Annotated in this window: 56 protein-coding genes and 1 other RNA gene (2 of these 57 only partly in view); 22 read left to right on the top strand and 35 right to left on the bottom strand. The window is 59.2% G+C overall.

Going from position 1 to position 56459, the window contains the following annotated elements:
• Positions 1-7: the final stretch of a permease gene (locus ACOI6Z_RS08480; protein WP_023291106.1), read on the top strand. Its footprint begins 1034 nt before the window's first position; the window shows 7 of its 1041 coding nt (coding positions 1035-1041); the start codon falls outside the window, past its left edge; the stop codon is at positions 5-7.
• Between the two features lie 120 nt (positions 8-127).
• Here ACOI6Z_RS08480 and dolP read toward each other — a convergent pair whose 3' ends face one another.
• From dolP to ACOI6Z_RS08460, 4 genes are read right to left on the bottom strand one after another with little or no spacing between them, the layout of a single operon-like run.
• Positions 128-703 (bottom strand): division/outer membrane stress-associated lipid-binding lipoprotein, encoded by a 576-nt coding sequence (dolP, locus tag ACOI6Z_RS08475; RefSeq protein ID WP_023291105.1) that lies wholly within the window; start codon positions 701-703, stop codon positions 128-130.
• 9 nt (positions 704-712) lie between these two features.
• Positions 713-1303: a DnaA initiator-associating protein DiaA gene (gene diaA, locus ACOI6Z_RS08470; RefSeq protein ID WP_002918211.1), complete on the bottom strand. Its 591-nt coding sequence runs from the start codon at positions 1301-1303 to the stop codon at positions 713-715.
• 25 nt (positions 1304-1328) lie between these two features.
• A complete protein-coding gene (locus tag ACOI6Z_RS08465; RefSeq protein ID WP_044524830.1) occupies positions 1329-1715 on the bottom strand; it encodes a YraN family protein in 387 nt (128 codons plus the stop codon).
• On the bottom strand, positions 1673-3781 hold the full coding sequence (locus ACOI6Z_RS08460; RefSeq protein ID WP_065812772.1) for a penicillin-binding protein activator: 2109 nt from the start codon (positions 3779-3781) through the stop codon (positions 1673-1675). The genes ACOI6Z_RS08465 and ACOI6Z_RS08460 overlap by 43 nt, the downstream gene beginning before the upstream one ends.
• A gap of 63 nt (positions 3782-3844) precedes the next feature.
• On the opposite strand from ACOI6Z_RS08460, the gene rsmI reads away from it, so the two are divergent.
• Entirely contained in the window at positions 3845-4708 is an 864-nt protein-coding gene (gene rsmI / locus ACOI6Z_RS08455) for a 16S rRNA (cytidine(1402)-2'-O)-methyltransferase (protein WP_023291102.1), read from the top strand.
• A gap of 199 nt (positions 4709-4907) precedes the next feature.
• Here rsmI and garD read toward each other — a convergent pair whose 3' ends face one another.
• Positions 4908-6479, bottom strand: a complete 1572-nt coding sequence (gene garD, locus ACOI6Z_RS08450; protein WP_263062794.1) for a galactarate dehydratase — start codon at positions 6477-6479, stop codon at positions 4908-4910.
• Between the two features lie 564 nt (positions 6480-7043).
• Between garD and garL the strand changes: the two genes are divergently transcribed.
• From garL to ACOI6Z_RS08425, 5 genes are all read left to right on the top strand, one after another.
• Positions 7044-7814 carry a 2-dehydro-3-deoxyglucarate aldolase gene (garL, locus tag ACOI6Z_RS08445; RefSeq protein ID WP_049014794.1) on the top strand — a complete coding sequence of 257 codons (771 nt, stop codon included), beginning with the start codon at positions 7044-7046 and terminating at the stop codon, positions 7812-7814.
• 28 nt (positions 7815-7842) lie between these two features.
• Positions 7843-8733, top strand: a complete 891-nt coding sequence (gene garR, locus ACOI6Z_RS08440; protein ID WP_032454164.1) for a 2-hydroxy-3-oxopropionate reductase — start codon at positions 7843-7845, stop codon at positions 8731-8733.
• Positions 8734-8980: 247 nt separating this feature from the next.
• Positions 8981-9363: RNase P RNA component class A (gene rnpB, locus ACOI6Z_RS08435), an RNA gene on the top strand.
• Between the two features lie 1509 nt (positions 9364-10872).
• The gene (locus tag ACOI6Z_RS08430; protein WP_065812769.1) at positions 10873-11736 is read left to right on the top strand and encodes a mechanosensitive ion channel domain-containing protein; all 864 of its coding nucleotides are present in this window, start codon (positions 10873-10875) and stop codon (positions 11734-11736) included.
• 149 nt (positions 11737-11885) lie between these two features.
• Positions 11886-12293 (top strand): Spy/CpxP family protein refolding chaperone, encoded by a 408-nt coding sequence (locus ACOI6Z_RS08425; protein ID WP_023291097.1) that lies wholly within the window; start codon positions 11886-11888, stop codon positions 12291-12293.
• 73 nt (positions 12294-12366) lie between these two features.
• Here ACOI6Z_RS08425 and ACOI6Z_RS08420 read toward each other — a convergent pair whose 3' ends face one another.
• Together ACOI6Z_RS08420 and ACOI6Z_RS08415 are read right to left on the bottom strand one after the other, a co-directional pair.
• A complete protein-coding gene (locus tag ACOI6Z_RS08420) occupies positions 12367-12534 on the bottom strand; it encodes a hypothetical protein (protein ID WP_004206134.1) in 168 nt (55 codons plus the stop codon).
• A gap of 24 nt (positions 12535-12558) precedes the next feature.
• Positions 12559-13260 carry a pirin family protein gene (locus tag ACOI6Z_RS08415; RefSeq protein ID WP_023291096.1) on the bottom strand — a complete coding sequence of 234 codons (702 nt, stop codon included), beginning with the start codon at positions 13258-13260 and terminating at the stop codon, positions 12559-12561.
• Positions 13261-13364: 104 nt separating this feature from the next.
• Between ACOI6Z_RS08415 and ACOI6Z_RS08410 the strand changes: the two genes are divergently transcribed.
• Positions 13365-14261 carry a LysR family transcriptional regulator gene (locus tag ACOI6Z_RS08410; RefSeq protein ID WP_004144865.1) on the top strand — a complete coding sequence of 299 codons (897 nt, stop codon included), beginning with the start codon at positions 13365-13367 and terminating at the stop codon, positions 14259-14261.
• A gap of 39 nt (positions 14262-14300) precedes the next feature.
• On the opposite strand, the gene ACOI6Z_RS08405 is transcribed toward ACOI6Z_RS08410, so the two are convergent.
• From ACOI6Z_RS08405 to ACOI6Z_RS08355, 11 genes are all read right to left on the bottom strand, one after another.
• Positions 14301-14669: a DUF805 domain-containing protein gene (locus ACOI6Z_RS08405; RefSeq protein ID WP_017900662.1), complete on the bottom strand. Its 369-nt coding sequence runs from the start codon at positions 14667-14669 to the stop codon at positions 14301-14303.
• A 126-nt stretch (positions 14670-14795) separates the two neighbouring features.
• The gene (locus ACOI6Z_RS08400; protein WP_065812768.1) at positions 14796-15782 is read right to left on the bottom strand and encodes a glutathione S-transferase family protein; all 987 of its coding nucleotides are present in this window, start codon (positions 15780-15782) and stop codon (positions 14796-14798) included.
• Positions 15783-15861: 79 nt separating this feature from the next.
• The gene (locus tag ACOI6Z_RS08395; RefSeq protein ID WP_002917920.1) at positions 15862-16254 is read right to left on the bottom strand and encodes a DoxX family protein; all 393 of its coding nucleotides are present in this window, start codon (positions 16252-16254) and stop codon (positions 15862-15864) included.
• Between the two features lie 360 nt (positions 16255-16614).
• On the bottom strand, positions 16615-16911 hold the full coding sequence (locus ACOI6Z_RS08390) for a YqjK-like family protein (RefSeq protein ID WP_023291094.1): 297 nt from the start codon (positions 16909-16911) through the stop codon (positions 16615-16617).
• On the bottom strand, positions 16908-17306 hold the full coding sequence (locus tag ACOI6Z_RS08385; RefSeq protein ID WP_023291093.1) for a phage holin family protein: 399 nt from the start codon (positions 17304-17306) through the stop codon (positions 16908-16910). The genes ACOI6Z_RS08390 and ACOI6Z_RS08385 overlap by 4 nt, the downstream gene beginning before the upstream one ends.
• Before the next feature lie 2 nt (positions 17307-17308).
• Positions 17309-17614 (bottom strand): DUF883 family protein, encoded by a 306-nt coding sequence (locus ACOI6Z_RS08380; RefSeq protein ID WP_002917916.1) that lies wholly within the window; start codon positions 17612-17614, stop codon positions 17309-17311.
• A gap of 45 nt (positions 17615-17659) precedes the next feature.
• Entirely contained in the window at positions 17660-18028 is a 369-nt protein-coding gene (locus tag ACOI6Z_RS08375) for a DUF1090 domain-containing protein (protein ID WP_004206124.1), read from the bottom strand.
• Between the two features lie 149 nt (positions 18029-18177).
• The gene (gene mzrA, locus ACOI6Z_RS08370; RefSeq protein ID WP_072096611.1) at positions 18178-18555 is read right to left on the bottom strand and encodes an EnvZ/OmpR regulon moderator MzrA; all 378 of its coding nucleotides are present in this window, start codon (positions 18553-18555) and stop codon (positions 18178-18180) included.
• A gap of 8 nt (positions 18556-18563) precedes the next feature.
• Complete coding sequence (gene yqjA / locus ACOI6Z_RS08365; RefSeq protein WP_023291090.1) at positions 18564-19226, bottom strand: DedA family general envelope maintenance protein YqjA; 663 nt, start codon at positions 19224-19226, stop codon at positions 18564-18566.
• A 341-nt stretch (positions 19227-19567) separates the two neighbouring features.
• Complete coding sequence (exuR, locus tag ACOI6Z_RS08360) at positions 19568-20344, bottom strand: transcriptional regulator ExuR (protein ID WP_065812767.1); 777 nt, start codon at positions 20342-20344, stop codon at positions 19568-19570.
• Between the two features lie 130 nt (positions 20345-20474).
• Positions 20475-21776 (bottom strand): MFS transporter, encoded by a 1302-nt coding sequence (locus tag ACOI6Z_RS08355; protein WP_023291089.1) that lies wholly within the window; start codon positions 21774-21776, stop codon positions 20475-20477.
• A gap of 480 nt (positions 21777-22256) precedes the next feature.
• Between ACOI6Z_RS08355 and uxaC the strand changes: the two genes are divergently transcribed.
• From uxaC to ACOI6Z_RS08340, 3 genes are all read left to right on the top strand, one after another.
• Entirely contained in the window at positions 22257-23669 is a 1413-nt protein-coding gene (uxaC, locus tag ACOI6Z_RS08350; RefSeq protein WP_023291088.1) for a glucuronate isomerase, read from the top strand.
• Between the two features lie 18 nt (positions 23670-23687).
• Positions 23688-25175 (top strand): UxaA family hydrolase, encoded by a 1488-nt coding sequence (locus ACOI6Z_RS08345; RefSeq protein WP_044524824.1) that lies wholly within the window; start codon positions 23688-23690, stop codon positions 25173-25175.
• Between the two features lie 130 nt (positions 25176-25305).
• Positions 25306-25860 carry a YgjV family protein gene (locus ACOI6Z_RS08340; RefSeq protein ID WP_049013415.1) on the top strand — a complete coding sequence of 185 codons (555 nt, stop codon included), beginning with the start codon at positions 25306-25308 and terminating at the stop codon, positions 25858-25860.
• A gap of 15 nt (positions 25861-25875) precedes the next feature.
• On the opposite strand, the gene sstT is transcribed toward ACOI6Z_RS08340, so the two are convergent.
• The 5 genes from sstT to ACOI6Z_RS08315 all read right to left on the bottom strand — a co-directional run bounded on the left by sstT (position 25876) and on the right by ACOI6Z_RS08315 (position 30820).
• Positions 25876-27123, bottom strand: a complete 1248-nt coding sequence (gene sstT / locus ACOI6Z_RS08335; protein ID WP_023291085.1) for a serine/threonine transporter SstT — start codon at positions 27121-27123, stop codon at positions 25876-25878.
• A 267-nt stretch (positions 27124-27390) separates the two neighbouring features.
• Complete coding sequence (locus ACOI6Z_RS08330; protein WP_004188496.1) at positions 27391-28362, bottom strand: TerC family protein; 972 nt, start codon at positions 28360-28362, stop codon at positions 27391-27393.
• Positions 28363-28634: 272 nt separating this feature from the next.
• Positions 28635-29624, bottom strand: a complete 990-nt coding sequence (locus tag ACOI6Z_RS08325; RefSeq protein ID WP_065812766.1) for a Gfo/Idh/MocA family protein — start codon at positions 29622-29624, stop codon at positions 28635-28637.
• Positions 29625-29697: 73 nt separating this feature from the next.
• Positions 29698-30198: a M48 family metallopeptidase gene (locus tag ACOI6Z_RS08320; protein WP_032454156.1), complete on the bottom strand. Its 501-nt coding sequence runs from the start codon at positions 30196-30198 to the stop codon at positions 29698-29700.
• A 19-nt stretch (positions 30199-30217) separates the two neighbouring features.
• Positions 30218-30820 (bottom strand): helix-turn-helix domain-containing protein, encoded by a 603-nt coding sequence (locus ACOI6Z_RS08315; RefSeq protein ID WP_048335385.1) that lies wholly within the window; start codon positions 30818-30820, stop codon positions 30218-30220.
• A 43-nt stretch (positions 30821-30863) separates the two neighbouring features.
• On the opposite strand from ACOI6Z_RS08315, the gene ACOI6Z_RS08310 reads away from it, so the two are divergent.
• Entirely contained in the window at positions 30864-31571 is a 708-nt protein-coding gene (locus ACOI6Z_RS08310; protein WP_065812765.1) for a B3/4 domain-containing protein, read from the top strand.
• An 85-nt stretch (positions 31572-31656) separates the two neighbouring features.
• Positions 31657-32787: a 23S rRNA (guanine(1835)-N(2))-methyltransferase RlmG gene (gene rlmG, locus ACOI6Z_RS08305; RefSeq protein WP_065812764.1), complete on the top strand. Its 1131-nt coding sequence runs from the start codon at positions 31657-31659 to the stop codon at positions 32785-32787.
• A 276-nt stretch (positions 32788-33063) separates the two neighbouring features.
• Here rlmG and ACOI6Z_RS08300 read toward each other — a convergent pair whose 3' ends face one another.
• From ACOI6Z_RS08300 to lsrR, 3 genes are all read right to left on the bottom strand, one after another.
• Complete coding sequence (locus tag ACOI6Z_RS08300; RefSeq protein WP_065812763.1) at positions 33064-35085, bottom strand: NADPH-dependent 2,4-dienoyl-CoA reductase; 2022 nt, start codon at positions 35083-35085, stop codon at positions 33064-33066.
• 207 nt (positions 35086-35292) lie between these two features.
• Positions 35293-36891, bottom strand: a complete 1599-nt coding sequence (lsrK, locus tag ACOI6Z_RS08295) for an autoinducer-2 kinase (RefSeq protein WP_087824468.1) — start codon at positions 36889-36891, stop codon at positions 35293-35295.
• Between the two features lie 37 nt (positions 36892-36928).
• Entirely contained in the window at positions 36929-37900 is a 972-nt protein-coding gene (gene lsrR, locus ACOI6Z_RS08290; RefSeq protein ID WP_004206105.1) for a transcriptional regulator LsrR, read from the bottom strand.
• Between the two features lie 218 nt (positions 37901-38118).
• On the opposite strand from lsrR, the gene lsrA reads away from it, so the two are divergent.
• Genes lsrA through lsrG form a run of 6 tightly spaced genes read left to right on the top strand, consistent with a single transcriptional unit; the run spans position 38119 to position 43849 of the window.
• On the top strand, positions 38119-39606 hold the full coding sequence (gene lsrA, locus ACOI6Z_RS08285) for an autoinducer 2 ABC transporter ATP-binding protein LsrA (RefSeq protein ID WP_087824469.1): 1488 nt from the start codon (positions 38119-38121) through the stop codon (positions 39604-39606).
• Positions 39603-40637, top strand: coding sequence for an autoinducer 2 ABC transporter permease LsrC (gene lsrC, locus ACOI6Z_RS08280; RefSeq protein WP_023291075.1), 1035 nt, complete (start codon positions 39603-39605; stop codon positions 40635-40637). The genes lsrA and lsrC overlap by 4 nt, the downstream gene beginning before the upstream one ends.
• Entirely contained in the window at positions 40638-41636 is a 999-nt protein-coding gene (gene lsrD / locus ACOI6Z_RS08275; protein WP_087824470.1) for an autoinducer 2 ABC transporter permease LsrD, read from the top strand. It begins immediately after the preceding gene.
• Between the two features lie 7 nt (positions 41637-41643).
• Complete coding sequence (gene lsrB, locus ACOI6Z_RS08270) at positions 41644-42657, top strand: autoinducer 2 ABC transporter substrate-binding protein LsrB (protein WP_064155346.1); 1014 nt, start codon at positions 41644-41646, stop codon at positions 42655-42657.
• A gap of 11 nt (positions 42658-42668) precedes the next feature.
• Complete coding sequence (gene lsrF, locus ACOI6Z_RS08265) at positions 42669-43556, top strand: 3-hydroxy-5-phosphonooxypentane-2,4-dione thiolase (RefSeq protein ID WP_023291072.1); 888 nt, start codon at positions 42669-42671, stop codon at positions 43554-43556.
• Complete coding sequence (lsrG, locus tag ACOI6Z_RS08260) at positions 43553-43849, top strand: (4S)-4-hydroxy-5-phosphonooxypentane-2,3-dione isomerase (RefSeq protein WP_004181386.1); 297 nt, start codon at positions 43553-43555, stop codon at positions 43847-43849. Before lsrF ends, lsrG begins: the two co-directional genes overlap by 4 nt.
• Before the next feature lie 70 nt (positions 43850-43919).
• Here the strand turns inward: lsrG and ygjG are convergent, their stop codons facing one another.
• Both ygjG and ACOI6Z_RS08250 read right to left on the bottom strand, forming a co-directional pair.
• Positions 43920-45299, bottom strand: coding sequence for a putrescine aminotransferase (ygjG, locus tag ACOI6Z_RS08255; RefSeq protein WP_023291071.1), 1380 nt, complete (start codon positions 45297-45299; stop codon positions 43920-43922).
• Positions 45300-45556: 257 nt separating this feature from the next.
• Positions 45557-46111, bottom strand: a complete 555-nt coding sequence (locus ACOI6Z_RS08250; RefSeq protein WP_032454146.1) for a PadR family transcriptional regulator — start codon at positions 46109-46111, stop codon at positions 45557-45559.
• A 238-nt stretch (positions 46112-46349) separates the two neighbouring features.
• Between ACOI6Z_RS08250 and ACOI6Z_RS08245 the strand changes: the two genes are divergently transcribed.
• Positions 46350-47126 (top strand): siderophore-interacting protein, encoded by a 777-nt coding sequence (locus ACOI6Z_RS08245; protein WP_074423635.1) that lies wholly within the window; start codon positions 46350-46352, stop codon positions 47124-47126.
• 101 nt (positions 47127-47227) lie between these two features.
• Here ACOI6Z_RS08245 and ACOI6Z_RS08240 read toward each other — a convergent pair whose 3' ends face one another.
• The 5 genes from ACOI6Z_RS08240 to ACOI6Z_RS08220 form a co-directional block, all read right to left on the bottom strand.
• On the bottom strand, positions 47228-48877 hold the full coding sequence (locus ACOI6Z_RS08240) for a glycerone kinase (RefSeq protein ID WP_065812757.1): 1650 nt from the start codon (positions 48875-48877) through the stop codon (positions 47228-47230).
• Between the two features lie 74 nt (positions 48878-48951).
• Positions 48952-50373, bottom strand: coding sequence for a dihydroxyacetone kinase phosphoryl donor subunit DhaM (dhaM, locus tag ACOI6Z_RS08235; RefSeq protein ID WP_065812756.1), 1422 nt, complete (start codon positions 50371-50373; stop codon positions 48952-48954).
• A 10-nt stretch (positions 50374-50383) separates the two neighbouring features.
• Positions 50384-51016 (bottom strand): dihydroxyacetone kinase subunit DhaL, encoded by a 633-nt coding sequence (gene dhaL / locus ACOI6Z_RS08230; RefSeq protein ID WP_017899726.1) that lies wholly within the window; start codon positions 51014-51016, stop codon positions 50384-50386.
• A 10-nt stretch (positions 51017-51026) separates the two neighbouring features.
• Positions 51027-52097 carry a dihydroxyacetone kinase subunit DhaK gene (dhaK, locus tag ACOI6Z_RS08225; protein ID WP_064155343.1) on the bottom strand — a complete coding sequence of 357 codons (1071 nt, stop codon included), beginning with the start codon at positions 52095-52097 and terminating at the stop codon, positions 51027-51029.
• A 155-nt stretch (positions 52098-52252) separates the two neighbouring features.
• A complete protein-coding gene (locus ACOI6Z_RS08220; RefSeq protein ID WP_064155366.1) occupies positions 52253-52456 on the bottom strand; it encodes a hypothetical protein in 204 nt (67 codons plus the stop codon).
• A gap of 251 nt (positions 52457-52707) precedes the next feature.
• Between ACOI6Z_RS08220 and ACOI6Z_RS08215 the strand changes: the two genes are divergently transcribed.
• Complete coding sequence (locus tag ACOI6Z_RS08215) at positions 52708-53805, top strand: glycerol dehydrogenase (protein ID WP_044524807.1); 1098 nt, start codon at positions 52708-52710, stop codon at positions 53803-53805.
• A 101-nt stretch (positions 53806-53906) separates the two neighbouring features.
• Positions 53907-55832 (top strand): dihydroxyacetone kinase operon transcriptional regulator DhaR, encoded by a 1926-nt coding sequence (gene dhaR, locus ACOI6Z_RS08210; RefSeq protein WP_044524806.1) that lies wholly within the window; start codon positions 53907-53909, stop codon positions 55830-55832.
• Here the strand turns inward: dhaR and ACOI6Z_RS08205 are convergent.
• Together ACOI6Z_RS08205 and ACOI6Z_RS08200 are read right to left on the bottom strand one after the other, a co-directional pair.
• Positions 55810-56340: a cob(I)yrinic acid a,c-diamide adenosyltransferase gene (locus ACOI6Z_RS08205; RefSeq protein ID WP_044524805.1), complete on the bottom strand. Its 531-nt coding sequence runs from the start codon at positions 56338-56340 to the stop codon at positions 55810-55812. The genes dhaR and ACOI6Z_RS08205 overlap by 23 nt on opposite strands.
• Positions 56341-56459 carry the 3' end of a glycerol dehydratase reactivase beta/small subunit family protein gene (locus ACOI6Z_RS08200; RefSeq protein WP_023291062.1) on the bottom strand. Its footprint extends 235 nt past the window's final position, so 119 of the gene's 354 nt are visible here — the last part of the coding sequence; its start codon lies off the right edge, out of view — the gene reads right to left on this strand; it ends in the stop codon at positions 56341-56343.

Genomic DNA, 56459 nt, shown 5'->3' with positions numbered 1-56459 from the left:
GGTATAGTGTGCTGTAAACGTACGGATAGCCGGATGGTGTGCCGGGCGGCGCTACGCCTAACCCGGCACATAACGAACAGGGGACTGCAGCCCGGCTAAGCGTAGCGACAGCCGGGAAACTGCAGCTTTATTTGATGTAGGTAAAGGCGGTAGTCACCCGGGACACGCCGCTCACCCGGCTGGCGATATCCGCCGCCGCGCGGCCTTCACGGTCGGTCACCAGCCCCATCAGGAAGACTTCGCTGTTTTCCGTGGTCACCTTCACGTTCGAGGATTTGACCTGATCGGTGCCCAGCAGCTGCGAACGCACCTTGGTGGTAATCCAGGTATCAGAAGAGGCGGTGCCTAAACCAATCGGCTGGCCCTGGCGCACTTCGTTAAACACTTCCGTGGTTCCTTCCACGCCCATGGCGATTTGCTTGGCGCGGGCTGAGAGGTCCGGCGTCGGCGACTGACCGGTCAGCAGGACTTTGCCCTGATAAGCGGTAACGTTGATGCGGGCCTGTTTCTTAATCTGTTCATCTTTCGACAAGGCGCTATTGACGCGCAGTTCCAGGGTGCTGTCATCGACCTGGGTTCCCACCGTACGCGGGTCCGTTGCGGCTTTAGTGCCGACTGCTGCCGTTCCGACTACCGCGGCGGCAACGCAGCCCTGCAGTAGTAGTGCAGAAAGCAGGATGGCGAGGGGCGAGAGAGCCTTCATGTGTTCTCCTTAATCGTCCTGGTGTGGAAAAAGAGTGTTATCTATCAAATCGCACAGACAGTTGACGGTCAGCATATGCATCTCCTGGATACGCGCGCTGCGGTGCGAGGGGATGCGAATTTCGACATCCTGCTGACCTAACAGGCCCGCCAGCTCACCGCCGTCATAGCCGGTCAACGCGACGATGGTCATGTCGCGGGTCACGGCGGCTTCCACTGCCTTGACGATGTCCCGGCTGTTACCGCGCGTGGAGATTGCCAGCAGCACATCGCCGGCGTGTCCCAGGGCGCGCACCTGCTTGGCGTAAATCTCGTCATGCAGGCGATCGTTAGCGATGGCAGTTAAGACCACATTATCGGTGTTTAGTGCAATGGCGGGTAAACCAGGGCGTTCCGTTTCAAAACGATTAATCATGCTGGCAGCAAAATGCTGTGCGTTGGCGGCGGAAGTGCCATTACCACAACAGAGGATTTTGTTGCCGTTGAGCAGGGACTGCACGAGCGTCATCGCCGCCCGGGAGATGGCGTCCGGGAGTGCTTCTGCTGCGGCAATTTGGGTTTGAATGCTTTCGGTAAAGCAGGCTTTGATTCTGTCGAGCACGGGATCCCTTACTTCTGGTATTACGCTATTCGCCAAAGGCGTTTTTTAGCCATTGGATGTCGTTGCCGGTGAAGGCTACCACATCGAAACGGCAATCCACAGTCTCAAAGCTCCCATTCTGTCGGCAGAGCCACAAACGGGCGGCTTTAAGGAGGCGTTGCTGTTTTTGCGGGGTGACGCTGGCCGCCGCGTCACCGTACAGGGCGCTGCGGCGGTAGCGCACCTCGACAAAGACGGTGACGGCGCCGTCGCGCATGATGAGGTCAATTTCGCCGCCACGCTCGCGGGCGTTGGCGGCGATAAAACGCAGGCCCTGGCCTTCCAGCCAGCGGCGAGCACGGTTTTCCCATGCATCGCCGGTCTGTTTGCTTAGCTGGCCGGGACGATTTGTCCCTGCTGGTACTTGAGCCATGACAGTTTCCTGTTAATCACGCAGTCCTGAGTCGCCGTCAGATCGCCGGTATTCCCGTTCAGCTCGAAGCCCGGCGTCTGGCGCATTTGCGTGAAGTGGTTTGCCAGCGACCAGGCGTCAGCGCCCATCGCATAAAGACGCGCCAGCGAGTAGTCATTGCGCACCGCAGACAGCGCCTGCTGCATCAGCGCCGGGTTGCTGCCAGCCAGCATCGGGATTTCGCTATACTGCAGGCCTTCCATCTCCAGACGGAAATCCGGACCTGCGGTGCCCTGCGCGCTGCGCGAGCTGGCGTACAGGGTGACATTGCTCTGGCTGCCGTTGCGCATTGCGATCATGGGTTTGATATAGCCAATCTGTTCCGGGGTGGCGAGGATGTAGGCCGCGTCGACGCTGCCGCCGCTGCTAACCGGCATCTCATCCGCACTGCCGAGGACGCTGTTCTGCGCTGATGGCAGGGTGGAGACCGGGGTGCCGCTCAGCGCAATGCCTCCTCCGCCGTTAACGCCGGCGCGCAGTTCCGCCGTGGAGCCAAAACGCTGCTGCAGGACGCTGGCGCCGCCCAGCTTCAGCCATTCGTCGGCAAACGCGTTGACCACACGATCGCCCAGCGCGCCGCGCGGAACCAGCAGCAACGGCGTCTGTTTGCCCTGTTGATGGATATGTCGGGCGGCGTCACGCGCTTCGTCTTCCGGCGACAGCGCGAAATAGCAGATATTAGCGCGGCCTTCGACCTTCTCCGGCTGGTTGAGCGCCAGCACGTTGAGCGGCGTATTGCTCTTGATAACATCTTCGACGTTCTCTTTCAGCAGCGGTCCGACGACGAGGGTGGCGCCGTCCTGCTGAGCCTGAGCAAGCAGCTGGCCGATCGGTTGGCTGGTGGTATCGTAAATTTTCAGTTCTGCCGAGGGGTTGGCGGCGGTGGCGACCACTGGCTGCGGCTGTGCGGCCGGGGCAGTGACCGGCTGGGTGGCCGGAGAGGCGGTGGTCTGCGGCGCGGCGACCGCTGCCGGGGCCTGAGCGGCCGGCTCCGCGGCTGGCGTTGCCTGGGTTTGCGCCGGGGCCTGCACCGGTTCAGCGCGACTTCCGGTAGCCGTAAGATCGCTAATTTCCGCCTGCGACGGGCTTACCACCTCATCATTACCGGACGCGTTCGCCGCCTGGGCGACCTGAGCGGGAACCGCGCTGCCCGTCACCGACGGCGCGCCGTTTTTGGCGGCTTCGAAGCCCTGCTGGATGGTACGGCCGAAGATCGACGCCTGGCCGTTCAGCGGCAGGAAAAGCGCAATCTTGTTGATGGAGGCGGGCTTATAGTTTTGCATGTTTACCAGCGCCGTCGGCAGCATTTTGGCGCCCGGGTTTTGCGGGTAGCGCGTCTGCCAGTCTTTGACGCCGGCTTTCAGCAGCGTGGGATCGTTGCGGTTGTCAAACCACATCCGCTGCAGATCCAGCCAGCCCTGGAGGGTATTTTCATCGGCATTGATCACCAGCGCATTGGCCTGATCCTGGGTCATCGCGGTCAGCGCTTGCCAGGTCGCGTCAATATTTTGCTGGCGCTGTTTGGCATCGCTCAGCAGCGGCTGCTGGGCGATTAAGGCGCGCAGCAGCGTAACCGATGGTTTACCCTGGCTGGCATCGATTTGCGCCTGCCAGTAGCGCGCCTGCTGAGGCTGCTCCAGGCTTGCCGGGTCAAGCTTAGCCAACAGCGTACGGGCCCCCTGATAGTCGTTCTGCGCCAGCTTCACTTCTATCGCCAGCAGTGACTGTTCACGGGCCTGGGTGCTGTCCAGGTTCGACGGCAGCTGGTTAAACAGGTCGATGGCCTGCTGCTTCTTTCCTTCCTGCAGCAGTGCACGAATGGCGAGTAATTGCCAGTTGGTCTTGCTATCATTCGTGCTTTGCTGCATCTGCTGCAAGTAGAAACTGGAGTTGGCCTGCGACGTACCCTGCATAAACGCCGTACTTTGATCCTGCGTGTGGGTGCCGCAGCCAGCAAAAAGAAGAGTAGCCAGCAATACGGGCAGACAGCGCGCGGGCTTAGAACGAAGAAATGTTGACGGTACCATAAGTGTCCAGTGATATTTTTTTGGCTCAATGCTCAATATTAAATCGGCAATACGGACGAGACAATGAAACAACACGAATCAGCGGATAATTCTCAGGGGCAGCTCTATATTGTGCCCACTCCGATAGGAAATCTGTCTGATATCACGCAGCGCGCACTGGAGGTGTTGCAAGCCGTTGATTTAATTGCTGCGGAGGATACCCGCCACACCGGTTTGCTGCTGCAGCATTTTGCGATTAACGCCCGCTTGTTTGCGCTTCATGACCATAACGAGCAGCAAAAGGCGGAAACACTTCTCGCTAAACTGAAAGAAGGGCAAAACATCGCGCTGGTCTCCGATGCCGGCACGCCGCTGATTAACGACCCAGGCTACCATCTGGTGCGCACCTGTCGTGAAGCGAATATTCGCGTCGTACCGCTGCCGGGACCCTGCGCGGCCATCGCCGCCCTCAGCGCCGCCGGTTTGCCCTCCGATCGTTTCTGCTATGAAGGCTTCCTGCCGGCGAAATCGAAAGGCCGTCGCGATACCCTGAAAGCGCTGGAAGAAGAGCCGCGCACCCTCATCTTCTACGAGTCGACCCACCGGCTGGTGGAGAGTCTGGAAGATATCTGCGCGGTACTGGGAGAATCCCGCTACGTGGTGCTGGCCCGCGAGCTAACCAAAACCTGGGAATCGATCCACGGGGCGCCGATTGGCGAGCTGGTGGCGTGGGTCAGGGAAGACGAAAACCGGCGCAAAGGCGAGATGGTGCTGATCGTCGAAGGCTTTAAGGCGCAGGAAGAGGCGCTGCCGGCGGCGGCGCTGCGTACCCTGGCGCTGCTGCAGGCGGAGCTGCCGCTGAAGAAAGCCGCTGCGCTGGCCGCGGAGATCCACGGTGTGAAGAAGAATGCGCTGTATAAGTATGCCCTGGAGCAGCAGGGGGAGTGATCCTGTAAAACCAGTTAAAGCCTGGCAAGCCGCCCTTGAGATTGTGAAGGGCGGCTTGAGCGTCATCCGACATGTCGGAAGAAATGTCGGAAGAAATGTCGGAAGAAAAGTGCAGCCCGCCTTCCTTGCCGCACAGCACCCCTAACCAACCAGCCCGGATAAATCCGGGCTTAACGTGGTTAAACCCTTACGCTCTCGATCAGGTCACCGGCGCCGGGTTAAACACCGCCAGCTGGTTATGCAGACCCCATTGATCGGAGAAGGTTTTCTTGCGTCCGCTGGCCACGTCGAGAATGAATTCGAACAGCTTCAGCCCCACATCCTCAATCGTCTCTTCGCCGGTGGCGATGGTGCCGGCGTTAATGTCCATTAAGTCATACCAGCGGTTAGCCAGCTCGGTACGGGTCGCCATTTTTATCACCGGTACCGCCATCAGTCCGTAAGGCGTGCCGCGGCCGGTGGTGAATACCTGCACCGTGATGCCAGAGGCCACCTGCTGGGTGCCGCAGACAAAATCGCTGGCGGGGGTGGCAGCGTAAATCAGGCCGCGTTTGGTCGGGCGCTGCCCAGGGGAAAGCACCTCAACGATGGCGCTTTTGCCTGATTTGGCAATCGACCCCAGCGCTTTTTCCACCACGTTGGCCAGGCCGCCTTTCTTGTTGCCGGGGGAGGGGTTGGCGCTGCGGTCGGTTTTGCCCATGTCGAGATAGTTATCGTACCAGGCCATCTCTTCCAGCAGGCGTTGACCCACCTCTTCGTTGATCGCCCGCGGGGTCAGCAGATGGATAGCGTCGCGGACTTCGGTCACCTCTGAGAACATCACCGTCGCGCCGCAGCGCACCAGCAGATCGGAGGCGTAACCCACCGCCGGGTTGGCGGTCACGCCGGAGAAAGCGTCGCTGCCGCCGCACTGCATACCCACCACCAGCTCAGAGGCCGGGCAGGTTTCCCGCTGACGCTGGTTGAGTTTCGTCAGATGGCGCTCGGCGACCTGCAGAATGTCATCGACCATCGATTTAAAGCCCACGTGCTTTTCATCCTGCAGGCTGACGATGCTGGCGCTGTCCACCGGGATGCTTTTGACATCTTCGGTCCCCTGCAGCAGGCGTTCGGGCTGCAGCTTTTCACAGCCAAGGCCAATGACCATCACTTCGCCGCCGAAGTTCGGGTTAAGGGCGATATTGTGGATGGTGCGAATCGGCACCACCGCCGCTGGCGCATTAATCGCTACGCCGCAGCCATAGAGGTGATTCAGACCCACCACGCCGTCGACGTTGGGATAGTTCGGCAGCAGGTCGCGTTCAATGAGTTTCGCCACGTAATCGACCACGCCCGCAACGCAGTGCACGCTGGTGGTGATACCCAGCAGATTTTTGGTGCCCACGCTGCCGTCGGCATTGCGGTAGCCTTCGAAGGTGTAGCCTTCCAGCGGCGGTAGCGGGGCGGGCACTTTGGTGGCCAGCGGCAGGGTGTTCAACGGCGGGGCGGTAGGCAACTCCACTAACGACTCGTCAATCCAGCTTCCCTGGGGGATGTCGCGCACCGCGAAGCCAATCACTTCTCCGTAACGGATAATTTCACCGCGGGCAGGGATATCCGCCAGGGCGACTTTATGCCCCTGTGGGATGTGCTCGATGAGCGTCAGGCCGTCCGGGAAACGCGTTCCGGCGGTCAATCCCCGATCGTTGACAATAATCGCCACATTATCTGTTGGGTCAACTTTTATATAAAACGCGGTCGGCGATGGTTGTCGAATTGAAATATCGGCCATTGTCCAGTTATCTCCAAACAGGTACTAAAAATATAATTAAATGGTCATTCTGGCGCGGTAGAGCAGAATAATGAAATAAAGAATGTCAGGTGTGTCGGCATGAAGATGTGATCTAAATCACTCCTTATCGCCATGGACGCGTGCGGTGGGCGGGCAATCGTAAGAAGTGTGGATTAGCGCCCATGGCTTAAGGCTATTGCCCAACTTAAGCTTTAAAAAATGTATTTATATTGTGTTTATGCATAGTGTCTGGCGAGTTGGCGCTGACTATACTGAGTCGTGTTTTTGTGACGTCCGATATCTGCATGGTTGGCCTTTGAATCGCGGGTTAATAATTTAGCCGTGACCTAATGAATAATAAAAAATGGTTAATTTGCGATGGGCTGACATTTTCCGGACTCAAGGTCAGGGAATAAAAAAGGACACCCATTCGCCGGTTTACTCTGCGGATAATATTTGGGGTCAGGCGATACGCTTTTCCAGCCTGATGGGGCTCTCTCGCCGGGCTGGTGATATAACGAATGAATTGCAGAAGTTAGCAACGGTTAACGCAAGGTAAAAATCATGGATAACGCAATTTTCCCGAACAAATTTAAGGCCGCGCTGGCGGCTCATCAGGTGCAGATTGGCTGCTGGTGCGCGCTGGCCAATCCGATTAGCACCGAGGTGTTGGGTCTGGCGGGTTTCGACTGGCTGGTACTGGACGCGGAACACGCGCCGAACGACGTCACCACGCTTATCCCGCAGCTTATGGCGCTGAAAGGCAGTTCCAGCGCTCAGGTGGTTCGCGTGCCGACCAACGAGCCCATCATTATTAAGCGCATGCTGGATATCGGCTTCTATAACTTCCTGGTGCCGTTTGTCGAGACGGCTGAACAGGCGGCGCAGGCGGTGGCTTCTACCCGCTATCCGCCGGAAGGGATCCGCGGGGTTTCCGTTTCCCATCGCGGCAATATGTTCGGCACCGTGCCGGACTACTTCGCCCAGTCCAATAAGAACATTTCCGTTCTGGTACAGATTGAGAGCCAGATCGGGGTGGACAACGTCGAGGCGATTGCCGCGACCGAAGGTGTCGACGGCCTGTTCGTCGGCCCGAGCGACCTGGCCGCCGCGCTAGGTCATCTGGGCAATGCCGCCCATCCTGAGGTGCAGCGCGCCATCCAGCATATCTTCGCCAGCGCGAAGAAGCACGGTAAGCCAAGCGGCATTCTGGCGCCGGTGGAGGCCGATGCGCGGCGCTACCTGGAGTGGGGCGCCTCTTTTGTCGCCGTCGGCAGCGATCTGGGCGTCTTCCGTTCCGCAACCCAGAAACTTGCTGATGCCTTTAAAAAATAGTCACCAGGATGAAGAGAGAGAGAACAATATGACAATCAAAGTGGGTTTTATCGGTCTTGGCATTATGGGCAAGCCGATGAGCAAAAATTTGCTGAAGGCGGGTTACTCGCTGGTGGTGTCTGACCGTAACCCGGAAGCGATTGCCGACGTGATTGCCGCGGGCGCAGAGACCGCGACCACGCCGAAGGCGATTGCCGAGCAGTGCGACGTGATCATCACCATGCTGCCGAACTCGCCGCATGTCAAAGAGGTGGCGCTGGGGGAGAATGGCATTATTGAAGGCGCGAAACCGGGCACCGTGGTGATCGACATGAGCTCTATTGCGCCGCTGGCCAGCCGGGAAATCAGCGAAGCGCTGAAGGCTAAAGGCATTGATATGCTGGACGCGCCAGTAAGCGGCGGCGAACCAAAAGCGATCGACGGCACCCTGTCGGTAATGGTCGGCGGCGACAAGGCGATCTTCGACAAATATTACGAGCTGATGAAAGCGATGGCTGGCTCCGTGGTGCATACCGGCGACATCGGCGCGGGCAATGTGACCAAACTGGCCAATCAGGTGATTGTCGCCCTGAACATCGCGGCCATGTCCGAAGCGCTGACTCTGGCCACCAAAGCCGGCGTCAATCCGGATCTGGTTTATCAGGCGATCCGCGGTGGTCTGGCGGGGAGTACCGTGCTGGATGCCAAAGCGCCGATGGTGATGGATCGTAACTTCAAGCCGGGCTTCCGGATCGATCTGCATATTAAAGATCTGGCCAATGCGCTGGATACCTCCCACGGCGTGGGCGCTCAGCTGCCGCTGACGGCGGCGGTAATGGAGATGATGCAGGCGCTGCGTGCGGACGGTCTGGGCACCGCTGACCATAGCGCGCTGGCTTGTTACTACGAAAAGCTGGCGAAAGTGGAAGTGACTCGCTAACAAGAAAAGCTCTGCGCGGCCCGGTGGTTATGCCTGGCGCAACAGTATCAGACTGCCACGGGGGGCGAGCCTGGACGCGGTATCGGCGTCGTCTTCCGCGTGTTTACCTTGGTTGCGACGCAGGAAGCGGCGTTTCGCGCGCGTTGGACAATATTTCTCGTGCGTCGCGCAATAGCGCTGCCGCCCTGCAGGGCGGGATGACGACAGAGGGATGACAACGGGCGGTAAACCCACTATACTGCGCGCCGAAGCTGACCAGACAGTCGCCGCTTCGTCGTCGTCCTCTTTCGGGGGGAGACGGGCGGAGGGGAGGAAAGTCCGGGCTCCATAGGGCAAGGTGCCAGGTAACGCCTGGGGGGTGTCACAGCCCACGACCAGTGCAACAGAGAGCAAACCGCCGATGGCCCGCGCAAGCGGGATCAGGTAAGGGTGAAAGGGTGCGGTAAGAGCGCACCGCGCGGCTGGTAACAGTCCGCGGCACGGTAAACTCCACCCGGAGCAAGGCCAAATAGGGGTTCATAAGGTACGGCCCGTACTGAACCCGGGTAGGCTGCTTGAGCCAGTGAGCGATTGCTGGCCTAGATGAATGACTGTCCACGACAGAACCCGGCTTATCGGTCAGTTTCACCTCTTTATGTCAAAACCCCGCTTCGGCGGGGTTTTTGCTATCTGAATCTGTGACGCGGATGAATGACTGTCCACGACGCTATACCCAAAAGACAGCGGCTTATCGGTCAGTTTCACCGCTTTATGTCAAAACCCCGCTCCGGCGGGGTTTTTGCTATCTGAATCCGTGACGCGGATGAATGACTGTCCACGACGCTATACCCAAAGAAAGCGGCTTACCGGTCAGTTTCACCGCTTTATGTCAAAACCCCGCTCCGGCGGGGTTTTTGCTATGTGAATCCGTGACGCAGATGAATGACTGTCCACGACGCTATACTCAAAAGAAAGCGGCTTATCGGTCAGCTTCACCGCTTTATGTCAAAACCCCGCTTCGGCGGGGTTTTGCTATCTGAATCCGTGACGCGGATGAATGACTGTCCACGACGCTATACCCAAAAGAAAGCGGCTTATCGGTCAGTTTCACCGCTTTACGCAAAATTCCGCTTCGGCGAGGTTTTTGCTATCTGAATCCGTGACGCGGATGAATGACTGTCCACGACGCTATACCCAAAAGAAAGCGGCTTATCGGTCAGTTTCACCGCTTTATGTCAAAACCCCGCTCCGGCGGGGTTTTTGCTATCTGAATCCGTGACGCAGATGAATGACTGTCCACGACGCTATACCCAAAAGAAAGCGGCTTATCGGTCAGTTTCACCGCTTTACGCAAAATTCCGCTTCGGCGGGGTTTTTTGCTATCTGAATCCGTGACGCGGATGAATGCCTGTCCACGACGCTATACCCAAAGAAAGCGGCTTACCGGTCAGTTTCACCGCTTTATGTCAAAACCCCGCTCCGGCGGGGTTTTTGCTATGTGAATCCGTGACGCAGATGAATGAATGTCCACGATGCTATACCCAAAAGAAAGCGGCTTACCGGTCAGTTTCACCACTTTACGCAAGACCCCGCTTCGGCGGGGTTTTTGCTATCTGAATCCGTGACGCGGATGAATGACTGTCCACGACGCTATACCCAAAGAAAGCGGCTTATCGGTCAGTTTCACCTCTTTATGTCAAAACCCCGCTTCGGCGGGGTTTTTGCTATCTGAATCCGTGACGCAGATGAATGACTGTCCACGACGCTATACTCAAAAGAAAGCGGCTTATCGGTCAGCTTCACCGCTTTACGCAAAACCCCGCTTCGGCGGGGTTTTTGCTATCTGAATCCGTGACGCAGATGAATGACTGTCCACGACGCTATACCCAAAAAAAAGCGGCTTATCGGTCAGTTGCAACTATCTCTATAAAACCTCTCGACGAAGGTGTTTATTTTTAATTTCAGTCGGTTGTAAATCAGGTTTGCAGAATATCCACTTTTAAACAGTTTTTTGGCTGCTTTAAACACCGGATTCGTTAATACTGTCACGCTACGATGTTTTATTGTCTATCCGTTAGTCTCTATTCCCTCATTTGCAGCGGTCATCATTCAGCTTAATGGATAGCAGGTTTATAGGTTATCCAGACAGGAGTGATAGACGTGAAAAATGTAGTATTATTCCCGCAGCTCAAATCGGCAATAGCCTGGCTTATCGGTCATGGTGAAACAATTATGCAGTTTGCCTGGAATATCGTGGCAGCGCTGATTATTCTTTTTGTCGGGCGAATGCTTGCAAAAGTCCTCGCTAAAGCCTTCGAGAAAATTCTCTTACGACGCAACGTCGATGCGACAATCGTTCATTTCTTTGCTGCGCTCGTTCGTTATATTACGATGGCTTTTGCGATAATCGCCGCATTAGGTCGGGTAGGGATTGAGACGTCTTCCATCATCGCGGTTATTGGCGCGGCAGGGCTGGCAATTGGTCTGGCGCTGCAAGGCTCGCTTTCTAACTTTGCCGCTGGTGTTCTGTTGGTCACTTTACGTCCTTTTCGGGCCGGCAATTTTGTACAGGTCGGCGCGATTTCTGGTATGGTGCAGTCCGTACATGTTTTTTCAACAACGCTACTAACCGTTGATAATAAAGAAGTTATTATTCCAAATGGTAAAGTCATCGCCGACAGTATTGTGAATTATTCCTGCCATCCTTTTCGGCGAATCGATCTGACCCTCGGCGTGGCCAGCGAGACTAAAATTGTGCAGGTTAAGCAGGTCATTCAGGCTATCATTGATAGTGAAAAGCGAATCGATCAATCTCGTGGTACTACGGTTCGTCTGCTTGAAATGATGCCGGGCACACTTAACTTCACTGTTCGTGTCTGGGTGAAAAATAGCGAATATTGGGAGACTTATTTTGATTTTCTTGAAGCGATTAAAGAAGCGCTCGATGAACATCAGATCACCCTCGCCGCGCAACGGATGGATATTAATTTAACCTCCCCGTCGTTATCGGACCTAAAAAAATAAACAATGTGGATGTTTAGCTTATAGATCATTTGATCTATGAATGTATTCAACCCCTTTTACAATTATGTTCATGCTTTTTTACACATCGCCATTATTGTTCAGGGAATAATAGTGCGTCTTATCATGACGCACTTATACAGGATAATAAAATGACAAAAGTATCACGAGCTATATTATTGACCGCCGCCGTTGCAGGTTTTTCGCTGGCGGCGCAGGCTGCGGAAGTGACTGCGCCAGCACCCGCTAAGGACCCTATCGTCCAGCACTTAAAACTGACTCCCGATCAGGTGAGCAAAATTAACAGCCTGCATCAGCAAATGGAAAAAAACGTTGAGCAGATTTCACAGCAAGACATTAAAGATGGCGCGCTGATTAACGTGATTGATTCCGGTAAATGGAATGAGAAAGCGGTGAAGGATCAGCTGGCGGCATTCAGTAAAATTGATCAACAGGTACGTTATTATCGCGTGAAGTACTATTTCGATGTGAATCAGGTACTGACGCCGGAGCAGCGCACCCAGGTGAAAAAAGATCTTGCCGACGCGCTGAGTGAATAATGCCATCAGCCCCTTTCGGGGCCGGTATTAGCGGCAGGCCATCAACGATAGCCGAATAATCCATGCAGCAGCTTCAGGCGAGACTTTCTTCATCCCGCAGGCGAATCTCCGCCTCGGCGACGATGGCTTCCAGTTCGCTAAGCATCTCATCATAACCAAAGCTGACGACGCCGACGGTTTCCGGCGGCGTCGGGGCTAGCGGCGTCGGAGACGCCTTTTTTCTGTTTTTCTTCTTACTCACTGACAGACTCCATCCCTTCCGTTGTTACACCGGTAAATCTATCAGCAAAGCGCGCAGCGGCGTATCGGCGACGAGGGTAATGTTAGCTTCGTCACGAATAAATGCCCCATCACCACAGGTGAGAGCCTGTTTGGGTTGTTCCTGCGCGACGGCATGGACGGTGCCGTGGATCGACTGCAGGTAGGCGCGCGGGCCATGCAATTGCACGTTGATCTGCTCACCTTTTTCCAGCGCGATGTGATAGACCCAGGCCTGCTGGCGAAGCTGGAGGCTATTATTCCCCCCATCCGGTGAGGCCAGCAGCTGTAGCGGCGCGTTGGCGACCTCGATTTTCTGCTGCAGCGGGTTTTCCCGCTGCGGGCAGGCATCGAGCCATAGCTGCATTCGCGTTAACGACTGCTCTTTGCTCAGATTGTGCTCGCTATAGCTCACGCCAGGCTGAGTGGCGATAATCAACGCGTCGCCGGCCCTGGCCTGCAGGTGATTGCCGTCGCTGTCGCGATACTCCGCTTCGCCTTCCAGAATCAGGTTCAGGATATCGACCTTGGGATACGTTCTGGCCTGGAACGAGGCCCCGGGGGCCAGCACTTCCTGATTGAGAACGCGTAAGGACGCGAAGCCCAGTAATTTTGGGTCGAAGTAGTGGCCAAAGGAGAAGGTGTAGCGGGCCTGCAGCCAGCCGAAGTCTGCTTGTCCGCATTGTTTGGCTGTTCGGGTAGTAATCATGTTCTTGACCTCTCTTTACACTAAATCAATGGTAAAGGTATGGACGCTGTATTGTTAGCCAGATATTCTGCCCGGTATGTTCAAATTTCCTGAATGAGAAAGCGATGGCTAAAGAGAGAGCATTAACGCTGGAAGCGTTACGCGTGATGGATGCGATCGACCGTCGCGGGAGCTTCGCTGCCGCGGCTGATGAGCTGGGACGCGTGCCTTCCGCCCTGAGCTACACCATGCAAAAACTGGAGGAAGAGCTGGACGTGGTGCTGTTTGACCGCTCGGGTCATCGCACAAAGTTCACCAACGTCGGGCGTATGCTGCTGGAGCGCGGTCGCGTGCTGCTCGAGGCAGCGGACAAGCTCACCACCGATGCCGAAGCCCTGTCTCGCGGCTGGGAAACTCACCTGACGATCGTCACCGAAGCGCTGGTGCCCACGCCGGATCTGTTTCCGCTGATTGAGAAACTGGCGACCAAGTCCAATACCCAGCTGTCGATTATCACCGAGGTGCTGGCCGGCGCCTGGGAGCGGCTGGAGCAGGGGCGGGCGGATATCGTTGTCGCACCGGATATGCATTTTCGTTCTTCCTCGGAGATTAACTCGCGCAAACTCTATTCGGTGCTCAGCGTGTACGTCGCGGCGCCGGACCACCCGATCCACCAGGAGCCTGAACCGCTCTCTGAGGTCACCCGCGTGAAATACCGTGGCGTCGCGGTGGCGGATACCGCGCGCGAGCGGCCCGTTCTCACCGTTCAGCTGCTGGATAAACAGCCGCGCTTAACGGTGAGCACCATCGAAGATAAGCGCCAGGCGCTGCTGGCCGGATTAGGCGTGGCGACCATGCCCTATCCACTGGTGGAGAAGGATATTGCTGAAGGACGCTTGCGGGTGGTCAGTCCGGAATATACCAATGAAATTGACATTATCATGGCCTGGCGACGGGACAGCATGGGCGAAGCGAAGTCCTGGTGCCTGCGTGAGATCCCTAAGCTGTTTGCCGGCAGATAGTCGAGGACGCTCCTCCCGCTAGCGGGAGGAGCAGGAAGATCAGTAGGAAAAGGGTTTTGGATCGGGCCCGAATCGGTTGTTGCCTTCCGTTCCGCGCTGGCAGTTAAAGATCAGGATCACCAGCCAGCCGATGACCGGGATCAACAGCAGCAGCAGCCACCATGCCGAACGGTCGGTGTCGTGCAGACGCCGAAACTGCACCGCCCACCACGGTAAAAAGACCAGTATGCCATAGATGGTCGTCAGAATGCCTTCGCCGCCCGCCCGCTGCCAGCCCAGCATTTTATCGATGATGCTCAATACGCCGGTCAGGATGAGGTTGACCAGAATAAACATCCAGTACTCTTTGCGCCGCGCACGGCCGCCAAATCCTATATAGTTTTTTAATACCTTGAGATACCAGTCCATTTCTACGCCTCAATTAACCGTCAATCACTTGTTTTTTAAGCGATCGCAATAAGAATAGACGTGAATGAATGGTGGGTAAATATCTGTTTTCTGAATTATTGGGCGCCATCACTGGCGCCCGACGGATCAACGGAAGCGCTGGTCGCGACCGTGTGGTTCGCTGAGATCCTGCTGCGGCCCAATGGAGATGATGCCGGTAGGGTTAATGGTTTTATGGCTGCGGTAATAGTGGTGACGAATATGCGGAAAGCTCACCGTCTCCGCGATACCCGGCATCTGGTAGATGTCGCGCAGGAAGCCGTAGAGATTGAGATAATCGCTGATGCGTCGTTTGTCGCATTTAAAATGGGTCACATACACCGGGTCGAAGCGTACCAGCGTCGTCCACAGGCGAATATCCGCTTCCGTCAGCTGATTGCCCGTCAGGTAACGATGCTGACCGAGGATCTGCTCCAGCCGCTCCAGCGAGGTAAACACCGCATCCACCGCTTCGTCGTAAGCCTGCTGACTGGTGGCAAAGCCGGCTTTATACACGCCGTTATTGACGTTGTCATATATCCAGCCGTTCAGTTCATCGATTTTTTCCCGCAGCGCCGGCGGGTAGTAATCCCCGGCTCTGGCGCCCAGGCCATCGAAGGCGGTATTAAACATACGGATGATTTCTGCCGACTCATTGCTGACGATGGTCTGCTGTTTTTTATCCCATAGTACCGGGACGGTGACGCGACCGGTGTAGTGCGGGTCGGCGTGCAGATACAGCTGATAGAGAAAATCGTGCTGATAAAGGGTGTCACCGGTGGCTTCCGGGAAGCTGTCGTCAAAAGTCCAGCCGTTTTCCAGCATCAGCGGATTGACCACGGAGACAGGGAGAAAAGGCTCCAGTCCTTTCAGCTTACGCATAATTAACGTGCGATGCGCCCACGGGCAGGCGAGAGAAACGTACAGATGATAGCGATCTTTTTCCGCCGCAAATTCCCCTTCACCACTCGGTCCGGCCGCGCCATCGGCGGTGAGCCAGTTACGGAAGGCGGAAACGGAACGCTTAAAACGCCCACCGGTGGATTTTGTGTCATACCAGGTATCCTGCCAGACGCCGTCGACTAATTGGCCCATCTTTATTCCTCCTTCAGACTTCAGATAGCAAAAGCGAGGAGTGGCCTCCTCGCTTTTTCATTCATTCAGTATAGTGCGCTTACCATTTCTTATTCAGTACACGGTCGATACTGAAGGCGCCCGGTCCGGTAATGGCCAGCAGCAGGTAACCGCCAGCGATGGTCAGGTTTTTCATGAACATCAGGGAGTTCACGCCTTCCGCAAAGTTGCTGTGGAACAGGAACGCGGTCAACAGCGTAAAGCCTGCGGTGAACAGCGCGGTGGTCCGGGTCAGGAAACCGAACAGAATCGCCAGTCCGCCGCCGAATTCAAGGAGAATGGTCAGCGGCAGCAGCGCACCCGGTACGCCCATGGCTTCCATATACTGCTGGGTTCCCGCATAACCGGTGATTTTGCCCCATCCTGCAGTGATAAACAGAATCGGCATCAGAATGCGCGCTACCAGTACACCAACATCTTCTAATTTTTTCATTTCTTACTCCAGAAAACCCAAAGGGCGGCGGTTTTGTTTTTTAGCGCAATCCCGCGTAGTTACGCGGTGTTGCTGTCGATGGAGAGGATAGTAGCGAGGCGGAGAGGGAATTGTTAGCAAGGAAAACTGTAGATCTAGTTCAAAGTTTCTGAGTAATCGGTAAGAGGGGGCGAAAAATGCCTCAACGTGATAGGTCACGACCGGCGCTGGTAAAGGCCTGGCCGGGCGGAATGGCATGGGATCAGAGGGCTGGCTGACCGCGGATGGCGGCCAGGGGGCAAGTTTTTACGCACGGCGTTGCGTATCGGGCGAGGAAGTGGCAGAGCGGGGCGCCGGGAAAAGCGCCCGCGCTCCGGGCGGCTAACGGACTGCCGACTGGCGCAGGATCCCGCGGACCAGCCGCCAGGTACTCCATAAACCCAGTCCGCGTTTGGTCCAGCGCATTAAAAAATGCGGGTGTCGGACGGACCACACGGCCATCAGACCGCTGCCCACCATCAGCCACGAACGTAAACTAAGCAGCGTATGCCAGCCGCGGTCTAAGGGCGCAGTCGCTTCCAGCCAGTGGCGGCGACAGGCGCTCAGCTCCAGCCGTTGCTGCTGGATCTGGCGCAGCAGCTGCGCCTTTTGCCGTTCACGCTCCTGTCGGCCATTCATGGTTTATCTTCCTCCAGAAGGGCACGGTCGTTCTCCAGCTCTCTTCGCGTCAGGCGCAGCAGCGTGGAGCGTCGCGCCTTACGTAAGGTAAGGATACCGACAATCGCGGCGGCGAGAAGCAGCACGACGGTGGTGGCGATCATGACGTGCAGGCGGTACTGAGCGTCAACGGCCCAGATAACCAGCACCAGCAGACTCATGAGGCCAAACGCGGCAAACAGCAGCGTCAGTCCGGTCATGATCAGCAGCTGGAAGAGGTTGGCTTTCTCCTCCTCCAGCTCCACGACGACCAGGCGCAGCCGTGTTTCCACCATTTCGACCAGCAGCGTAACGATACGCTGGCCAATGGAGAAGACGCGCTGACCCGGTCCCTGCGTGTGTTGAGTATTCGCCATAATCAGCGACGCGACAGCAGGACACCCAGCACCAGCCCGACGGCGGCGCCAATCCCGACCCCTGTCCACGGATTTTCGCGAACATAATCATCCGCTCGCGCGGCGGTCTCACGAGTTTGACGCAGAATCGCTTCGCTGGTCTCACCCAGACGGGCGCGGCTCTCTTTCAGCGCGCTCTCGGCTTTACTGCGCAGTTTACCCATCTCTTCTTTCGACTTGTCCGCCGAGGAATTCAGTACTTCCTCCAGGGTGTCCGCCAGCGTTTTCAGTTCTGCACGAAGGTCGTCAGTCACATTCTCTTTAGCCATGTCGTTCTCCTGTAGCGTGGTCCGTATTGCGAAAGTTAATAGTGATTAGTAATCCCGAGACTCCAGCGTTTTCAACTCCTGTTGCGCTTCATTGAGTTTATGCTGGCGTTTGTTGATTTTGTCCGCATCGCCTTTCTTCCGGGCTTCCTGCAGATCGCGCTGACGTTCAGCGATCTCTTCCCGCTGTTTGGCAATTTTTTGCTGATGATCGGCTTTGAGTTTACTGTCGCTGCAGTTCTCCCGTACCTGGCGTAGCGCGGTATTTAGCCCATCAATGCGACTTTGATTGTGATGCTTTTCGGCATAGCTAATCTCTCGTTGAATATCCTGCTCTTTTTCCTGGCAGGGAGAGGCGGCTATGGCGCTGGCGCTAAGTGAAGACAGGGCCAGAAGCAGAGCGATGCGGTGTTTCATGGATAGTACCTTCCATTGTCTTAGGGGATACCCGGAGGATAAACCCGTTCCCGTTGGTAAACGTGAATGCGTTGATTCACGCAGGTTTAAGCATAGTAACAAATGCGGGAAACCACCAGACTGCGTTGAAAACGCAGTCTGACGGCCGTTTACCCGAGCCGATGCGGCGCGTCGCGCAGGCGGGATAACCAGGCGGTGGGCGAGTTATCGTCTTCCAGCAAGGCGATAATATAACCATGAGGCAGAGCGCGGCCGAGAACCTCTTTCGCCGCCGCGCCCTGGGCGGTGGAATCAAACTTAATCAGCAGGCCATCCTTTTGCGGCGTAATGCTCTTGAAGCGGATACCGTTGGCGTCGAGGTGATGCCAGACGGAGAAACCATCCGGCATACTGACGCCCTGGCCAACCGGACGGATCGCCAGCGTGGCCTCTTGCTGCTGCACCGCCAGCCATAGCCAGAACAGCGCGCAGAGCAGAAGAGAGCCACCCAGCAGCCAGCTGAGCTGGCGCAGGGAAGGGCGTTTTATGACCATCATTAGCCCCGGCTTCTGTATTTTTTCTTCCACAGCACCACCAGCGAGCCGACCAGTCCGAAGACCAACAGCGCAACCGGCAGGAGCATCAGGCAGGACATCAGCTGATCTTCATACTTAAGGAATACCGGGGTTTTACCCAGCAGATAGCCCAGCGAGGTCAGGATGAGCACCCACAGCAGGCCGCTCATCCAGTTAAAGAACTGAAAGCGGGCGTTATTGAGGCCGGAAAGCCCGGCGATGGTCGGCAGCAGCGTGCGCACGAAGGCGATGAAGCGGCCGATCAGCAGCGCGGAGAGTCCATGTTTATGAAACAGGTGATGCGCGCGCTGATGATAGTGAGAGGGCAGATGCGACAGCCAGTTTTGCACGATCCGCGTATTGCCCAGCCAACGCCCCTGGATGTAGCTCAGCCAGCAGCCGAGGCTGGCGGCGGCGGTGAGCAGCAGCAACGTTTCCGGAAAGCCCATCGCCCCTTTGGCGATCAGCACGCCCACGAGCACAAGCAGGCTGTCCCCCGGCAAAAACGCGGCAGGCAATAACCCGTTCTCAAGGAACAAAATCATAAACAAGACAAAATACAGCATGCCAATCATGGAGGGATTCGCGAGCGTTTCGTAATCCTGAGCCCACAAGGCATTCAATAACTGGGTTAATAGTTCCATTCACGATTCCTGGTACATCGGTTAACGGCACGTCTGAGCGCGCGGCATGTAGGGCGACAAGATTTTTATGAGATTATGGTCGCTGCTTCGGCGCTCTGAACGCTTCCCTGTATAAAATTGAAGTAAGTCGATACCTACTCCCAGAACGGCAAAATGCATCTAATTGTAACAAATCACCTGACTTTCCGTCAGAGAAATTGCAAGGTGTTGCTCGTTGATTTTGCTGATTGCGGCGATGGGAGGCGAGAGGATTTACACAGGCTGACACTATATATGTTTTGCTTACCCCAGCCTGCATGGGGAACAGGCGCGCAGGGGCCGCGCGCCGGGGGGATAAAGGCTTATTTCGCGCCGTTGGCCGCGGTATCGAGATGAACCACCGGGTTTTCGGCAAATAAGTAGCGATCGGCATTAAATTCAAAGTCGTCGCTGGTTTCGTTAAACAGCATTTGCTTGGTATTTTCCAGATGCTGCCACATCGCCAGTTTGGCGGCGTTCGGATCTTTACGCAGCAGAGCCTTCAGGATCTGATCGTGGTCGTCGCACCAGTTATCGACGGTGCGCAGGTCGATATGCTCATGCAGCTTTTTCCAGTACGGGTTATGCACGCGCTGGGTCCACATTTTTTCCACGATCGCCGCCAGGGCGCTATTCTGCGTGGCCAGCGCCACCTGGACGTGAAACTGCAGATCCCATTCGGAGTCGCGGAAACACTTCTCGTTGCGCGCTTTCTCCTGAATCTCCATCAGCTTCATGATGTCCTGCTTGGTCACCTGAGTGGCCGCGAATTCGGCGATATTGCTTTCAATAAGCTGCCGCGCCTGCAGCAGCTCAAAGGGGCCATAGTTGGCGAACTCCAGGCTTTCATCGGCCACCTGCTGGTATTTCGGATGGTTGGAGATGACGTGAATGCCCGACCCTTTACGGACTTCGACATAGCCTTCCACTTCCAGCATGATGATGGCTTCACGAACCACGGTGCGGCTAACGTTTTTTTCATCGGCGATAAAGCGCTCGGCGGGCAGCTTATCCCCTACAAGGTAGACACCTTGTTCGATGCGCATCTTCAGCTCAGCGGCAAGTTGCTGATAAAGACGGCGTGGTTCAATGATTTCCATATTCGCTCCCGCAAGATGGCGACAATATTCGATTTGTTATACCACTTTTACGCGATTTCCACCACTGGCAGGGATGAAAAAGCCGCCTGAGAAGGCGGCTTGGCAGGCGATCACCTCAGCATAAGCGTCTCTAACTCTGGGTGGCCGGTTTGCGGCTGCTAAGCGGCGTCGTGTCATCGTCAGCCGGTTTGTTTTTCAGCACCGTCCAGATGACCAGCGCGCCCAGCAGGTCAAAGACCGCCAGTACCGCAAACAGCGGGCTGAAGCCGATGGTGTCTGCCAGCGCGCCGACGACCAGGGCGAACATGGTGCTCGCCAGCCAGGCGGCCATCCCGGTCAGACCGTTGGCGGTAGCGACTTCGTTACGGCCAAAGACGTCGGAAGAGAGGGTAATCAGCGCCCCGGACAGCGCCTGGTGAGCAAACCCGCCGATGCACAGCAGGGCAATCGCCACGTACGGGCTGGTGAACAGGCCGATCATCCCCGGGCCAATCATCAGCAGGGCGCCCATGGTGACCACCATTTTACGCGACACGATCAGGTTAACGCCGAACCAGCGCTGGAACAGCGGCGGCAGGTATCCACCGACGATGCAGCCGAGGTCGGCGAACAGCATCGGCATCCAGGCGAACATCGCGATCTCTTTCAGGTTAAAGCCGTAAACCTTAAACATGAACAGCGGGATCCAGGCGTTAAAGGTCCCCCAGGCCGGCTCGGCGAGGAAGCGCGGCAGGGCGATACCCCAGAACTGACGGTTGCGCAGGATCTCCCACGGCGACATTTTCTTCGCATTATTGGTCTGGTGTTGAGACTCCTGGCCGCCAATGATGTAGTCGCGTTCTTCGTCAGATAATTTCTTCTGGTCGCGCGGGTGTTTGTAGAAGATCAGCCAGGCGATGGCCCAGGCGAAGCTCAGAACCCCGGAGATAATGAACGCCATCTGCCAGCTGTGCATGACGATCGCCCACACCACCAGCGGCGGCGCGATCATGGCGCCGATAGAGGAACCTACGTTGAAGTAGCCCACCGCGATAGAGCGTTCTTTTGCCGGGAACCATTCGGAGCTGGCTTTCAGCCCGGCGGGGATCATCGCCGCTTCCGCCGCGCCCACCGCGCCGCGGGCCAGCGCCAGTCCGCCCCAGCTGCCGGCGAGGGCGGTCGAGCCGCAGAATATCGCCCAGGCGATAGCGAAGAAGGCATAGCCGACTTTAGTCCCCAGAATATCAAGGACATAACCTGCGACAGGCTGCATGACGGTATAGGCAGCGGAATAGGCTGCAATGATATAGGAGTACTGTTGGGTCGAGATGTGTAACTCTTCCATCAGCGTCGGCGCGGCCGCCGCCACGGTGTTACGGGTCAGGTAGCCCAGCACGGTGCCCAGCGTCACCAGTGCGATCATGTACCAACGTAACCCTTTAATTTTACGCATGTAAACCTCATCGTCTGTAATTTCTCCGCACCAGGTGCGGCCTCTCCTGACGGCGATACGCGGTCAGGAAAGCGAAACGGAGGGTTCAGGAGGGCGGTCCCCTCTGGCCCGAACCTTACCATCAGTTGTTATGTAAAAAGTCGGTATCCATTCCGTATAAGCCGATGCCATAAACACCGGTAAAGCATTTCGTCGGTTTATATGTTGCGACGGCAGAAAGATAACTTGTCATACAACTTTAAAAGTTGAGTGCTGTCACAAAAGCGGGAAAGTTAGTGTGGTCTTTATGATTGGCGAAGAAAGCCAGATACGGCGCGCCCTGGCGAGATGTTTGCCGCGCGCAGACGGTTTTTTTTATCAGCGTTTATTGATCTAACTCACGAAAAACAGTTCGGTCTGTAGAAATTGGTGTGATAACTTTGTCAGCATTGTAGTCAATCATCTGAAAGGCTCCCGCTCCGGAGCGAAGAGGACACACGAATGACACCGTTTATGACCGAAGATTTTCTACTCGATAGCGAATTTGCCCGCCGCCTGTACCACGATTACGCCAAAGATCAGCCTATTTTCGACTACCATTGCCACCTTCCGCCGCAGCAGGTTGCCGAAAATTACCGTTTCAAAAATCTGTATGACATCTGGCTGAAAGGCGATCACTATAAATGGCGCGCGATGCGCACCAACGGCGTGCCGGAGCGTCTGTGTACCGGTGATGCCTCCGATCGCGAGAAATTTGACGCCTGGGCAGCCACCGTGCCTCACACGATTGGCAACCCGTTATACCACTGGACCCATTTAGAGCTGCGTCGCCCATTTGGTATTACAGGTAAGCTGCTGTCGCCTTCCACCGCCGATGAGATCTGGGACCAGTGCAATGCGTTACTGGCGCAGGACGCCTTCTCCGCCCGCGGGATCATGAAGCAGATGAATGTGAAGATGGTCGGCACCACCGACGATCCGATTGATTCCCTGGAACACCATGCGGTTGTCGCCAAAGACACTTCATTTGATATCAAGGTGTTGCCGAGCTGGCGCCCGGATAAAGCGTTCAACATCGAGCAGGCGACCTTCAATGACTATATGGCTAAGCTGGGTGAAGTGTCCGACACCGATATTCGCCGTTTTGCGGACCTGCAAAGCGCGCTGACCAAACGTCTGGACCACTTTGCCGCTCACGGTTGCAAAGTCTCCGACCACGCCCTGGACGTGGTGCTGTTTGCGGAAGCGACTGACGCCGAGCTGGACGCCATTCTGGCGCGTCGCCTGGCTGGCGAAACCCTCAGCGAACGCGAAGTGGCGCAGTTCAAAACCGCGGTGCTGGTGTTCCTCGGCGCAGAGTATGCCCGTCGCGGCTGGGTGCAGCAGTACCACATCGGCGCGCTGCGCAATAACAACCTGCGTCAGTTCAAACTGTTAGGCCCGGACGTTGGCTTTGACTCGATCAACGATCGCCCGATGGCTGAAGAGCTGTCTAAGCTGCTGAGCAAGCAGAACGAAGAGAACCTGCTGCCGAAAACCATTCTCTACTGCCTGAACCCGCGCGATAACGAAGTGCTGGGCACCATGATCGGTAACTTCCAGGGCGAAGGGATGCCGGGCAAGATGCAGTTCGGCTCCGGCTGGTGGTTCAACGATCAGAAAGACGGCATGGAGCGGCAGATGACCCAGCTGGCGCAGCTCGGCCTGCTGAGCCGCTTTGTCGGGATGCTGACCGACAGCCGCAGCTTCCTCTCCTACACCCGCCACGAATACTTCCGTCGTATTCTGTGCCAGATGATCGGCCGTTGGGTGGCCGCCGGCGAAGCGCCTGCGGATATCGCGCTGCTGGGCGAGATGGTGAAAAACATTTGCTTTAACAATGCGCGTGACTATTTCGCCATTGAACTGAACTAAGACCAGAGGTCGGTTGATATGCAATACATCAAAATCCATTCGCAGGATAACGTCGCGGTCGCGCTGGCGGATATGACGGCCGGTAGCGTGGTGACGATCGACAATGACCCGGTCACCCTCGGTCAGGATATCGTTCGCGGACACAAGTTTGCACTGCGCGCTATCGCGAAAGGGGAAAACGTCGTTAAGTATGGGTTGCCGATTGGCCATGCGCTGGCGGATATCGCGCCGGGCGAGCATGTCCATGCGCACAATACGCGCACCAATCTCAGCGACCTTGACGCGTATCGCTATCAACCTGAGCAGGTTGCCCAACCGCCGCAGCCAGCGGATCGCGAAGTGCAGATTTATCGTCGCGCCAATGGCGACGTCGGGGTGCGCAATGAGCTATGGATCCTGCCGACCGTCGGCTGCGTCAACGCCATGGCCCGTCAGATGCAGAACCGTTTTCTGAAAGAGGCGAACGGCGCCGAAGATATCGATGGGGTGCATCTCTTCAGCCATACCTACGGTTGCTCACAGCTCGGGGACGACCACATCAACACCCGCACCATGCTGCAGAATATGGTCCGCCATCCGAACGCCGGAGCGGTGCTGGTGGTGGGCCTTGGCTGTGAAAACAACCAGGTGGATGCTTTTCGCGAAACGCTGGGCGAGTATGATCCGCAGCGCGTGCACTTTATGGTTTGTCAGCATCAGGACGATGAAGTGGAGGCAGGGGTGGCGCATCTCCACCAGCTGTATGACGTGATGCGTCAGGATAAACGTCAGCCGGGCAAGCTGAGCGAGCTGAAGTTTGGCCTCGAGTGCGGTGGGTCGGACGGCCTGTCCGGCATCACCGCTAACCCGATGCTGGGGCGCTTCTCAGACTATGTGATCGCCAACGGCGGCACCACCGTACTGACCGAAGTGCCGGAGATGTTCGGCGCCGAACAGCTGCTGATGAGCCACTGCCGCGACGAAGCGACCTTCGACAAGCTGGTGACCATGGTCAATGACTTTAAGCAGTACTTTATCGCTCACGACCAGCCTATTTACGAAAACCCCTCGCCGGGCAACAAGGCCGGGGGGATCACCACCCTCGAAGATAAGTCGCTGGGCTGTACCCAGAAAGCGGGCTCCAGCCAGGTGGTGGATGTCCTGCGCTACGGCGAGCGTCTGAAGGTACATGGTCTGAACTTGCTGAGCGCGCCGGGCAATGATGCCGTCGCCACCAGCGCGCTGGCCGGCGCCGGCTGCCATATGGTGCTGTTCAGCACCGGCCGCGGCACGCCGTACGGCGGCTTTGTGCCGACGGTGAAGATCGCCACCAACAGCGAGCTGGCGGCAAAGAAAAAGCACTGGATCGACTTCGATGCCGGACAGCTGATCCACGGCAAAGCGATGCCGCAGCTGCTGGAGGAGTTCGTGGACACCATTGTGGCTTTCGCCAACGGCAAACCGACCTGTAATGAGCAGAATGACTTCCGCGAGCTGGCCATCTTTAAAAGCGGTGTTACCCTGTAAAGGCGCATTCATATTGGCGCCCGGGCGGCGTTGATCGCGCATTGGCCTGATAGCGCAGCGTCATCGGGTAAGCAACAGCGGCGTTTCAGCCTGTGAAGCGCCGTTTGTTTTTTTCTATCAGGGAGCTTTCATGACCGCATATTGGCTGGCCCAGGGCGTCGGCGTCATCGCCTTTCTTATCGGCATTACCACCTTTATCAACCGCGACGAACGTCGCTTCAGGCTTCAGCTGGCGGTCTATAGCGGCGTTATCGGCGTCCATTTCTTCCTGATGGGCGCCGCGCCTGCCGGGATGAGCGCCGGGCTTAATGCGCTCCGCACGGTCATTTCCCTACGCACCCGCAGCCTGTGGGTGATGACGATCTTTATCCTGCTGACGCTGATCCTCGGCCTTGGCAAGCTGCAGCATGCTATGGAGCTGCTGCCGATTATTGGCACTGTCGCCAGCACCTGGGCGCTGTTTCGCTGTAAGGGGCTGACCGTCCGCTGCGTGATGTGGTGCTCCACCGCCTGCTGGGCGACGCATAACCTGTGGCTGGGTTCCATCGGCGGGACGCTGATTGAAGGCAGCTTCCTGATCGTCAACGGCCTGAACATTATTCGCTTCCGCCGGATGCAAAAGCGGGGTATCGATCCGTTCAGGGTTGAAAACGCGGTGCAGGAAGAGAGCCCCTCCGCGCGGTAGCGGAGGGGAAAGGCATTAGCTACGCAGGGCGTTTTTCGCCAGCTGGTCGTCTTCCGCCATGCAGGCGGCGGCGGTAAACAGGGCGTCGGTGGAGGAGTTCAGCGCGGTTTCGCAAGAATCCTGCAGCACGCCGATAATAAAGCCGACGGCAACCACCTGCATCGCCACATCGTTCGGAATACCAAACATATTACAGGCCAGCGGGATCAGCAGCAGCGAACCGCCCGCCACGCCGGAGGCGCCGCAGGCGCACAGCGAAGCGACCACGCTTAGCAACAGCGCCGTCGGCAGATCCACCGGAATATTCAGCGTATGGACCGCCGCCAGCGTCAGCACGGTGATCGTGATTGCCGCGCCCGCCATATTGATAGTTGCCCCCAGCGGAATGGAGACCGAATAGGTATCGCGATCCAGGTTCAGCTTCTCACACAGCGCCATATTCACCGGAATATTAGCGGCGGAGCTGCGGGTGAAAAACGCGTAGACGCCGCTTTCGCGCAGGCAGGTCAGCACCAGCGGATAGGGGTTGCGGCGGAGCTTCCAGAACACCAGCAGCGGATTAATCACCAGCGCTACCAGCAGCATACAGCCCACCAGCACCAGCAGCAGCTGGGCGTAACCCCACAGGGTTTCAAAACCGGTGGTCGCCAGGGTGGAAGAGACCAGACCGAAGATCCCAAGCGGCGCAAAGCGGATCACCACTTTAACGATAAAGGTCACCGCGTGGGAGACATCGTTGATCAGGTTTTTAGTGGTGTCGTTACCGTGACGCAGGGCGAAGCCAAGGCCCACCGCCCACACCAGAATACCGATATAGTTGGCGTTCAGCAGGGCGTCGATCGGGTTGGACACCATGCTCATTAGCAGGCCGCGCAGCACCTCAACAATCCCCGACGGCGGCGTGATGCTGTCGGCGGCGGTGGTTAAGTGCAGGGTCGAGGGAAAGACAAAACTGAACAACACCGCGGTCAGCGCCGCGCTGAAGGTGCCCAGCAGATAGAGAAACAGAATGGGGCGGATACTGGTTTTTTGTCCGTGCTGATGGTTGGCGATCGAGGCCATGACGAGCATCAATACCAGCACCGGCGCTACCGCTTTTAACGCGCCGACGAACAGGGTCCCCAGCAGGCCGACGGCGATAGCCGCAGGCTTAGAGACCAGCGCCAGCAGCACGCCAAGTACCAGGCCGACTAAAATTTGTTTCACCAGGCTGCCTTGTGCCAGGCGGGAAAGCCACCCTGATGAGGGAGTGCGTGTGGTCATAATTCATTCCTTCCAGTGATGTAGCAAGCCATCCCAGCCACGTATTATTTGTTACGTTTATGTCAGGATGTAAGTATATGTTTGCATAGTCGAGTATACGGAAAGAATGACGGGCGGGAAGCGCAAAATACTGTGATTTTAATCTGGATCTTATTTTTTAACTATGTAGCAACATAATTGTGACATGAGCAGGCATTATCGTTACGAAAAGATCTGCTATAGCCGATTACCGCGCCGCCAGCGGGGGCCGACGGCGCGCCAGGCTGGTTACTCAGGCAGTTTGCGCTGCTTGTCGTGCTGCTTGTTGACCCAGGCGTTAATCAACAGCGTGACGGTCAGGATACCACCCACGACCCCCAGCGAGATGGCGACCGGGATATGGTAGAAATCGACGATCAGCATCTTCACGCCAATAAACACCAGGATCACCGACAGGCCATATTTGAGCATTGAGAAGCGCTCAGCGACCCCCGCCAGCAGGAAGTACATGGCGCGCAGGCCAAGAATGGCAAACAGGTTCGAGGTCAGCACGATAAACGGGTCGGTGGTGACCGCGAAGATCGCCGGGATACTGTCGACGGCGAATATCACATCGCTCAGCTCGACCAGAATCAACACCAGCAGCAGCGGCGTGGCGAACAGCACCCCGTTTTTACGGGTGAAGAAGCGCTCGCTCTCGATTTTATCGGTCATTCGCAGATGGCTGCGGATCCAGCGCACCAGCGGTTTGTCGCCGATGCCGGAATCGTCCTCTTTCGCCAGCGCCATCTTCACGCCGGTAAACAGCAGGAAGGCGCCGAAGACGTACAGCAGCCAGTCGAACTGGGAGATAAGCCAGCTGCCGGCGAAGATCATAATGGTGCGCAGAACAATCGCCCCGAGGACGCCATACACCAGCACCCGGCGCTGCAGTGCAGGCGGCACGGCGAAGTAGCTGAACAGCATCAGCCAGACGAAGACGTTATCGACCGCCAGCGCTTTTTCAATCAGATAGCCGGTGAGGAAGGCCAGGGCCTGCGGATCGGCGACGGCGCGGCCCTGGGTTTGCACCAGATACCACCAGAACGCGGCGTTAAACAACAGAGAAAGTGTGACCCAGAGGATAGACCAGCCAGCGGCCTGCTTCATGGTCATGCTATGCGAACCGCGTCGTCCCTGAAGCAGCAGGTCGATCGCCAACATGATCGCGACGACGACAGCGAATCCACCCCATAGCAACGGCGTGCCGACAGTATTCATTTGATATTCCTTACATAAAAACAAAAACGGCTGACGTCGGAAGACGGCAGCCGCTGCGCTTTTATGCATAGACCTCGCCTTCCGGCAAGGTCTCACTTACAACAACCAAAGTTCATCGCGATGGGCTTTGGTAATTGCCCGGCGACCGGATGCGGTGTTACACGCATCGTAATGACGATCGGCCGGCAAGGAAGTTACTCCCCTTTGCTCGTAACAAAATATGTCACGGGGCGGTTTTCGTCAATGGCGGCCAGACGGGCCTTTACACTCTTTTACGCCAGCGGCTGCGTATCGGCCGGGAACATCACCCCGGTCTGGCGACGAATTTCGCTCGACAGTTTCGCCGTGATACGGCTCACTGCCAGGCCCGGATGGTCGACATCCTCTGTTTCCACCAGCCGCGCGAAGGTCTCCGCCTCGTACAGCATAGTATTGATATGCTGCGGCTGCGTCAGGTCCTGGGCTTTGCCGCCGCGCGGCACAAACGCCAGCTTCTGGCACTCGGAGATTTTTTCGATCACTAATACGCCGTCTTCGCCCTGAATTTCACTGGGGATCGCCGAGTCGCTCACCTTGGAATGATGCAGCGTCACGTCGAAGTCGCCGTAGCTCAGCACCACGGTGCCCTGGGCGTCCACGCCGCTGTCCAGCAGGCTGGCGGTGGCATGAACGGCCCGCGGTTCGCCCCACAGCGCCACAGCGGACGCCAGGCAATAGAAGCCGATATCCATAATCGACCCGTTGGAGAACGCCGGATTAAAGGTGTTGGGGTTTTCGCCGTCGAGGTAGCGCTGGTAGCGCGAAGAGTACTGGCAGTAGTTAATGAAGGCTTTACGCAGTTTACCCACTTTGCCGAGGGTTTCCTTCAGCAGCAGAAAGTTGGGCAGGCTGGCGGTTTTGAAGGCTTCAAACAGCACCACGTTGTTGGCTTTCGCCACCGCGATGGCCGCCTCGACCTCCTGCAGATTCGACGCCAGCGGTTTTTCGCAAATGACGTGCTTTTTGTGGCTCAGGAACAGCCGCGTCTGCGGGAAGTGCAGGGAGTTCGGGCTGGCGATATATACCGCGTCAATGGCGTCGCTTTGCGCCAGCGACTCCAGCGAGGTAAACAGATGCTCGACCGGATAGTCATTGGCGAAGGCTTGCGCCTGTTCGAGGCTGCGGGAGTAGATGGCGGTAAGTTTATATTTGCCGGTTTCATGGGCGGCATCGACAAACTGCTTAGTGATCCAGTTTGTGCCAACAACTGCGAAACGTATCATAAACGGTGACGAACTCCATTAAAGGGAACCTGTCGTCACTCTATCATGCCCCCATGACAAAACCAGTGCGTGACTACGCAGAACGATTTAACGAAAGGTGCGTCAGCCACAGGCGGGTGTCGAACTCCAGCTGATGGTACTGCGGCTCCATATGGCAGCACAGCTGGTAGAAGGCTTTGTTGTGCTCCTTCTCTTTCAGATGCGCCAGTTCATGGACCACGATCATCCGCAAAAAGTCCTCCGGCGCGTCGCGAAATACCGTCGCCACGCGAATCTCCGCTTTGGCTTTCAGCTTGCCGCCCTGAACGCGGGAAATGGCGGTATGCAGGCCGAGCGCATTGTTCAGCACGTGGATCTTACTGTCATACATCACTTTGTTGATCGGCGCCGCGCCGCGCAGAAAGCGGTTTTTCAAATCCTGGGTGTACTGATATAGCGCTTTATCGCTGTTCACGTCGTGCCCATGCGGATAGCGCTTTTGCAGCACCTCTCCAAGGCGGTTTTGCTCGATTAACGTGGTCACCTGCGCCAGCAGCGATTCAGGATAGCCCTGTAAATAAATGAGTTTTGTCATCGTCTTATCATTATGTCTGTCAGGAGGGCAGTTCAGCCACGGTCATGGTAAAGACCAGCGGCGCGGGCCCCGCATTCCGGTACCCGTGCTCTGTTTCGGTACGGGCCACCGCGGATTCCCCGGCCGCCACCGTGCGGCAGGTCTCGCCAAGCGTCAGCGTCAGCGCGCCGGCTTCCACGTGCAGCAGCTCGAAGGTCGTCGCCGGATGGCCGGGCGAGGTAAAGGCTTCGCCGGGCTGCATCTCCCAGCGCCACAGCTCAATCATATTCGGCCCGGCGGTGCCGGCGAGGAGCCTGGCGCAGCCCCCCAGCGGGCCTTGCCAGAGGGTGGGGATCTGCTCGGCGGGAATAATATGCAACGCGGGTTCGCTAGCCACATTGACAATATCCGCCACCGAGACGCCCAGCGCGGCGGCGAGTTTGCAGAGGATCGCAATGCTGGGGTTGGCGGCCTCTTTTTCCATCTCGACCAGCATGCCTTTGCTGATGCTGGCCCGGCGCGACAGCTCGTCCAGCGACATTTTTTTCGCTTTACGGTAGGCCTTCAGCCGCGTGGCGACGGCGCGACTTACTTGGTCGACATCAGATCCTGAATCGGTCGTTATATTGACTTTTACGTTCATTGGTCACTATGATGAAACAAATTGGTCATTACAGGATTATCGAATGCGTAGCGTAACGCCGTCAATCGAATCTGCGGTCAGCCGCCTGGCGCCGGGCTTTCGGGCATTAAGTATTGTGGTGGAGAGCGCGCCGGTGGCCAATCCCGCCGTCGCGGAACAGGCGCTGGCCGAGGCCTGCCTGGCGGTGCAGCAGGATGATGTGCCCTGGGCGCAAGCGCACCTGGCGGCATGGGATGAAGTGTTCAGCGCCTTCGGCGCGAAGGCGAAACGTACCCCCTGTTCGGCGCAGGCGCTGCGCAAGCGGGTGCTGAAGGAGGGGAGCCTGCCGGCCATCGATCCGGTGGTGGATATCTACAACGCGATCAGCATTCGCTATGCCATCCCGGTCGGTGGGGAAAATCTGGCCGCCTACCGTGGCGAACCGCGGCTGGCCATTGCCCGCGGCGATGAGCCATTCGATACGCTAAAATCGGCAGAGCCGGTGGTGGAATATCCGGAGCCGGGCGAAGTCATCTGGCGGGATGATATAGGCGTAACCTGCCGACGCTGGAACTGGCGGCAGGGCGTACGCACCCGGCTGGACAGCGGCGCGCAGACGATGTGGTTTATTCTCGAAAGCCTGCCGGCGATGCCGTTGTCGGCCCTGCATGAGGCGGGAGAGCGGCTGGTAGGCTATCTGCAGCAGCTGATGCCCGGCGCCCGCGCCTCGATAACGCTGCTGCGAGCCGATGACGAGGGCGATCTACGCTGAGCGGCGATGATCAGCGATCTCTCTTCAACTGGACAGGATTTGCGTATAAACTCGCGGGTTTTACTATTCCGGAGGCGGAGAGGCGATGAGCCAGGCAGAGTTAAACGGTGAGTTATTCACATTAGAGCGGTTCCCACCTAACGCTGAAGAAGAAGCGCTTCAGGCGTGGGAAGCGGCGGATGAATATCTGCTGCAACAGGTGAATGACGTCGACGGCCTGACGCTTATCTTCAACGACGGCTTCGGCGCGCTCGCCTGCGCGCTGGCGGAACGCAACCCGGTGAGCATCAACGACTCCTTCATCTCCGAGCTGGCGACCCGCCACAACCTGCGGATGAACGGCATTGATGAAGAGAGTGTGCGTTTTCAGGATAGCCTGAGCCCGCTGCCGGCCGGGCCGGCGCTGGTGCTGATTAAGGTGCCAAAGCAGCTGGCGCTGCTGGAACAGCAACTGCGCGCCCTGCGCGCAGTGGTGACGCCGGAAACCCGCATTATCGCCGCGGCGAAAGCGCGCGATGTGCATAACTCGACGCTGGCGCTGTTTGAAAAAATCCTCGGCACCACCACCACCTCGCTGGCGTGGAAAAAAGCGCGTCTGATCCACTGCGTTTTCACCGCCCCTGAGCTTGCCGATGCGCCGCAAACCTACAGCTGGAAGCTGGACGGCACGCCGTGGACCATCCACAACCATGCCAACGTCTTTGCCCGCAGCGGTCTGGATATCGGCGCGCGCTTCTTCCTGCAGCATTTACCGTCTGATTTAGAAGGCGAGATCGCCGATCTCGGCTGCGGCAACGGGGTGATAGGCCTGCAGGCGCTGGCGCAGAACCCCCATGCCCGCGTGATGTTCACCGATGAGTCGCACATGGCGGTGGCTTCCAGCCGGTTGAACGTTGAGCACAACCTGCCGGACGATATTGACCGTTGTGAATTTATGGTCAACAACTCGCTCTCCGGCATTGAGCCGGACCGCTTTACGGCGATCCTGTGCAATCCGCCGTTCCACCAGCAGCACGCCATTACCGACCATATCGCCTGGCAGATGTTTAACGACGCCCGCCGCAGCCTGAAATACGGCGGCGAGCTGTACGTCGTCGGCAACCGCCACCTCGATTACTTCCGTAAGCTGAAGCGCGCTTTTGGTAATTGCACGACGATTGCGACGAACAATAAGTTTGTCATTTTGAAAGCGACGAAGGTGCGTAAGCAGCGCTGATCCGTGTGGCTATTTCCCCGGCTTGCGGCTGTCGCCTTAGCCGGGCTACCGACTGTCGCCTTAGCCGGGCTACTGACTGTCGCCTTAGCCGGGCTACCGACTGTCGCCTTAGCCGGGCTACCGACTGTCGCCTTAGCCGGGCTACCGACTGTCGCCTTAGCCGGGCTACCGACTGTCGCCTTAGCCGGGCTACCGACTGTCGCTTTAGCCGGGCTACCGTTCGGGATTATCGTGGTAGCCCGGGGAAGGCGCATCGCGCCGCCCCCCGGGACACGGCTAAATCGCCAGGGCCAGCTTCGTGCCCTGGGCAATCGCCCGGCGCGCATCCAGCTCCGCCGCCACGTCGCAGCCGCCGATCAAATGCACCGTTTTCCCCGCCGCGCGCAGCGGATCCGCCAGCTCGCGGCGCGGCTCCTGACCGGCGCAGATCACGACATGATCCACCGCCAGCAGCTGGCGCTCGCCGCCGATCGTCACGTGTAATCCCTCATCATCGATCTTCTCATAGCTGACCGCCGGGATCATTTTCACGCCGCGCGCCAGCAGCGTGGCGCGGTGGATCCAGCCGGTGGTTTTGCCGAGCCCGTCGCCCGGTTTGCTCGCCTTGCGCTGCAGCATCACAATCTGTCGCGGGCTTTGACTCAGCTGCGGGCCTTCAGGATGCAGCCCGCCCGCCGTCCGCAGGCTGGTATCGATACCCCATTCGCGACAGAACTCGCCGATATCCTGGCTGGTGGCCACCCCCGACTGGCTTAAATACATCGCGGTGTCGAAGCCGATGCCGCCGCAGCCGATTATCGCCACCTTCGCGCCAACCGGCGCTTTATCGCGTAAGACATCCAGGTAGCTGAGCACCTTGGGATGATCGATCCCGACGATCGCCGGCAGGCGCGGGGCAATGCCGGTGGCGAGGATCGTCTCATCGAACGCCAGCAGATCGTCTGCCGTGACGCGGGTGTTCAGACGTAGATCGACGCCGTTAAGATCGAGCATTCTACGGTAGTAGCGCAGGGTTTCATGAAACTCCTCTTTGCCGGGGATCTGTTTGGCGATATTAAACTGGCCGCCGATCTCCGGGAGGGCATCGAACAACGTGACGTGATGACCGCGGGCGGCGGCGTTAACCGCGAAGGCCAGACCGGCAGGCCCGGCGCCGACCACCGCCAGCCGCTTAGGGGCGTTGGCAGGCAGGACCGGCATCAGGGTTTCATGGCAGGCGCGCGGGTTGACCAGACAGGAGGTGACTTTGCCGACGAAGATCCGATCGAGACACGCCTGGTTGCAGCCGATGCAGGTGTTGATCTCATCGGCGCGATCGCTCTGCGCTTTCGACATAAATTCGGCATCGGCAAGGAACGGGCGGGCCATTGAGACCATGTCGGCATCGCCGCGGGCGAGGATCGCCTCCGCGACCTGCGGATCGTTGATGCGGTTGGTGGTGATCAGCGGGATCGACACCGCGCCCTTCAGTTTGCGGGTGACCCAGCTAAAGGCGCCGCGCGGTACCGGAGTGGCGATGGTCGGAATGCGCGCTTCGTGCCAGCCGATGCCGGTGTTGATGATCGTCGCCCCCGCCGCCTCGATGGCTTTGGCCAGCGCGGTGACTTCCGCCAGCGTGCTGCCGTCGTTAACCAGATCGAGCATCGACAGACGGTAGATGATAATGAAATCGTGACCGGCGCGCTGGCGCACGGCCTTGACTACTTCAACGGCGAAACGCATCCGGCGCGCGTAATCGCCGCCCCATTGATCGTTGCGCTGGTTAGTGCGCGCGGCGAGGAATTCGTTAATCAGATAGCCCTCAGAGCCCATCACCTCCACGCCGTCATAGCCTGCTTCCCGCGCCAGCTGGGCGCAGTGGGCAAAATCATCGATCAGCGTGAGGATCTCGTCGTGGCTCAGCTCATGAGGGGTGAACCGGTTAATCGGCGCCTGCAGAGGAGAGGGGGCGACCAGCGCGGGCTGGTAGCTGTAGCGCCCGGTGTGCAGGATCTGCAGGGCGATTTTACCGCCTTCCTGATGTACCGCGTCGGTGATCTGGCGATGATGCGCCAGATGGCTGGCATCGTTGAGTACCGCGCCGCCGGCCATGGTCACCCCGGACGGGGCGGGCGCGATGCCGCCGGTGACGATCAGCGCCACGCCGTGCCGCGCGCGCTCGGCGTAAAAGGCCGCTAACCGTTGCGCGCCGTCGGGCAGTTCTTCCAGACCGGTATGCATGGAGCCCATCAACACGCGGTTTTTGAGGGTAGTGAAGCCCAGCTCAAGCGGGGCGAAAAGCGACGGATAGCGGCTCATAATGGCTTCCAATGTAAAATTATTGTTATGTGGTCGGATGAGTTACTAATTTAGCCGTCGTGAAGAAAAAGGGAAAAGGGGAGTGCGGTGATTGTGATGGGATTCAAAGAACGGCGAAGCGTTGCCTCTCTCCCAAAGGGAGAGGGGCAAGCGGGCACTGAAAATCAGGCTTCGCGCTGAACGGTTCCCTCTCCCGCCGGGAGAGGATTAGGGTGAGGGGGAAGACACAGCGCGCTGGCGGCGTTCGAGGCCCGGCGCCTGCCACATCGACGTTGTCAGCCCGCTATCGACAAGACCAAGCTGATCGGCATAGACCGACTGCCATTTACTCATCATCTCCTGATACAGCTCGCGATGCTGCGGATTAGGGGTGAACTCGCGGTGCCAGCTCACTAACTTTTCTCCGGCGCTGGCCATGTCGCCGTACAGCCCGGCGCCAGCGCCGGCGGCGATGGCGCAGCCGAGGGCGGTGGCTTCGCGGACCACCGGCACCCGCACCGGCAGGCCGGTGACGTCGCTGAGGATCTGGCTCCACAGCGCTCCCTTCGAGCCGCCGCCGGCAAACACCAGGCTATCGAAAGTCACCCCGGAAAACTGCGATATCTGCGCCAGGTTGCAGGCGGAGACAATCGCCGCGTTCTCCTCCAGGGCGCGGAACAGAGTGGCTTTATTGCACTTCTCCGGATCGATGGAGAGGTTAATAAACGACGGCGCGGCGTGGTACCACTGCTTAAAGTGCATGGCGTCGGAAAAAATAGGCATCACGCCGTGGGAACCGGCGGGTACGCGGCTGGCCATCTCCTCCAGCAGCGAATAGGCATCGACGCCGAGGCGCTCGGCAATCAGCTTTTCTTCAGCGCAGAAGGCGTCGCGGAACCAGCGCATGGTCAGGCCGGTAAAAAAGCTGATGGACTCCGCCTGCGCCATGCCGGGAATGACGTGAGGGTTAACGCGAATATTCATCTGCGGGTCGGTGCGCACCTGCGGCAGATTCACCACCTGCTGCCAGAAGGTGCCGCCGAGCACTGCGCTTTGTCCGGCGCGCACCACCCCGAGTCCCAGGCAGCCGAGCTGCACGTCGCCGCCGCCCATCACCACCGGCGTCCCGGCGCGCAGGCCGCTCTGCTGGGCTGCCGCTTCGGTGACGGCGCCCAGCAGCGTGCCGGTCTCTTTCACCGGCGACAGCATATCGGCGCGCAGCCCGGCCATATCCAGCAGCGCCGGACGCCAGTCGCGGCTGAACAGATCGAGCATGCCGGTGGTGCCCGCGTTTGACGGGTCGACCGCCAGCTCGCCGGAAAGCTTCGCCGCCAGCCAGTCGCTGATCATGGTGATGGTCGCCGCCTTGCGGTAGATATCGGGCCGATGGTGCGCCAGCCACAGCAGGCGCGGCATCGCGCTGAGCGCCAGCGTTTGCCCGGAGACCTCGTACACCTCGGATTCAAAACGATAGTCGTGGATCTCTTTAAGCTCCGCGACTTCGCGGCTGGCGCGGGCATCAACGTTGGCGCAGGCCCAGATAGCCTCGCCGTTGCGGTCATAGAGGACGATCCCTTCGCGCATCGAACAGCAGGCGACGGACTGAATATCGGCGGGAGAGAGCCGGGCGGCGTCGAGCGCCTGGCGAATGCACTGGCAGGCCAGCTGCCAGTTGGTGGTAAGGTCGAACTCCATCGAGCCGGGGACGTTATAGACGCTCAGGTGTTTCCATTCGGCCTGGCCCACCGCCAGCTGGCGGCCATTGAGATCGAAAATGACCGCCCGAATGCTGCCGGTCCCGGCATCTAACGCTAACAGGTAACTCATGACATGCGCCTCGCTGTTGTCGCGCGGCGCCGGGCCTTCAGGAGGCCAGTGCGAGCACCGCGCGTGCTGTTGTCTCTTCCGTTACCAGGCCATTAATCCGCTTGCCAATCAGAGCGGCATGAATCGCCTGCGCTTTTTGTTCTCCTCCGGCGACGCCGACGATGGTCGGCAGCTGCGCCAGCTCATCCAGGGTCACGCCGAGCAGTTCCCGATGGATCTCCAGCCCCTCTACCGGCCGGCCGTCGGCCTGCAGGAAATAACCTAAAATGTCGCCGACCGCCCCTTTGCGGGCGTACATCAGCTGTTCGCCCTCGCTGATATAGCCGGAGCGCAGAATGGTCGCGTCGCGCCGCTGATCGATAGCGCCAATGCCAACCACCGCCGCGTCCGCCGCCGTCGCCGCCAGCATCACATCGCGCACGCTGGATTCGCGGCGCAGGATTTCGGCGACCTCCGCCGACGAGACCCGCAGCGGCGCCGGAATAATGCTCACGCTGCAGGCGGCATCCAGCTGACCGATGCCGGTCATATAGGGGCCGACGCCGCCGGAGAGGGTCACCAGCCGCACCTGCTGCGAGCCGATAAAGCCGCTGAGATGCTGCAGGCAGCTCATGGTGGCTTCGCCGAAGCCGACCGCCAGCAGCTGTCCTGGTTGCAGAATCCCCATCAGCGACTGCGCCGCGCCTATCCCCAGCCGGGTATTCATCGGCGGGGTGTTGAGCGCCGGCAGCACGCGAGCAATCTTGAGGCCAAAGCGCTGCTGGAGTTCGCTTTCCAGCGCCAGACACCCTTCATAGCGCGAGTTGATCTGCACGCGGATCACCCCGGACTGGCGACCTTTCTCCAGCAGGCGGGAAATCTTCAGCCGCGGCAGCCCCAAACGCTCGCCGATGTCGTTTTGCGTCAGGCCGTCGTGGTAGTAACACCACGCCACCCGCGCCACCAGCTCTTCCTCGGCTAACGCCAGCCCGGCGTAGCGATGGTCTTCCGTAATGCGTTTTTCGCTCATAAATTGAACTCTTATAAAAATTTAGATCATATGTTCGCTATTGCGCGGCCGGAAAGTGTGAGCCGACTGGCAAAACGGATCTTTCCTCTCTGGCCCCTTTTTTCCGGACGATCTAAAGCGCCAAACTGTGATCTTCGCACGGTTGTAAATATAGTTCACCGTCTACGCTTTTGAACATTATTATATTTAAAAATCATTTGTTCAAACGAGGCGCGACGATGAAGCCACTGCTTGAAGCTCGCCAGATCCGCAAACAGTTCTCCGGCGTTGCCGTGCTGAAGGGCATCGACTTTACGCTATGCGCGGGCCAGGTGCATGCGCTGATGGGGGGCAACGGCGCGGGTAAATCGACGCTGATGAAGATCATCGCCGGCGTCGAAACCCCGGATAGCGGTGAACTGACGATCGGCGAACGCGCGTTTGCGCGCCTTAACCCGGCGCTGGCCCACCAGCTGGGCATCTATCTGGTGCCGCAGGAGCCGATGCTGTTTCCCAACCTCAGCGTGCGCGAGAACATTCTCTTTCGTCTGCCGAAGCGGGCGGATACCGCCGCGCGGCTGCAGGAAAAACTGCAGCAGCTGAACTGCCAGATCAACCTGGACGCCAGCGCCAGCACGCTTGAGGTAGCCGATCAACAGATGGTCGAGATCCTGCGCGGCCTGATGCGCGAGGCGCGGATCCTGATCCTTGATGAACCCACCGCCTCTTTAACGCCGGGCGAAACGGAAAGGTTGTTTCAGCAGATCCGGGCATTGCAGGGGCTCGGCGTGGGGATCGTCTTTATCTCGCACAAACTGCCGGAAATCCGCCAGCTTGCCAGCCATGTGTCGGTGATGCGCGATGGGGCGGTAGTGCTCAGCGGCGAAACGGCGGGCTACGGCGACCAACAGCTTATCAGCGCCATGACGCCGGCCAGCCGCGACCATGCGCTGAGCGACACGCAAAAGCTGTGGCTGGCGCTGCCGGGCAACCGCCGCACCCAGGCGCAGGATTTTCCCGTTTTGCGGGTGGAGGATCTCACCGGCGAAGGTTTTATTGATCTCAGTCTGGAGATCCGCGCCGGGGAGATCGTCGGCCTCGCCGGGCTGGTGGGATCCGGGCGCACCGAATTTGCCGAAACCTTATACGGCCTGCGTCCGCCGCGCGCCGGGCGGATCTGGCTGGAGAACCGCGAGATTAGTCAGGAGAGCACCCGCGCCAGGCTGGCCAGCGGGCTGGTCTATCTGCCCGAAGACCGCCAGGTCTCCGGGCTGTTTCTCGATGCGCCGGTGCGCTGGAACACGGTGATGTTCAATCAGCCGTCGTGGTGGCAGCAGGGGAAACGGGAGGCGGCGGTGGTCGAGCGCTATCACCGGGCGCTGGGGATCAAGCTGGCCGATGGCGACCAGCCGGTACGCACTCTCTCCGGCGGCAACCAGCAGAAGGTGCTGCTGGCGCGCTGTCTGGAAGCTAATCCGTTGCTGCTGATTGTCGATGAGCCGACGCGCGGCGTGGATGTCTCCGCCCGCGCCGATATCTATCAGCTGCTGAAAAGCGTCGCCGCGCAAAATGTGGCGGTGCTGATGATCTCTTCCGATGTGGAGGAGTTCGTCGGTCTGGCCGACCGGGTGCTGGTGATGCATCAGGGCCGCCACAGCGGCGAGCTGGCGCGGCAGGCGGTGACCGTCGATCGCATGATGACCCTGGCCTTCGGAGGGCAGGCATGAAAACGTTACTCAAGAATCGCGAACTGAGCGCCTTCTTCGCCATCGTGGCGCTGTTTGCCGTGCTGGTGGCGCTCAATCCGGCCTATTTCAGCCTGCAGACGCTGGCGATGATTTTCGCCAGCTCGCAAATCCTGTGCCTGCTGGCGCTGGGGGCAACGCTGGTGATGCTGACCCGCAATATCGACGTGTCGGTGGGCTCCACCGTTGGCCTGAGCGCCATCGCCGTTGGGGTGGCGCTGAACAACGGCTACGGGCTGGCGACGGCGATCGCCTTCGCGCTGGCGATTGGCGCGCTGGCCGGGGCTTTTAACGGCCTGCTGGTGGTGGGGCTGCGCATTCCGGCGATCGTCGCCACCCTCGGCACGCTGGGGTTGTATCGCGGGGTGATGTTGCTGTGGACCGGCGGGAAATGGATCGAAGGCTTGCCCGATAGCCTGAAATCGCTCTCGGAGCCGCTGTTTATCGGCGTCTCGCCGCTGGGCTGGCTGGTGCTGGCGCTGCTGCTGGCGGGCGCATGGCTGCTGTCGCGCACCGCCTCTGGGCGTGATTTCTATGCCGTTGGCGATAACCTCGCCGCTGCCCGCCAGCTGGGCGTGGCGGTCAACCGCACGCGGATGCTGGCCTTTACCCTCAATGGTATGCTGGCGGCCTGCGCCGGGATCGTCTTCGCCGCGCAGATTGGCTTTGTGCCCAATCAGACCGGCAGCGGCCTGGAGATGAAAGCCATCGCCGCCTGCGTGCTGGGCGGGATTTCGCTGCTCGGCGGCACCGGCACCCTGCTCGGCGCGTTTCTCGGCGCCTTCTTCCTCACCCAAATCGACACCGTGCTGGTGCTGTTCCGCCTTCCCGCCTGGTGGAATGACTTTATCGCCGGCCTGGTCCTGCTCGGGGTGCTGGTCCTTGATGGCCGCCTGCGCCAGGCGCTGACCCGCCATCAGCGGGCGCTGAAGTACAGCCGTTTCCAGCCCGGCAACAAAGGGGGCAAACAGGTTGCCCGCTTTCCCGAACGCAAAAGCAAAGAGGTGGCGTAAATGAAGCTGAAGCTTAACTGGGAAAGCGCGCTGCTGGCGTTGTTAGTCGTGGAAATCCTGCTGTTCGGCGCGCTGAATCCACGCATGCTGGATCTCAATATGCTGCTCTTTAGCACCAGCGACTTTATCTGCATCGGCATCGTCGCGCTGCCGCTGACGCTGGTGATTATCAGCGGCGGGATCGATATTTCGCTGGGCTCGACCATCGGACTGTGCGCCATCGCCCTCGGGGTGATGACCCAGGCGGGCTGGCCGCTGTGGCTGGCGGTGTCGCTGACGTTGCTGCTGGGGCTGCTGTGCGGGCTAATCAACGCCGCGCTGATCCACTACACCGGCATCAGCCCGCTGGTGATCACCCTCGGGACGCTGTATCTGTACGGCGGCGGCGCGCTGCTGCTTTCCGGCATGGCCGGCGCCACCGGTTATGAGGGGATCGGCGGCTTTCCCGACAGCTTCACCGCCTTCGCCAATTTAACCCTGGGCGGGCTGCCGCTGCCGCTGGTGCTGTTCGCGGGTATCACCTTTCTCTTCTGGCTACTGGCCCATCGCGGGCGCTTTGGCCGCCACCTCTTTTTACTCGGGCAAAACCCGCGCGCCGCGCGCTATGCGGCGCTGTCGGTCAACGGCATCCCGTATGTGCTGTATGGCCTGGTCGGTATTGCCTCGGCGGTCGCGGCGCTGGTGATGGTCTCCTATTTTGGCTCGGCGCGTTCGGATTTAGGCCGTGATCTGCTGATGCCGGCGCTGACCGCGGCGGTGCTCGGCGGGGCCAATATTTACGGCGGCTCGGGATCGATACTGGGTACCGCGCTGGCGGCATTGCTGGTGGGATATCTGCAACAGGGTTTACAGATGGTCGGCATCCCCAACCAGGTGTCGAGCGCGCTGTCAGGGGCGCTGTTGGTTGTGGTGGTGATGGGGCGTTCGCTGAGCCTGCACCGTGAATGGGTGCGCGCGACCTGGCGGCGTCTTTTCTCGCGTAAAACAATCGGAGCATAAACATACGATGAAAACCAAACGAATCCTCCAGACGAGCGTCCTGGCGCTGGCGTTAAGCGTGGCAACCGCCCAGGCGGCGGACCGCATCGCCTTTATACCTAAGCTGGTCGGCGTGGGCTTCTTTACCAGCGGCGGCAACGGCGCGAAAGAGGCGGGGAAAGCGCTGGGCGTGGATGTCACCTATGACGGCCCCACCGAGCCCAGCGTCTCCGGCCAGGTGCAGCTTATCAACAACTTCGTCAACCAGGGCTACAACGCCATTATCGTCTCCGCCGTCTCGCCGGACGGCCTGTGTCCGGCGCTGAAGCGGGCGATGCAGCGCGGGGTGAAGGTCCTGACCTGGGATTCCGATACCAAACCGGAGTGCCGCAGCATCTATATCAATCAGGGCACGCCGCAGCAGCTCGGCGGCCTGCTGGTGGAGATGGCGGAAAAGCAGGTGACCAGGCCCGCTGCCAAAGTGGCGTTTTTCTACTCCAGCCCGACGGTGACCGACCAGAACCAGTGGGTGAAGGAAGCCAAAGCCAAAATCGAAAAAGAACATCCGCAGTGGCAAATCGTCACCACCCAGTTCGGCTATAACGATGCCACCAAATCGTTGCAAACCGCCGAGGGGATCTTAAAAGCGTATCCGGATCTTGACGCCATTATCGCGCCGGATGCCAATGCCCTGCCGGCGGCGGCGCAGGCGGCGGAAAACCTCAAGCGCCAGGGCGTGGCGATCGTCGGCTTTAGTACCCCCAACGTGATGCGCCCGTACGTGGAGCGCGGCACGGTGAAAGCCTTTGGCCTGTGGGATGTGGTTCAGCAGGGCAAAATTGCGGTTAACGTCGCCGATCGTCTGCTGAAAAAGGGCGATCTTAACGTCGGCGACAGCGTTGAGGTGAAAGATATCGGCTCGCTGAAGGTCGAACCGAACAGCGTGCAGGGCTACCAGTATGAGGCGAAGGGCAACGGTATCGTGCTGCTGCCGGAGCGCGTGGTGTTCAGCAAAGAGAACATCAATAACTACGACTTCTGACGGAGGATGAGATGGCTGATTTAGACGATATCAAAGAGGGCAAGGACTTCGGCCTCGACCGCCCGCAGCAGAACACGCTGTATACCCTGAAAGGCTGCGGCTCGCTGGACTGGGGCATGCAGTCGCGGCTGGCGCGCATTTTTAATCCGCACAGCAACCGCACGGTCATGCTGGCCTTCGATCATGGTTACTTCCAGGGACCCACCACCGGGCTGGAGCGCATCGATCTCTCTATCGCGCCGCTGTTCGAGGAAACCGACGTGCTGATGTGCACCCGCGGCGTACTGCGCAGTCAGGTGCCGGCCGCGACCAACAAACCGGTGGTGCTGCGCGCCTCCGGCGGCAACTCGATCCTCAGCGAACTTTCCAACGAGTGCGTGGCGGTGGCGATGGAAGATGCGCTGCGCCTGAACGTCTGCGCAGTGGCGGCGCAGGTCTATATCGGCAGCCAATACGAACATCAGTCGATCAACAACATCATCAAACTGGTGGACGCCGGCAACCGCTACGGTATGCCGGTACTGGCGGTGACCGGCGTCGGCAAAGAGATGACCCGCGATGCGCGCTACTTCTCGCTGGCCAGCCGGATTGCCGCCGAAATGGGGGCGCAGTTTGTGAAGACCTATTTCGTTGAGGAAGGCTTTGAAAAAGTGACCGCCAGCTGCCCGGTGCCGATCGTCATCGCCGGGGGGAAAAAGCTGCCGGAGCATGAGGCGCTGGAGATGTGCTGGCGGGCGATCGACCAGGGGGCGTCCGGGGTGGATATGGGGCGCAATATCTTCCAGTCCAGCGCCCCGCGCGCAATGCTGAAGGCGGTGAAAAAGGTGGTGCATGAGAATCTGAACGCGCGCGAAGCGTACCAGTTCTGGCAGGAAGAGAAACAGGGAGAGCGGAAATGAATGTGACGCTGGTGGAGATCAATATCAAACCCGAGCGGGTGGATGAGTTTCTCGAGGTGTTCCGCGCCAACCACGAAGGGGCGCTGCGGGAGCCGGGCAACCTGCGCTTTGATGTCCTGCAGGACCCGGAGGTGAAGACCCGCTTTTTTATCTACGAAGCCTATAAAGACGATGAGGCGGTGCTGGCGCATAAGAAGACCCCGCACTATTTAGCCTGCGTCGAAAAGCTGGAAGAGATGATGTCGCAGCCGCGGCAGAAGCGCAGCTTTATCGGCCTGCTACCGCAGGTGTGAGGGAAATCCAGAGCAGAAGATAATCCCGGTCCTCTTCCATTGGGAGAGGACCGGGGGGAGGGGCAGTTTATTACGCCTCTTCAACCGAGACGCGCAGGGCCGCCAGCGCCTTACGCGCCGCCTTCAGCACCTGCTCGCACTGCTCAAGGGTGAGCGTCAGCGGCGGTTCAACGCGGATCGTCTTGGCGTTATTTAACGTCCCGGCGACCAGCACCCGCTGTCTGAACATCTCGCTGGCAAAGTCGTAGCCAATCTCGTTATCGACAAACTCGATGGCCATCAGCATGCCTTTCCCGCGCACTTCATTCACCAGGTCCGGATACTCCTGCGCCAGCAGGCGGAAACCGTCCAGCAGCATATCGCCTTTCTGCGCCGCCTGCGCCGGCAGGTTTTGCGTCAACAGCACGTTGATGGTCGCCAGCGCCGCCGCACAGGCCAGCGGGTTGCCGCCGAAGGTCGTGGTGTGCAGGAACGGGTTGTCGAACAGCACCGAGAAGACCTCTTCCGTCGCCACCGTCGCGCCGATCGGCATCACGCCGCCGCCGAGCGCTTTCGCCAGACACAGAATGTCGGGCTGAACGTTCTCATGCTCGCAGGCGAACATCTTGCCAGTGCGGCCCATGCCGGTCTGCACTTCGTCGAGGATCAGCAGGGCGCCAAACTCGTCGCACAGCTTACGCACCGCCGGCAAATACCCCGTCGGCGGCAGGATCACGCCCCCTTCGCCCTGAATCGGCTCAAGGATCACCGCCGCGACGTCGTCGCCGGTTTTCTTGCACTCGCTCAGCATGGTGCGCATGGCGTTGATATCGCCGAACGGCACATGGCGGAAGCCCGGCAGCAGCGGCATAAACGGTTTGCGGAAAGTCGACTTGGCGGTGGCCGACAGCGCGCCCAGCGATTTGCCGTGGAAGGCGCCGCTGGTGGCGATGAAGGTGAATTTACCGCGCGGCGACTGATAGGCTTTCGCCAGCTTGATGGCCGCCTCTACCGATTCGGTACCGCTGTTGCAGAAGAAGCTGTACTTCAGTTTGCCGGGCGTTAAGGCCGCCAGGGTTTTCGCCAGCATCGCGCGTAGCGGATCCAGCAGTTCCTGACTGTGAAGCGGTTGTTTCGCGAGTTGATTCTCGACGGCGGATACCACAACTGGATTACGGTGCCCTACATTGAAGATGCCAAACCCGCCAAGGCAGTCGATAAACTCCTGTCCCTGGGTGTCGACAAGCGTATTTAACCCTCCCGCTTGCCACTCTACGGCTCCGTAATCCCCGCCGGCTGTGACCGATTTTCGATACTCTAAAAACCCCGGATTCACATGCTCTTTAAAGTATTCTCTGACCTCCTGGTTAAGTGCTTTCATTTCCTCATGGTCAAGCGTGCGCTTTTCAATGAGATTCAGTGCGTGTGCGCTGCAGGCCAGAGCCGATGCGCTGGAAGGTAACCTGTTCAAAATGTGCTCCTGGGGCGGACGTATCACACGATACTGGATTAAGTATTGCAGGGATTACGCCAGTTCGGCAGAAGCGGTGAAAATCGGGATAAATGCAAAGTAAAAGACGAAATGTGTAAAATTTAATCTCATGGCGCCATTATTGGCACGTTTTATTCCTGAGCTGACGAGATTTTCTGCCTTGCGGCGTTGAGCGGCACGATCCGTCGTGGTGCGGGCTGCCCCAGCGCGGGGCAGCCGATGGTGAGAAAAGAGGCTTAGTCGAGCTGGGAGATCTCCATCGCCGCCCGGTCGATAATGCCGATTATCTGCTTGAGCTGGGCGGCGCTGCTGGCCTGCTGGTTCACTTTCAGGTCGAGGACCGCTTTGAAATTCTCCAGCGCGCGCTTCATCTGCGGATCGCGGCGCAGCTCGCAGCCGACCATCCGCGCCTGCAGACGCTCCTGGATATGGGACAGATGCTCCTGGTTCTCCGCGTGCAGCTGTTTCCCCTCTTCGCTGATGACGATTTTTTTGCGTCCGTTGTCGTCTTCCACGCTGATGAGACCCTGGTCCTGGAGCAGATCCAGCGTCGGGTAGATCACCCCCGGGCTGGGACTGTAGTTCCCCTGGGTGAGGGTTTCGATCTCTTTGATCAGCTCATAGCCGTGGCTGGCGCTGCGGCTGAGGATGTCCAGAATAATCAGCCGCAGTTCGCCGTGGCCAAAGAAACGCTGGCGACGTCCGCCGCCGCGACGGCCATGGTCGCCGTGTTCGCTGGGGTCACCGTGGCGCCCGCGCGGCCCACGCCCGTCTTCATGATGATGTCGCATGGTTACCTCCTGCTATGTTTTGATATATCTAATTTATATCTAAAAAATGAATTCTCGCAATGCTGGTTGTGATTTATTTTTTAATTTGTTGATATTTATGTGTTTATTTCTGACGCTGGTATTTTAATGCGGTTTGTTTTGACTATATCAAAAAAAGACTTGCATTCTTTTTAGATGGCAATCATTATCATTTGCATCGAGTTTAGATATATCTATTTACTGTTCACGAAGGCGATCGATGATGACAAAAACCAAAGCAGACAAGTACCCGCAGCGTGTCCGCAATGAGCTGCGTTTCCGTGAGCTGACGGTGCTGCGCGTGGAGCGCGCAGGCGCGGCTTTCCAGCGCATCGTGCTGGGAGGCGAGGCGCTGGAAGGTTTCGTTTCCCGCGGTTTTGACGACCACACCAAGCTTTTCTTCCCGGAGCCGGGCGCGGCGTTTGCCCCGCCGCAGGTGACCGAGGAGGGGATTGACTGGGGCGAGGGCGTGCGGCCTGCTACCCGCGACTATACGCCGCTGTACGATGCCGAACGCCATGAGCTGGCGTACGACTTCTTTATCCACGACGGCGGAATCGCCAGCCGCTGGGCGCTGGAGGCAAAAGCGGGCGATAAGCTGGTGATCGGCGGTCCGCGCGGCTCGCTGGTGGTGCCGGAGGATTACGCCTGGCAACTGTATGTCTGCGATGAGTCCGGTATGCCGGCGCTGCGTCGTCGTCTGCTGGGTTTGCGTCAGCTGGCGGTGACGCCGCAGGTGACGGCCATCGTCACTATCGCCGATGCGTCATATAAAGATTATCTGGCGGACCTCGACGGCTTTAACATCGAGTGGGTGGCGGGCCACCATCCGGCGTTCGTCGCCGAGCGTCTGGCGCAGGTGAAGGTGCCGGCGGAGGATTATTTCATCTGGCTGACCGGCGAAGGTGCGGTGGTGAAATCGCTGCTGGCGCGCTTTGAGGCTGAGAGCATCGATCAGCAGCTGGTGCGCTCACAGGCGTACTGGCACAGCAAGTAAAAAGCCATCGTGGTAAAACCCGGATAGCGGCTTGCGCCTTATCCGGGCTACGGTTGGCGCCGATTTGTAGCCCCGGTAAGCGCCGCGCTACCGGGGGAAGTTTATCGTTCCGACAGCGCTTTAAACACCATCGCCACCGCGTGGGCGCCGGGGTCCATGTTGCCGAGCAGGCTGTCGCTATTGAGATAGGACGCTCGTCCGGCGCCGGCTTTGCCCGACTGGCAAGTGCGATCCGCGCCGGCCTGCGCCGCGGCAAAAGCGGCCTGCAGGTTCTCCGGTTCGGCGAGCAGCGCCGCCAGCGCTGGCTGCAGCGCGTCGATCATTGTCCGGTCGCCTTCCTCGGCGCCGCCGTAAAATTTCATCTGCTCCAGACCGGCGTTCAGCGCCTCGGCCACGCTGGCGCCGTGCCCCAGCTTCTGCCCGGCAGCGGTGAAGAAGATCGACATCAATACCCCGCTGGAGCCGCCCATCACCACCGTCAGGCGTTCGCCCGTGAGCGCGAACAGCGTGGGCAGATCGTTCAGCGGCAGCTGCTGGCGCTGCAGCAGGTCGGCAATCTCACGCGCCCCGGCGGCGAAGGTGGAGCCGGTATCGCCATCGCCCACTTTGGCATCCAGCGCGTTGAGATGGTCTTCAAGCCCGACGAGGGTGCCGGTCACCTGGGCCACGTAATCACCCACCTGCGGGTTGGCCGAAGGCGTAAAGTCGACGCGCGGGCTGGCGAGAGTGGACGGCATGATGTTAACCGTCCGCGGCTGCACCGGCCGCGGCCAGCCGGCGGTTTCCACATCCGCCAGCAGCGCTTTCTCAATACTCTCTTCCAACACGATGGCGCTCAGCGAGAAACCCTTCATATCCAGGGCCGTCACCAGCGAGGCCGGGCCAATCAGCCAGTCAACGCGCGCCTGCAGCGGCGTGTTGGCCAGTTCGCGGGTCAGGATCGCCATTTCGGCCACCGACACGCCGCCGAGGTTATTGAGCATCACCGCCAGACGGCCGGTTTCCGGCAGGGCAGCGGTCAGTTTTTCCACCATCAGGTTGATGATGTCCGCACTGTTTTGCGTGGCGATGGTGGAGGCGCCAGGTTCGCCGTGGATGCCCATTCCCAGCTCGGCGTGGCCGGCCTGATGGCGCGGCGCGCTGTCCGCCTCCTGCGGCAGATGGCAGCTGGCCAGCGCCACCCCGATGCTGGCGGTGTGGTTGGCGGCATACTGCGCTTCGCGCAGAACGGTGGCGAGATTGCAGCCGCGCTCGGCAAAATAGCCCGCCACTTTATGGACGAACAGCGTACCGGCGATGCCGCGCGGCTGTTTGTTTTCCGGCAGCGAAATGTCGTCGCCGACGATCAGCATTTCCACGTTGTAGCCGAGACGGCGCGCTTTCTCCGCCGCGAGGCCGAAGTTCAGCCGGTCGCCGGTATAGTTTTTTACGATCAGCAGGCAGCCCGCCTCGCCGGTCACCGCCTGAATGGCGGTAAGCACCGCGTCGACGCTCGGCGAGGCGAACAGATCGCCACAAACCGCGGCGGTCAGCATGCCTTTACCAATAAAGCCGACGTGCGCCGGTTCGTGGCCGGCGCCGCCGCCGGCGATCACCGCCACGTTGTTTTTATTCAGGTCGCGACGGACCACCACCCGGATCGCCGGATCGCTCTCCAGCCGGGCGAGGTTGTTCCACGGACTGGCGATGATGGTTCCCTCAATCACATCGTTGACGAGGCTGGCGCGCTGGTTAAAAAAGAATTGAGACATAGTGGTTCCTGAAGAGTAAGCGAAAACTCACCCTCCGGAGGCAGGCCTCCGGAGCGGTAACGGACAAAGTGGATTTAGTGACGGATAAGGCGCTGGCGGCGCATATCGAGCGCGATGGGCTCGCCGGGCTGCACGCTGTTCAGCGCCTCGCCCTGCTGACACAGCCAGGCGATCCCCGCCGCGCGGGCGATGATCGCGCTGTGGGCCTGTTCGCTGCCGTCGCGCAGGCACAGGCCTTTCACGCGGCTGGCATCCAGTTGCAGGACGGCTGACGGGAACATGTTGTCGGCGATAATAATGGTCGGCTCGCCGGGCATCGGCAGCGTTTCCTGCACGTCCTGCAGATGGCGCAGGGTGCGCTGCAGAATATCTTCGATATCGATATAGCGCGCCTGGAGATAGGGGTCATCCAGCTGGCGATACTGCTGGCTGAGCTCCATCAGCACCTGATGCCACGCCCATTCCGCCGAGCACGGGTCGGTGAGCAGACGATCGTTGGCGGCATCAAACAGATCCTCATCGTCGAGCAGGGTGTGGTGCCCGGCGAAAATCGCCGCGATATCGGCGTTAAATTTATTCTCCGCCAGCTCGGTCAGGGCAGTGAGATCCGCCAGCGTCTGGTCGATAGCCCGGCGCAGCCGCTGCTGCTCGTGGGCGACATCGGCGGCGGCCGGGCGGACCGGCTGGATCAGGGCCAGCGGATAGCGCAGCGCGATGCCTTCGACGCGCTCGGGGGCGGCCGGGGCCGCTGCCGGTTGCGCCGCAGGAGATTCGCCGAAGTTATCGGCGGCCAGCGCCTGAAACGCCGCCAGCGCCGCATCGGCCTCTGGCCCGCGGGCCAGCAGGCGCAGCTTATCGTTGCGCCGCACCTGCAGCAGGGCGATTTGGTTGAGGCTGTCCGGTTTGACGCACTTCCCGTTTTTCTCCAGCAGCAGATCGGCGTTAAAGCCCGCCAGCGCGGCGACCAGCTTCGACGCCGGACGCACGTGCAGGCCGTTGTGGTTCTGTATGACGACCGCAAGCGACTTGCTGTCGCCATCGTCGGCAAGCGTCGGCGCCGGGGCGGCGTCAGGGGTTGGCGAAGGTAAACCCAGCTGGATCCGTTTGGCCTCCAGGGCGTTCATGGCGTCGGCGATCACTTTGTCGATCCCGGCGCCGGAGGCGGCGCTGACGGTGGCCGCCAGCGTCCCCTCCACCAGCGGCGCGGCGCACAGCCGCACCTTCGCGGCAATCGCCGGATCGAGCAGGTCGAGGGCGGTTTCGGCGCTAAGCAACGCGCTGCCAATATCCATCATCACCAGCACGTGGTCGGTATCGGCGACGGATTCGATCGCTTCCATGACCTTGATCGGATCGGTGCCGATCGGGCTGTCGGGATCGTCGATCCCGGCGGCGATCGCCAGCTTGCAGCCGTCGTTGATTAACATCTGCCGGGCCAGTTCTCCGACACCTTCGCCCAGCCGGGCGCTATGAGAAACAATAACCAGGTTTACCATCGCGATTTCCTTACTCTTTGGCCGCGGCGGCCAGCATCTGCATCATAAACATCACTGACGTGGCGCCCGGATCCTGATGGCCGATGCTGCGTTCGCCAAGGTAGCTGGCGCGGCCTTTGCGCGCCTGCATGGTGATGGTGCTGTGGGCGCCGGCCTCCGCTGCTTTGCAGGCGGCATCCAGCGCGGCGGCGATCGACAGATGCTGCTCGCTGGACTGGCGCAGGGAGTCCACCACCGGCAGCCAGACGTCGCACATGGTTTTATCCCCTGGCTCCGCTTTACCGCGGTTGACGACGCCGTCCGCGCCTTCGCGGATCATCAGGTATAGTTCGTCGAGGGTCAGGCTCTGGTGGGCCTGAGTGACCTGCGCGGCGCGAATGAAGAAGGTGCCGAACAGCGGGCCGCTGGCGCCGCCGACGTTGGAGAGCAGCGTCATGCCGGTGTTTTTGAGGATAAAGCCAATATCTTTATCAGCAATCGACGGCAGCTTTTCCACCACCTTGCTGAACCCGCGGTGCATATTCAGGCCGTGGTCGGCATCGCCGATCTCTTTATCGAGGCCGGTGAGAAAATCGCTCTCTTTAGTGAAGATATCGCCGCAGCGGTACAGCCAGTCGACGATTTGCGTTCTGTTCAGTGACATGTCGTGCTCCTTAGTTTCCCCAGTTCAGCGCCGGGGTATGAACCGGGGCGTCCCATAGCGCCAGCGTCTCATCATCCGCTTTCAGCAGGGTGATGGAGAAGCCCGCCATATCCAGCGAGGTGCAGTAGCTGCCGACGAGGTTGCGTTCGATGATGATGCCGGACGCTTCACAGCGCTGGGCGAGCCGGTGATAGACGCCGTACAGTTCGGACAGCGGCGTGGCGCCGAGGTTATTGACCATGGCGATGACCCGGTCGCCGTTGTGTAGCGCGGTTTTGCTCTGCTTCACTTCCTGCCACGCGCCCTTAACGGTATCCCACTGGCGCAGCGTGCGGCTGTAGGCGCCATTCTCCAGCAGGGTATCGAACATCTCATCGACGGTTTGGTCCAGTGAGCTGAAGCGACGGCGGTCGATGCCCGGCTCGCCGTGAATGCCGACGCCGAACTCCATTTCATCGTCCTGCAGGGTAAAGGAGGGTTGTCCGGCAGCCGGTACGGTGCAGGCGCCAAGGGCGATGCCAATGGAGTGGCCGAGATTATTCAGGCGGCGCCCCAGTTCAGCGCAGGCCTCCAGCGAATCGCCTCGCTCGGCGGCGGCGCCGACCAGTTTTTCGATCAGAACGGTATTGGCGACGCCGCGGCGGCCTGCGGTATAGAGACTGTCTTTCACCGCCACGTCGTCGTCGACCACCACGGTGGTGACTTTTATACCGCTCTCATGCAGCAGCTCGGTGGCGGTTTCGAAGTTCAGGATGTCGCCGGTGTAGTTTTTGATAATCAGCAGGACGCCTTCGCCGCCGTCAATCTGCATCGCGCATTCGAACATTTTATCCGGCGTCGGCGAGGTGAAGATTTCCCCCGGGCAGGCGCCAGAGAGCATCCCCTGGCCGATATAGCCGCAGTGCATCGGCTCATGGCCGCTGCCGCCGCCGGAGAGGAGGGCGACCTTGCCGGCCACCGGCGCGTCGGCGCGGGTGACGTACAGCGGGTCCTGATGCAGGGTCAGCTGCGGGTGGGCTTTAGCCAGCCCCTGTAATTGTTCATTCAGTACATCTTCAACACGGTTAATCAGCTTTTTCATTATTCAGTGCTCCGTTGGAGAAGGTTCGATGCGGCCTCTCTGCTGGCGGAGGCGGTCATCGCGTAGGGGTATCGTCTGACGGTGCAGCGTGCCTGGCGATATGATGATTCTGGCTGAGCGGACGAAAAAAAGAATGCCCCGGCGATCGGGTTTCATTACGAAACATCACCTGCTGATTTTGTTTCTTTATGGAACGTTTTTGCTGGGGAAACGGTGAAAATGCGAGCTGGCGCGCTTTTTTTCCTCTGCCTTAAGCGCCGGTCATCGCGGCTGGCGCAGCGGGCTGAAAAAAATTTTTTGCTAAATTTCCCCCGGCTGTGGGGAAAAAGCCTGCCGCTAAAGGGGGATGGTAAGGGAATTATGCGGCAGAGGAGCGGATCGGGATCGCAATCCTGACGAAGACTAGGGTTTTTTGTTCCAATATGGAACGTAAAAATTTAACCTGTGTTTCATATCAGAACAAAAAGGCGAAAGATTTTTTTGTTCCGTGCCGGCCCTACAGTGATCGCACTGCTCCGGTACATTCCGTTGAGGCCGCGCTTTACCGGCCGGCGCGGATAACGCCAGGGCTCATCATGTCTACATGCGCACTTATTTGAGGGTGAAAGGAATGCTAAAAGTTATTCAATCTCCAGCCAAATATCTTCAGGGTCCTGATGCTGCTGTCCTGTTCGGTCAATATGCCAAAAACCTGGCGGAGAGCTTCTTCGTCATCGCTGACGACTTCGTGATGAAGCTGGCGGGGGAGAAAGTGGTGAATGGCCTGCAGAGTCACGATATTCGCTGCCATGCGGAACGGTTTAATGGCGAATGCAGCCATGCGGAAATTAACCGCCTGATGGCGATTTTGCAAAAACAGGGCTGCCGCGGCGTGGTTGGCATCGGCGGCGGTAAAACCCTCGATACCGCGAAGGCGATCGGTTACTACCAGAAGCTGCCGGTGGTGGTGATCCCGACCATCGCTTCGACCGATGCGCCGACCAGCGCGCTGTCGGTGATCTACACCGAAGCGGGCGAGTTTGAAGAGTATCTGATCTATCCGAAAAACCCGGATATGGTGGTGATGGACACGGCGATTATCGCCAAAGCGCCGGTACGCCTGCTGGTCTCCGGCATGGGCGATGCGCTCTCCACCTGGTTTGAGGCCAAAGCCTGCTACGATGCGCGCGCCACCAGCATGGCCGGGGGGCAGTCCACCGAGGCGGCGCTGAGCCTGGCCCGCCTGTGCTATGATACGCTGCTGGCGGAGGGCGAAAAGGCCCGTCTGGCGGCGCAGGCCGGGGTGGTGACCGAAGCGCTGGAGCGCATCATCGAAGCGAACACCTACCTCAGCGGCATTGGCTTTGAAAGCAGCGGCCTGGCCGCCGCCCACGCGATCCACAACGGTTTCACCATTCTGGAAGAGTGCCATCACCTGTATCACGGCGAGAAAGTGGCCTTCGGCACCCTGGCACAGCTGGTGCTGCAGAACAGCCCGATGGACGAGATTGAAACCGTGCTGAGCTTCTGCCAGCGCGTCGGCCTGCCGGTGACCCTCGCGCAGATGGGCGTCAAAGAGGGGATCGACGCGAAAATCGCCGCGGTGGCGAAAGCCACCTGCGCGGAAGGGGAAACCATCCACAATATGCCGTTTGCGGTGACCCCGGAGAGTGTGCACGCCGCTATCCTCACCGCCGATCTGTTAGGCCAGCAGTGGCTGGCGCGTTAATTCGCGGTGGCTAAACCGCTGGCGCCGATCGGCGGTCTTTCTTTCTCCCCTCTGGCAGTGGCTGCCGGAGGGGTTCTCTATGGTAAAACGCGGAAAACAGTATGACTGTTCAGACTCAGGATACCGGGAAGGCGGTCTCTTCCGTCATCGCCCAGTCATGGCATCGCTGCAGCAAGTTTATGCAGCGCGAAACCTGGCAAAAACCGCACCAGGCCCAGGGCCTGACCTTTGACTCGATCTGTCGGCGTAAAACCGCGCTGCTGACCATCGGTCAGGCGGCGCTGGAGGACGCCTGGGAGTTTATGGACGGTCGCCCCTGCGCGCTGTTTATCCTTGATGAGACCGCCTGTATTCTGAGCCGCTGCGGCGAACCGCAAACGCTGGCGCAGCTGGCTGACCTGGGGTTTCGCGACGGCAGCTACTGCGCGGAGAGCATTATCGGCACCTGCGCGCTGTCGCTGGCCGCGATGCAGGGGCAGCCGATCAACACCGCCGGCGATCGGCATTTTAAGCAGGCCCTGCAGCCATGGAGCTTTTGTTCGACGCCGGTGTTCGATAACCACGGGCGGCTGTTCGGCTCTATCTCGCTTTGCTGTCTGGTGGAGCACCAGTCCAGCGCCGACCTCTCCCTGACGCTGGCCATCGCCCGCGAGGTGGGCAATTCCCTGCTCACCGACAGCCTGCTGGCGGAATCCAACCGCCACCTCAATCAGATGTACGGCCTGCTGGAGAGCATGGACGACGGGGTGATGGCGTGGAACGAACAGGGGGTACTGCAATTTCTCAATGTTCAGGCGGCGAGACTGCTGCATCTTGATGCCCAGGCCAGCCAGGGAAAAAATATCGCCGATCTGGTGACCCTGCCGGCGCTGCTGCGCCGCGCCATCAAACACGCCCGCGGCCTGAATCACGTTGAAGTCACCTTTGAAAGCCAGCACCAGTTTATCGACGCGGTGATCACCTTAAAACCGATTGTCGAGTCGCAAGGCAACAGCTTTATTCTGCTGCTGCACCCGGTGGAGCAGATGCGGCAGCTGATGACCAGCCAGCTGGGCAAAGTCAGCCACACCTTTGAGCAGATGTCAGCCGACGATCCGGAAACCCGGCGGCTGATCCACTTTGGCCGCCAGGCGGCGCGCGGCGGCTTTCCGGTACTGCTGTGCGGTGAAGAGGGGGTGGGGAAAGAGCTGCTGAGCCAGGCCATCCACAATGAAAGCGAGCGGGCGGGCGGCCCCTACATCGCCGTCAACTGCCAGCTGTATGCCGACAGCGTGCTGGGCCAGGACTTTATGGGGAGCGCCCCCACCGATGATGAAAATGGCCGCCTGAGCCGCCTTGAGCTGGCCAACGGCGGCACCCTGTTTCTGGAAAAAATTGAGTATCTGGCGCCGGAGCTACAGTCCGCCCTGCTGCAGGTGATTAAGCAGGGAGTGCTTACCCGGCTCGACGCCCGCCGCCTGATCCCGGTGGATGTGAAGGTGATCGCCACCACCACCGTCGATCTGGCCAACCTGGTGGAACAGAACCGCTTTAGCCGCCAGCTGTACTATGCGCTGCACTCATTCGAGATCGTCATTCCGCCGCTGCGCGCCCGGCGCAACAGTATCCCGTCGCTGGTGCATAACCGGCTGAAAAGCCTGGAGAAGCGTTTCTCTTCCCGGCTGAAAGTGGACGATGACGCGCTGGCCCAGCTGGTGGCCTACTCGTGGCCGGGAAATGATTTTGAGCTTAACAGCGTGATAGAGAACATCGCTATCAGCAGCGATAACGGCCACATTCGCCTGAGCAACCTGCCGGAATATCTCTTTTCCGATCGACCGGGGGCCGATAGCGGCTCATCGCTGCTGCCGGCCAGCCTGACCTTTAGCGCCATCGAAAAAGAGGCCATTATCCACGCCGCCCGGGTGACCAGCGGGCGGGTGCAGGAGATGTCGCAACTGCTGAATATCGGCCGCACCACCCTGTGGCGCAAAATGAAGCAGTACGATATCGACGCCAGCCAGTTCAAGCGCAAGCATCAGGCCTAGTCTCCTCGATACGCGCCATGGAGAACAGGGCGTCCGACAGACGATTGCTGTAGCGTTTGAGCGCGTCGCGCAGAGGGTGCGAGCGGTCCATGGCCGTCAGCAGACGTTCCAGCCGACGGGCCAGGGTGCGCGCCACGTGCAGCTGGGCGGAGGCGAGATTCTTCCCCGGGATCACAAACTGTTTCAGGGGGCCGCTTTCGGCCATATTGCGGTCGATAAGTCGCTCCAGGGCGGTGATCTCCTCCTCGCCGATCGTCTGGCTCAGGCGGACCAGGCCCCGCGCATCGCTGGCCAGTTCGGCCCCCAGCGCGAACAGCGTCTCCTGAATCTGATGCAGACTTGCCCGCAGCCCGGCGTCGCGGGTGGTGGCGTAGCAGACGCCCAGCTGGGATATCAGTTCATCGACGGTGCCGTAGGCCTCGACGCGAATATGGTCTTTCTCGATGCGGCTGCCGCCGTACAGGGCGGTGGTGCCTTTATCTCCGGTGCGGGTATAGATACGGTACATTCAGCTTCTCTCACTTAACGGCAGGACTTTCACCAGCTGCCCGGCGTTGGCGCCGAGCGTACGCAGATGATCGCGGCTATCGGTGACGTGCCCGGTCGCCAGCGGCGCGTCCGCCGGCA

Origin of the sequence: Klebsiella sp. C239, assembly GCF_048822715.1 — a bacterium.
GTDB lineage: Bacteria > Pseudomonadota > Gammaproteobacteria > Enterobacterales > Enterobacteriaceae > Klebsiella > Klebsiella quasipneumoniae.
The sequence above is the reverse complement of the archived record's forward strand: the minus strand, read 5'-3'. Positions and strand labels throughout refer to the sequence as shown.

Bases quoted from the DNA above. Each gene is read 5' to 3' on its own strand.
- dolP (WP_023291105.1), bottom strand. From the start codon at position 703: ATGAAGGCTCTCTCGCCCCTCGCCATCCTGCTTTCTGCACTACTACTG.
- ACOI6Z_RS08465 (WP_044524830.1), bottom strand. From the start codon at position 1,715: ATGGCTCAAGTACCAGCAGGGACAAATCGTCCCGGCCAGCTAAGCAAA.
- ACOI6Z_RS08460 (WP_065812772.1), bottom strand. From the start codon at position 3,781: ATGGTACCGTCAACATTTCTTCGTTCTAAGCCCGCGCGCTGTCTGCCC.
- rsmI (WP_023291102.1), top strand. From the start codon at position 3,845: ATGAAACAACACGAATCAGCGGATAATTCTCAGGGGCAGCTCTATATT.
- garD (WP_263062794.1), bottom strand. From the start codon at position 6,479: ATGGCCGATATTTCAATTCGACAACCATCGCCGACCGCGTTTTATATA.
- garL (WP_049014794.1), top strand. From the start codon at position 7,044: ATGGATAACGCAATTTTCCCGAACAAATTTAAGGCCGCGCTGGCGGCT.
- garR (WP_032454164.1), top strand. From the start codon at position 7,843: ATGACAATCAAAGTGGGTTTTATCGGTCTTGGCATTATGGGCAAGCCG.
- ACOI6Z_RS08425 (WP_023291097.1), top strand. From the start codon at position 11,886: ATGACAAAAGTATCACGAGCTATATTATTGACCGCCGCCGTTGCAGGT.
- ACOI6Z_RS08415 (WP_023291096.1), bottom strand. From the start codon at position 13,260: ATGATTACTACCCGAACAGCCAAACAATGCGGACAAGCAGACTTCGGC.
- ACOI6Z_RS08410 (WP_004144865.1), top strand. From the start codon at position 13,365: ATGGCTAAAGAGAGAGCATTAACGCTGGAAGCGTTACGCGTGATGGAT.
- ACOI6Z_RS08405 (WP_017900662.1), bottom strand. From the start codon at position 14,669: ATGGACTGGTATCTCAAGGTATTAAAAAACTATATAGGATTTGGCGGC.
- ACOI6Z_RS08400 (WP_065812768.1), bottom strand. From the start codon at position 15,782: ATGGGCCAATTAGTCGACGGCGTCTGGCAGGATACCTGGTATGACACA.
- ACOI6Z_RS08395 (WP_002917920.1), bottom strand. From the start codon at position 16,254: ATGAAAAAATTAGAAGATGTTGGTGTACTGGTAGCGCGCATTCTGATG.
- ACOI6Z_RS08390 (WP_023291094.1), bottom strand. From the start codon at position 16,911: ATGAATGGCCGACAGGAGCGTGAACGGCAAAAGGCGCAGCTGCTGCGC.
- ACOI6Z_RS08385 (WP_023291093.1), bottom strand. From the start codon at position 17,306: ATGGCGAATACTCAACACACGCAGGGACCGGGTCAGCGCGTCTTCTCC.
- ACOI6Z_RS08380 (WP_002917916.1), bottom strand. From the start codon at position 17,614: ATGGCTAAAGAGAATGTGACTGACGACCTTCGTGCAGAACTGAAAACG.
- ACOI6Z_RS08375 (WP_004206124.1), bottom strand. From the start codon at position 18,028: ATGAAACACCGCATCGCTCTGCTTCTGGCCCTGTCTTCACTTAGCGCC.
- yqjA (WP_023291090.1), bottom strand. From the start codon at position 19,226: ATGGAACTATTAACCCAGTTATTGAATGCCTTGTGGGCTCAGGATTAC.
- exuR (WP_065812767.1), bottom strand. From the start codon at position 20,344: ATGGAAATCATTGAACCACGCCGTCTTTATCAGCAACTTGCCGCTGAG.
- ACOI6Z_RS08355 (WP_023291089.1), bottom strand. From the start codon at position 21,776: ATGCGTAAAATTAAAGGGTTACGTTGGTACATGATCGCACTGGTGACG.
- uxaC (WP_023291088.1), top strand. From the start codon at position 22,257: ATGACACCGTTTATGACCGAAGATTTTCTACTCGATAGCGAATTTGCC.
- ACOI6Z_RS08345 (WP_044524824.1), top strand. From the start codon at position 23,688: ATGCAATACATCAAAATCCATTCGCAGGATAACGTCGCGGTCGCGCTG.
- ACOI6Z_RS08340 (WP_049013415.1), top strand. From the start codon at position 25,306: ATGACCGCATATTGGCTGGCCCAGGGCGTCGGCGTCATCGCCTTTCTT.
- sstT (WP_023291085.1), bottom strand. From the start codon at position 27,123: ATGACCACACGCACTCCCTCATCAGGGTGGCTTTCCCGCCTGGCACAA.
- ACOI6Z_RS08330 (WP_004188496.1), bottom strand. From the start codon at position 28,362: ATGAATACTGTCGGCACGCCGTTGCTATGGGGTGGATTCGCTGTCGTC.
- ACOI6Z_RS08325 (WP_065812766.1), bottom strand. From the start codon at position 29,624: ATGATACGTTTCGCAGTTGTTGGCACAAACTGGATCACTAAGCAGTTT.
- ACOI6Z_RS08320 (WP_032454156.1), bottom strand. From the start codon at position 30,198: ATGACAAAACTCATTTATTTACAGGGCTATCCTGAATCGCTGCTGGCG.
- ACOI6Z_RS08315 (WP_048335385.1), bottom strand. From the start codon at position 30,820: ATGAACGTAAAAGTCAATATAACGACCGATTCAGGATCTGATGTCGAC.
- ACOI6Z_RS08310 (WP_065812765.1), top strand. From the start codon at position 30,864: ATGCGTAGCGTAACGCCGTCAATCGAATCTGCGGTCAGCCGCCTGGCG.
- rlmG (WP_065812764.1), top strand. From the start codon at position 31,657: ATGAGCCAGGCAGAGTTAAACGGTGAGTTATTCACATTAGAGCGGTTC.
- ACOI6Z_RS08300 (WP_065812763.1), bottom strand. From the start codon at position 35,085: ATGAGCCGCTATCCGTCGCTTTTCGCCCCGCTTGAGCTGGGCTTCACT.
- lsrK (WP_087824468.1), bottom strand. From the start codon at position 36,891: ATGAGTTACCTGTTAGCGTTAGATGCCGGGACCGGCAGCATTCGGGCG.
- lsrR (WP_004206105.1), bottom strand. From the start codon at position 37,900: ATGAGCGAAAAACGCATTACGGAAGACCATCGCTACGCCGGGCTGGCG.
- lsrA (WP_087824469.1), top strand. From the start codon at position 38,119: ATGAAGCCACTGCTTGAAGCTCGCCAGATCCGCAAACAGTTCTCCGGC.
- lsrC (WP_023291075.1), top strand. From the start codon at position 39,603: ATGAAAACGTTACTCAAGAATCGCGAACTGAGCGCCTTCTTCGCCATC.
- lsrD (WP_087824470.1), top strand. From the start codon at position 40,638: ATGAAGCTGAAGCTTAACTGGGAAAGCGCGCTGCTGGCGTTGTTAGTC.
- lsrB (WP_064155346.1), top strand. From the start codon at position 41,644: ATGAAAACCAAACGAATCCTCCAGACGAGCGTCCTGGCGCTGGCGTTA.
- lsrF (WP_023291072.1), top strand. From the start codon at position 42,669: ATGGCTGATTTAGACGATATCAAAGAGGGCAAGGACTTCGGCCTCGAC.
- lsrG (WP_004181386.1), top strand. From the start codon at position 43,553: ATGAATGTGACGCTGGTGGAGATCAATATCAAACCCGAGCGGGTGGAT.
- ACOI6Z_RS08250 (WP_032454146.1), bottom strand. From the start codon at position 46,111: ATGCGACATCATCATGAAGACGGGCGTGGGCCGCGCGGGCGCCACGGT.
- ACOI6Z_RS08245 (WP_074423635.1), top strand. From the start codon at position 46,350: ATGATGACAAAAACCAAAGCAGACAAGTACCCGCAGCGTGTCCGCAAT.
- ACOI6Z_RS08240 (WP_065812757.1), bottom strand. From the start codon at position 48,877: ATGTCTCAATTCTTTTTTAACCAGCGCGCCAGCCTCGTCAACGATGTG.
- dhaM (WP_065812756.1), bottom strand. From the start codon at position 50,373: ATGGTAAACCTGGTTATTGTTTCTCATAGCGCCCGGCTGGGCGAAGGT.
- dhaL (WP_017899726.1), bottom strand. From the start codon at position 51,016: ATGTCACTGAACAGAACGCAAATCGTCGACTGGCTGTACCGCTGCGGC.
- dhaK (WP_064155343.1), bottom strand. From the start codon at position 52,097: ATGAAAAAGCTGATTAACCGTGTTGAAGATGTACTGAATGAACAATTA.
- ACOI6Z_RS08215 (WP_044524807.1), top strand. From the start codon at position 52,708: ATGCTAAAAGTTATTCAATCTCCAGCCAAATATCTTCAGGGTCCTGAT.
- dhaR (WP_044524806.1), top strand. From the start codon at position 53,907: ATGACTGTTCAGACTCAGGATACCGGGAAGGCGGTCTCTTCCGTCATC.
- ACOI6Z_RS08205 (WP_044524805.1), bottom strand. From the start codon at position 56,340: ATGTACCGTATCTATACCCGCACCGGAGATAAAGGCACCACCGCCCTG.